Origin of the sequence: Brumimicrobium mesophilum, assembly GCF_003025005.1 — a bacterium.
Taxonomy (GTDB): Bacteria; Bacteroidota; Bacteroidia; order Flavobacteriales_D; family Crocinitomicaceae; genus Brumimicrobium; species Brumimicrobium mesophilum.
This window is the reverse complement of record NZ_PVSS01000006.1, coordinates 115,344-173,014: the sequence shown is the minus strand read 5'-3', so window position 1 is coordinate 173,014 and position 57,671 is coordinate 115,344. Positions and strand designations below refer to the sequence as shown.

The following is a 57,671-nucleotide window of genomic DNA, read 5'->3' as shown; positions in this document are numbered from 1 at the left end:
CTTTTTAACTTCTTAAAACAGAAAGATTTTAATTTTATTGATTTTCAGGGTGTTTCCTTACTATTAGAATCTGCATAAGTTTCCATTTTTTGACAATTAGAATCCTTTAAAAACTATTCTTATCAAAAAAAATCACCCTTTCTCCTCAATAAATGAAAAAAGGGTGATCAAAATTTAAAATACTTGTTTGAAACTATGTTCGATGTGCATAACTTGTAATCAAACAAGCGTTACATATTTCTATTTAATAATCTTTTTATCATTTAAAGAATCTACAGTATTCTTCATGATACGCTCATTAATATTCGTTGTATTTGCTTTTACAAACCCACTTCCCGTTATTTTTTCAAAAAGTTCGATATATCTTTCCGTGATTAACGCTATAAAATCTTTAGGTATTTCAGGCATTTTTTGCCCTTCAAGACCTTGAAAGTCATTTTCGATTAACCATTGACGAACAAACTCTTTACTTAATTGACGTTGTTGTTCATTGTTACGCTGCCTTTCCTCATAGCCTTCAGCATAAAAGTAACGAGATGAATCAGGGGTATGAATTTCATCCATCAACATTATGGATCCATCTTTCATTCCAAATTCATACTTCGTATCTACCAAAATAAGCCCTCTATCCGCAGCCATTTCAGTTCCTCTTTCGTACAAAAGATGAGTGTATTTTTCCAGTTGCGAATAAACTTCTTCAGTTGCATAACCTTTACTTAGAATCTCATCCCTTGTTATATCTTCATCATGACCTTCAACAGCTTTAGTTGACGGAGTTATGATTGGTTGAGGAAACTTATCATTTTCTTTCATTCCTTCTGGCATTTCAACACCGCAAAGAATTCTTCTTCCTGCACTATACTCTCTCCAAGCATGACCTGTTAAATAACCGCGAATTACCATTTCAATACGAATAGGGTCACATCTGTAACCTACTGCAACATTAGGATCAGGAACATCCATTAACCAGTTTGGTAAAATATCTTCCGTAGCTTTAAGGAAGTGAGTTGCTACTTGATTCAACACTTGTCCTTTATAAGGAATTCCTACTGGTAAAATATGATCAAATGCAGAGATTCTATCAGATGCAATCATCACTAAATGATCCTCACCTATAAAATAGACATCTCTTACCTTACCTTTGTACACTTCCCTTTGTTCAGGAAAATTAAAATCAGTTTTTGTCAGACTTTTCATCATTGTTTTTTTGTTCTTCGAATGCTTCAATAATTTGTTTCACTAATTTATGTCGGATAACGTCATTCTTATTTAGACGCACCACGCCAATTCCATCTATTTCCCCTAAGGTATCAATTGCATAGATTAATCCAGACTTTTGTCTTGATGGCAAATCAATTTGAGATGCATCCCCTGTAATTACAAAACTGGCAGTCTTTCCCATACGGGTTAAAAACATTTTCATTTGATTTACAGTGGTGTTTTGAGCTTCATCAAGAATAACAAAGGCCTTATCCAAAGTTCTACCTCTCATAAATGCTAATGGCGCTATTTCCACTGTACCGTATTCTATAAAATCAACTAATTTTTCAGGAGGAATCATATCGCGAAGCGCATCATAAAGAGGCATCATGTATGGGTCAAGCTTTTCTTTCATATCTCCAGGCAAGAAACCCAAGTTCTCTCCTGCTTCAACAGCTGGACGGGTTAAGATGATTCTCTTTACCTGTTTATTTTTCAATGCCCTCACAGCACAAGCAACAGCAGTATAAGTTTTTCCGGTTCCTGCTGGTCCAACCGCAAAAACCATTGCATTTTGGTTGATTGACTCTACAAGTTTACGTTGATTAAAAGTTCTGGCTTTTATTTTATTACCTCCCACCCCATGAAGAATAATTTCAGAACCGTCTCCAGACATCATTTCTAGCGGATCCTCCACCATCATATTGTCAATATTGTTTTCAGTCAATCCTCCATACTTCTCAATATGCTGAATTAATTGAGAAAGTTTAGCTTCGAAAATCTCCACCAAGCTCTCTTCACCTTCAACAGTAATCACATTTCCACGTGCATTTATCTTTAAATCTGAAAAATAAATTTTTATCAGTTTAAGTTTTGAATTATTAATCCCGAGTAACTCTAAAGGATTAATCCTTTCAATTTCAATTTTCCGTTCTAGCAATATTTTAGTTTTTATAATCTGTTCTCAAAATTAATGTAATTTTCATTGTTTTAAAATAAAATTGAAATTCAAAAAATAATTAATGGTAATTAGTGCATGATCGAAAACAAACGAATTTAATAATTTACAGAAATTCCGATTAATGTTCTACCACACGCTTAAATAAACACCCGATGATCAACCACTAACAACAAACAACATTAGATTAATATCCATCAATATATCCCTTGAAAAGTAGTGAAAAATAAATTTTAAACTTAGTTTTTTTTATTCATTATTTAAAATTTAAATCAACAAAGAATTTACCTATTAAACTCTTCTGTATTCTCGAAATTAAAGCTAATTTTGAAAACTATACAAAGCAAAATGGGGATAAAATAAAAATGGGGATAATCACTCTTACAACAGACATGGGATTAAGTGACTATTATGTCGCTTCTTTAAAAGGAAAACTATTGAGTTTATTACCAACGGTCCAAATAATTGACATTTCTCATTTTGTAAGTCCATTTAAGATTACTCAAGCCGCTCATTTATTAAAAAATTGTATTAACGACTTCCCAGAAAATACGGTTCACATTATAGGTGTTGATGCAGAACCATTAATAAATTTCAATCAACCAGAGGAAAGTATATACCCCACAATAATAAAATTTAAAGGTCAGTACTTTTTAGGTGCAGACAACGGTTTCTTTAGTTTATTATTGGGAAGTAAAAAACCAGAGGGAATGTGGAGATTGGAAGATGTTCTTTCACGACCTGAATTAATGAATTTCCCAACCAAGAACATACTAGTTCCAGCAGCATGTAAAATAATTGATGGCACCCCATTTGAAAATTTTTGTAGTCCTGTGGAAAGCATTAGGAAAGCCATCCCCCTTTCTCCTGTCATCGATGGGCATACTTTAAAAGGAGCAGTTTCCTACATTGACCATTATGGAAACATTATCACCAACATCTCTAAACAAGATTTTCAGCGTGTTGGTAAAAACATTCCTTTTGTAATTTATTTCCGTCAAAAAGAATACTACATTGACGTAATCTCATTGGGTTACAATGAAGTTCCTGCGGGTGAAAAAATAGCGATATTTAATGACAGTGGTTATCTAGAAATAGCCATAAACAAAGGAACTCCTGAAAATGGAGGGGGCGCCAATTCATTGTTTGGACTCCGTGTGGGAGATATCATCAGAATTGAATTCACACCTCGTGGTTCCAGAACTACAATTGATTCACTATTCTAAAATAAAGAAATGACCAGATTAGTTAAGTTAACTTTAAAGGAAGATAAAATTGAAGATTTCATATCTCATTTTGACACTGTAAAAACGAAGATCAATGCATTCCCTGGATGTAAAGGAATGAAATTATTACGTGACAAAAATACGCCGGGGATTGTTTTTACGTTTAGTGAATGGGAATCGGATGAAGATTTAGAAAACTATAGAAAATCTGACCTATTTGCTTCAATTTGGCCAACTGTAAAATTATTGTTCGACCAAAAAGCGGAAGCTTGGTCTACAGAAACTTACTTTGATGGCTTTTCAATCAAATAAACAAGCCATTCAATCAACAAAGGTTCATTAACAGTTTAATTTTAATAATCTTTAGCGTTTATAATCAGAACTGAGCTAAAGAAGCATTATTTTTGACACAAATTTCATAGGAATGGGAGCACTTTATTTAAAGGAAATACGTAGTTTTTTGAGTTCGATTATCGGCTATGTTTTTATCCTTATTTTTATTATTACATGTTGGTTGTTTTTATGGATTATCAACGATGATTACAATTTATTGAATGGAGGGATTTCAGACCTTATCCCATTTTACAATCTTGCCCCACTGATTTTAATCATTCTTATTCCTGCAATAACAATGCGTTCATTCGCAGATGAAAGAAAAACAGGAACTATAGAATTACTTTATACTCGACCAATATCAGATTTGTCAATATTAATTGCTAAATATTTAGCTGGTGTAACTTTGGTAGTGATTTCACTCATTCCCACCCTCACATTTTACGCTTCTATGCATTACTTAGGAGACCCTGTTGGTGTAATGGATCATGGAGCTGCAATAACTTCATTTATTGGATTAATACTTTTAGGTTCCTCCTTTGTGGCAATTGGAATTTTTGCAAGTACAATAACCAGTAATCAAATTGTTGCATTTATTTTCGCATTATTCTTGTGCTGGTTTGCATTTAGTGGTTTATCACTTTTAGGTTCATATGCAACCTTTGCAGGATTTGACGGCATCATTCGTTATGCCAGTTTAGATTACCATTATGAATCAATCAAAAAAGGAGTTCTTATTTTGAGTGATATTGTTTATTTCTTCAGTATCATTATCTTCTTCTTATTTGCATCTCACAATATTTTAACCGCAATACGTAAATAAATATGGCCAGATTAAAATTAAAAAGAGCCTCAAATAGAGCGTATTATGGAATCATTACTGCAATAGCATTAGCTGTACTGATTCTAGTAAACATCATTGTTTCATTTGTTGATTTTCGTGTAGACTTCACAAGTGACCAACGATACTCTCTAACAGATTCAAGTATCGACTTTTTGAAATCTGATACTATATTAACGGATAAAATTCTCTTTAAAATTTATTTAGAAGGTGAATTTCCCGCTGAAATAAAGCGTTTGCAAACGGCAGTTAGAGATAAGTTGGATGAATTCAAATATTATGCAGGTGAAAACATTCAATATGAATTTATCAATCCAAACAAAGGTTCAATTGAGGATCAAGAAGCCTTAAAAGAACAACTTTTCAATAAAGGTCAAGGAATTCGACCAATCGATATTACCTACAGAAGTCAAGGTTCTTCAAACATAATTGAAGTATTCCCAGGTGCGGTAGTTGAATATCGAGGAGTTACAGTTGAACATATCCGTTTTTTAGAAGGAGGACAATATAGACTTGATGCTAGATTAAACGACTTGGTTCAGAAAGGAATTAACAGTTTAGAATATAAATTCATGCGTGTATTAGCAAAAGCTACACGAAATGAGAAAAAGAAGTTAGCTTTCGTTCATGGACACGGGGAATTGGGAATTCCTTATTCACAAGGGGCTAGAAGAAACATTGAAGACTCTTATATCATTGAGGACATCACAATTGATGGAAAACTGAACGCGCTTGACGGATATGATGGAATTATCATTGCAGAACCAACCAAGAAATTTGACGGTAAAGACAAATATATTATTGACCAATATTTGATGCAAGGTGGAAACATCATGGTTTTCAATAATCCATTAGAAATTAACAATGATACTATTAGAAGAACAGGAAAAACGCACAGTACACGTAAAAGAACAGGAATAACTGATTTGCTTTTCGATTATGGTATCAAAGTAAATGAAGACCTTGTTTTAGATGCTAATTACGATATTTTTGCGATGCCTGGAATTCCAAAAGGATTTGTGAATTGGTATTTTTATGTTCGTGCTGCAGGAACAGACCACCCGATTTCTAGCATGGTGAATCCTGTCAAATTGCCTTATGCATCAAGTTTACAGTTTGTACAAACTAAAAACAAAACGAAGCCTTCGGTAATATTAACAAGTTCTTCAAATTCAAAATCTTTTGGAAATGCTCCTCTACTTTCTATTGCTATGGAAAGTCAGTTTGGAGAGAATCCGATTTTTCAAGAAAACCCCGATGACGAAAACAATCGATTAATGTTAGGTGGAATGGTTGAAGGTGAATTTGAATCAGCATTTAAAAATAGAATTGTTTCGACCTATTCCGACAACCCTAATTCAAAAATGTTAGATCGCTCAACTGCTCCAGGAAAATTAATGGTTATAGGAAATGGAACTTTCTTTAAAAATACATTTTATGATTCTGTAGCGGTTCCTGAGGAAAACACTTATAGATATATTCCTAGACTACCACGCGAAAGAGAAATTGATGAATTATTTGCGGGTAGAGGATTTGGGAACTTTGAATTTTTCGAAAACTGTGTTGACTATATGCTTGGTGAAAGTACCTTGCTTTCAATTAGAAGTCGAACTATAGATTTGCACCCGACAGATAAATTGAAGATTGAAAGAGATGGTGGATTTTATAAATTTATCAATATCGCCATCCCTTTGTTATTTATTGTCGTTATGGCGGTAGTCGTATTTATTATACGAAGATATAAATACGTCAAAAAATAAAATTTTATGAAAAAAATAATCATTATTCTTTTAGGAATTACCCTTATCGTTGTACTTTCAATCATGGCTATGAACCTTAAAACAGGAGCTAAAGCCACTGATACAAGTCTAATCGCATTTGCCGTTGAAGACACCTCCACTGTGGACAAAATCGAAATTTACGACTCATTTAGTGACGAAACTTTTAGTGTTGTTCGAAATAAAGAAGGTATTTGGACAGGTGAAAATGGAGAATGTGTACAACAAAACATCACCCAGATGATGCTTGAAACAATGAACAAAATCACCCTGAAAGGTTATGTTCCTAAGGCTGCTATGGATAACATGAAAAGGGTTTTGATGGCAAATCACAAAAGGGTAAAGATTTATCAAAATGGGGAATGGTCAAAAACATGGTATATCGGTCATTCAACACAAGATCACATGGGAACCCACATGTTGCTAGAAACGCCAGACATTAAAAGTGACAATCCTGTAATTATGGGAATGAAAGGATTTTACGGGATTTTAGAACCTCGTTTTTTCGCAGATCCAAGAAGATTTCAATGTGTCAATATGTTTTCTTACAAACGAGCTAACTTAAATGAGATTGAAGTAATCAACAGAGTTACTTTAGACGATAGCTATAAAATTAAAATAAATGGTCCGGATGATATTTTTGTTTCTTCCCAAGGAAAAGAGATAACCAATATCAATAAAGACAACTTGACATTTTATTTAAATGGTTTTGAAAACATCAATTTCAATCAACCAAATTTCACACTTTCACCTAAGGAAATTGACAGTATAAAAAACTCCACACCTGATTATGAATTAATTATAAAAGGAACTCCATTAAACTATGAATTAGATCTTTACAGAAGATTTGATCCAGAATACAATTTAGCCGACACTGTAGTTTATGACCCGAATTATTTATGGGGAGTGAAACCAGATGGAGAATTGGTGAGGGTTCAATATTACACTATTGGACCAATCATTCAAGGGAAGACGGTTTTTGTAGACCAACTACAAATGCCTAACTAAGATTAATTCTTTTATTGTTCCAAATTTACACGATAAAAGCTATATTTGCCCTTATAAATTTTAAGAAAGAAAAAATGAATTTTGTAGTTTCAAGCTCAAGCTTATTAAAACACCTTCAAACGATTAGTGGTGTATTGACAACAAGTAATACTTTGCCAATTTTGGACAATTTCTTATTTGAAATCAATGACAAAACGTTAAGAGTTTCAGCTTCAGATATTGAGACAACAATGAAAACCACTTTTGAGGTGGATGCACATGAATCTGGAAAGATTTGTATTCCTGCAAAGTTATTGTTGGATGTTCTTAAAAATTTATCAGATCAACCATTAACCTTTACTATCAATGATGACAATTATGGAATTGAAATCACTTATACGAATGGTAAATCTAAAATGGTTGGTTACAACGGTGACGATTTTCCAAAGATTAGAGAAATAGAAAATACAAACAATACCGTAATTAGTGGTGAAGTTTTATCTGATGCTATTAACAAAACATTATTTGCAACAGGAACTGATGATTTACGTCCAGTTATGAGCGGTGTTTTTTGTCAATTTACAACTGATGACATGACTTTCGTAGCTACGGACGCTCATAAATTAGTTAGATATAAACGTACAGATTCAAAAGCATCAGGAAATTCTTCATTTATTCTACCTAAGAAAGCGTTGAACATGCTTAAGAACAACTTAGGTGCTCAGGCAGATTATGAGGTGAAAATTGATTATAATGATTCAAATGCTGTATTTACCTTTAAAGATATCGAACTAACATGTCGTTTAATTGATGGTAAATATCCTAATTACGAAGCAGTTATTCCACAAGAAAATCCTAATGTATTGACGGTTGATCGTGAATCATTATTGAGATCGATTAAACGTGTTTCTATTTTTGCTAATAAAACAACTCATCAAGTACAATTGAAGATTTCAGGGTCTGAATTGGCAATTTCTGCTGAAGATATTGATTTCTCAAACGAAGCAAAGGAGCGTTTAACTTGTAGTTATGACGGAGCAGACATGGAAATAGGATTCAACTCTCGATTTATCATTGAAATGTTAAGCAATATTTCTTCAGATGAGATTAAATTGATGATGAGTCAACCAAACAGAGCTGGATTAATTGTTCCTGCGACGAACGAGAATGAAAATGAAGATATTTTGATGTTGGTGATGCCAGTTATGGTGAATTCTTAAGGAGTAAACTTCCTACCAAAAACAGAGAATAAATCATCTCAGTGAAATATTATACATTCTGCTAGAATTCGGAATGAAATTTGCTATTTTTAGTTTCTATTCTAATTAATCTGCGGACATATTTCCTGCTAATTACATGGAATAGTATTTATTAATTTCATTTTGACCCTTACTATGAATAAATTTTCATTCTTTTTAGTTTTGTTAATCTTTAGCATACTACTTGGTGCTTGTGGAACAACAGCTAATACTCCGATAACGACAATCAGAGAACAAACAGCGGGGTTTCACGCAGCCATTGAAAAAGAAAATACTAAGAAACACGGTTCAGAAAGTTACCAATCTTTATCATTTGGAAAGCTAAAAGTTTTTAAACCGGAAGCATTTGTTCGTTTGGATTCGATTTATACAATTAAACAAAATTACATCAACGCTAAAGATTTAAGAGGATTGCATAAATCTGGAATAGAAGATTTGATCCCTGGTTATCGTGCCGAAGCAATGCAACATCTTGATGAAGTTCAATACGAAATTGAACACATTTATCAAATAGACAAAATGGATTCTCTTGAAATTCATCATTCATTTTATTTATTTGATTATAAAGACAGTTTGATTAATGTCTCCCCTCTTTATGATTTTAAGATAATTCCTAAACACAAAGACTTTTATTACGCATATCAATTCAATTATCATTTTGTATCGAATAGAAACTTTAATATTACCGAGTCAGAATGGGAGTTTTTACGCTTTTTCAAAAGACGAGAAATTCAGTTGATCGGTAGTGAAGAGCTTCAACCATTTATGGACCACACAATGAATTTTATGGAAGCAGCCAAAAAAGCTTCAACCGTAGATTTTAGAAAAGTAAGTAAATTACTTATCATCAAGCATTTTAAGGAATTAGATAAAAAAATGACCATTGATGAATTTGGAGAGCTAATGGCATTGAATAGAAATGAAGAAGTGATAGGTTATGAATTTTCTGTAGAATGGTCCGATGAATCTGATGGGTTAGAAAATATTGTTAAAAAAAGAACAATGTTTAGTTTTGATCCTTACCTCCAAATAACTTCCATTAGTACTGTGTTTCAATAAAATATATCTTTAAGGTCTCCTTACAATCAAAGCTTTATCCGTTGTAATTAAATCAATGTTTGTGTTTGGAATGTAAGGACTCCACGCTCCTTTTAAAATTGTAAGCCCTGGTTCTAAAGTTTTCTTTTTAACTCTGTTGGCCATAAAAAAGCGCTGACCATAATAATTGATTTCCCACCCTTCGGTTGAACTTTGTACAAAAATCTCATCCTTAATTTTCACTTCACTTTCACTTGGTAGTGAGACAATTTCTGCTTTTAAACCAACTGAATTTTCGTAACCACGAACCAAATAATCATTGGATTTTTCTGTTGCAGTGCTTGTTTCATCGTAAATTAGATACAATTGATGATCCGCTTTCAATAATATCGATTTTTGGTAATGGTTGAGCACAACGAGTTCTTCCTTGGATTTATTATATTCTCTGTTGAAAATCAAGCTCGTTCCTAAAATGAAAAGGATAATTATTCCAAATCGAAAGGCTTTAATTCTCTTGTTTTTCCAGAAAAACAAAGTCAAAACCGTGAATAAAAATAGCAAAACCACTTGAAGTATATTTGGAGAAAATCCTGTACTTACTTCTCCTGGCAAAGAATTGATCCATTTAATAAAATTGGTTAGGGTATCAAAAATAAAATTAACGATGTAAGCTATAATATCACTAATATATGGAATTGCATGTAACATAAAAAGCAGCACCACGCTAATTAAAGCCACAGAAGCCAAGATTAACAACCCAATATTGGTGAGAAAAAAATAGTTAGGGAATTGATTAAAATAATAAAGAGTTAATGGCAGCGTTCCTATTTGCGCAGTGATTCCAATTGCTGTTCCTTGCCAGAAATAGTTAATTACCTTGTATTTCGAGTGAAACAAATTCGCTATAGGTCTATAAAAAAGAGCAATGCCTAAAACGGCCAAATAAGAAAGTTGGAAGCCGATATCAAAAAGAAATAATGGATTAAAAAGGAGTAGAAAAAACGCAGACGCAAAAATAGCTTGAACGTTAAAAAACTTCTTCCCTAATAATTGTCCGATAGCTAAAATTGTAAACATTGTTACTGCTCGTGCAACGGATGCTGACATTCCAGTGAGAAAAGCGAACGCCCAAATGAAAATTAACGCGAAGAACAAATAAAGATTTCGTTTCCTTAAAGGTTTAAACCGGAAGAAAATCCATTGAAGAAACGCCAATAAAATCCCAACATGCATACCTGAAACAGCCAAAACATGCATTGCTCCAGCATTTGCGAAATGATTCTTTTTCTCTTGAGATAATTGCGATTTATCTCCCAGAGACAATGCAACAACTAAACCCTGATTTTCCTTGGAAATTTTATCCTTGACCACATTCACTAATTTCGCACGGGATTTTGACCAAAAGCTTGAAAAGCTATTCACTATTTCTATTTCTCCCATACTTTCTTCAGAGATAAATGAGAAATAATCTATTCCTTTCACTTTCCAGTATTGCACGGCATTAAATTCTCCAGGATTATTTTTGTTTTCGATGGGCTTTAAATTTGGTTGAAACATAACCACACCTCCTTCAGAAAAACCGTTATCTGATCTTCTAATGTAGCACAACATTTTTCCTTGAACAAAAAGTTTCTTATGTGCTTTTACAACTTGTTGAACAGACAGAATTGCCTTGTCATAATCTCCATTACCCACTTGGTAATCGATTATTTCACCTATCACGAAATCGTCATTCAGATAATATGTGCTAAAATGATTTTGAGCTGAAGTAGGCATTTTCAATTGATAGCCCAACATCCCAGAGAAAAATAGAAGAATGACAATATTCAAACTGATCCATTTTTTAAAGAAAAGCATTTTTTCACCAAAACCTACGAGAAGGATAAAAATGATAAAAACTGTAGCCCAAAGGGTAAACGTCAATATCCAATGCATATCAACAAAATCGCCAATAAATATTCCAAAAAGGAAAGCCAGTAAAGCAACAAAAATTGAACTTTTAATCAAAATATTGCGTTTTTCGTAGTGAATAAGACGTAAATTAAGGATTTTGCTGATATAAAGAAGATTTTTTGGGTAGATTTATTTTGTAGGATAGAATGGCTAGCTCGAAAAGCAGAAAAAATTAAATGCTCAAAACGGTAAATCACAAGTAAAAGAGATCCAGATTTTTCAGGATTATTATTTTAGTAAGTGACCAAGTTTCTCAATTACTAGAATCTATTACTCACCAAAAACCTGAACGAAACCTTGCTTTGCAACCTCACAATCTGTCAATGCGCAATCCATCATTGAGTTGTCTAGCTCAAAAGAAATCCTATAAAAATAAGTTCCATCTGTGACTTTTTCACCGTTTTTTTTTGCGATCCAATTCCACAAATTGTGTGTCCTTTTGTAAGCTTATCTTCGTTTTCAAAAACTACATTTCCCCAGCGATTTAAAATCTTTGATTTGAATGGTCGCGAAATGGGGCAGGAACAATTGATGCAAATGAAGGCGAGAAAGTAATTGATACAAGAAATCTCACAAATGGAGTTTACATTATCAATATTTACAACGATGGAATCATGAAATTGAATTCTAAATTAATTGTGAATAAGGAGAAGTAATAATAGTTTAAAATTTGAAATGCACATTCCTTGATTGGGGTGTGCATTTTTTGATTTCTAAATGATCCAAAATAAAGCCAACACCAATTCTCAAAGGTAGATCCGTGTGAGGGATTACTCGTGGCTTTAATTATATAAAAATGGAACTCATGAATGCTGCGCAATTGTAACGGCATCCTTTTTATTACCGCGCTTTGGACTTTTATAAGTTCAGCCAACTTTATTGCGGTAATAAAAAGATACAGTGGATAGCCCGACGCAGTTATTTTTTTGGGCCTTTTCAGAAATTCATTTTATTAAAGCAAGGTCAAAAAAATGACTGGGGCACACCCAAAAGAAAGATATTGGACTCTACCTCTCTTTAAGCGTAGAAAATTCCTATTTTTGTTTCAAATAAATTTAAAAAATGGCTCAAAAACCAAGTATTCCAAAAGGAACGCGAGATTTTCTTCCTTTTCAGGTAAACAGAAGAAATTATATCTACGATACGATCAGAAATGTATTTAAAAAATATGGATTTGCTCCTATTGAAACTCCTTCGTTTGAACTTTCTTCAACTTTGCTAGGAAAATATGGAGAAGAAGGTGACCGTTTGATTTTTAGAATATTAAATTCTGGTGACAAGGTAAAGAAAGCCGATTTGAAAGCACTTGAAGAAGGAAATCTTCCGAGGTTTGCAAATTCACTTTCGGAAAAAGCCTTGCGTTATGACTTGACTGTGCCATTTGCGCGTTTTGTAGTGCAGCACCAAAATGATTTGACATTTCCATTTAAAAGATATCAAATTCAACCAGTTTGGAGAGCCGATCGTCCGCAAAAAGGACGTTACCAAGAATTTTATCAGTGTGACGCTGACGTTGTTGGAAGTGATTCCCTCCTATTTGAAGCAGATTTTATTCAAATATTTGATGAAGTGCTTTCGGAATTGAAAGTTCCAGATTTTACTATTCAAATCAACAATAGAAAAATCCTTTCTGGAATTGCAGAAATTACTGGTGAGGAAGATAAAATCATTGACATTACTGTGGCTATCGATAAACTAGATAAAATTGGTGAAGATGGTGTGGTAAAAGAAATGACTGAAAAAGGTGTGAGTGAAGCTGCAATTTCGAAAATTCGTCCATTGTTTAGCTTAACTGGAAATACAGAAAAAACACTCGACTTCATGCGTGAATTTCTTGCCGACAGTGAAGTTGGGATGAAAGGAATTGACGAACTAGATAATGTTTTTAAAACAACATCAATTTTAGGATTGAAAAATGCGAAATTAGAGTTTGACGTAACTTTAGCGCGTGGATTAAACTATTATACAGGTGCTATTTTCGAAGTTAAAGCAAATGGAGTTAACATGGGATCTATTTGTGGAGGTGGTCGATACGACGATTTAACTGGACTTTTCGGAATGAAAGACTTGTCAGGAGTTGGAATTTCATTTGGAGCAGATAGAATATACGATGTCTTGACAGAGTTGGAATTGTTCCCAACCGATATTAATCAAACATTGGATTTCTTATTCATTAATTTTGGAGAAGCAGAGGTAGAATATTCTTTGCCTATCTTACAAAAAATGAGAAATAACAAAGTCACTGCTGAGTTATATCCGGACAATGCTAAATTGAAAAAACAATTTAAGTATGCTGATGACAGAAATGCGAAATACACTGTAATTATTGGAGAAAGTGAATTAAAAAATAACGAAATCACCTTAAAAGAAATGAAAACTGGAGATCAGGAAACGATGTCGGTTGATTCATTTACTAAAAAATACTGTTCATAATGAGTAAATTAATATTAGACCATCAACAATTCGAAATTGATGAATTATTTCAGTTTATTGCTTCAGGCGACACATTGGAGTTGGGCGAAAAAGGGCGAAAAGCCATCATAAAATGCCGTGAGTACTTGGATGAAAAAATGGAGAAAACAGAAGGAAACATTTACGGTATCAATACTGGATTTGGATCTTTGTATGACCAATCTATTTCACGCGCTGATTTAGCCAAATTACAAGTAAATTTGGTGCGTTCGCATGCTTGTGGAACAGGTGCTGAAGTGTCATCCGCAATCGTAAAAACAATGTTATTATTCAAAGCGATTGGATTGCATTATGGTCATTCTGGTGTTCAATTAGAAACGGTTGAACAACTGATTTACTTTTACAATAACGACATAATTCCAGTAGTTTATGAACAAGGAAGTTTAGGAGCTTCAGGAGATTTATCGCCACTTGCACATATTGCAATGACTTTATTTGGTGAAGGCGAAGTGAACTACAAAGGAAAAAAGGTTGATACCGCTGAAGTTTTGGCTTCATTGGACCGTTCTCCTGTCCATTTAAGATCAAAAGAAGGTTTGGCTTTATTGAATGGAACACAATTTATGAGTGCCTATTTAGCACATTGTGTTTACGAAGGGAAAAACATTTTGAAGCAAGCGAATTTAAATGCAGCTATGTCTTTGGAAGCTTATGATGGAAGGTTAAATCCATTTTCTGTATCAGTAAATAAAATAAGAAATCAAGCTGGTCAGATAAAAACTGCCGCTGAAATTTCAGAAATTTTAGAAGGAAGTGAATTTGTGACGCAACACAAAGTTCATGTTCAAGATCCATACAGTTTCCGCTGTGTACCACAAGTTCACGGAGCTAGTTGGGACACTTTAGATCATGTTGAGCAAGTTGTAACTAGAGAAATCAATGCAGTTACAGACAATCCGACTATTTTCCCAGATGAAGATTTAATTGTTTCAGCAGGAAATTTCCATGGTCAACCTTTGGCATTGGCATTGGACTTTTTAGCGATTGCTTTGGCAGAATTAGGAAATATTTCTGAACGAAGAATTTACAAATTAATGGGTGGAATGCGTGGTTTACCAGCTTTTTTGGTTGCTAAACCAGGCTTAAACAGCGGATTTATGATTGCACAATATACCGCAGCATCGATTGTAAGTCAAAATAAACAATTGTGTACACCAGCTTCAGTAGATTCTATCGATTCATCGAACGGACAAGAAGATCATGTGAGCATGGGTGCAAATGCAGCAACAAAATTGCATCGTGTTGTAGAAAATGTTTGGCAAGTTTTAGGTATAGAATTAATGTCGGCAGCGCAAGGATTAGAATTTAAAGGCGTTGAAAAAACGAGTAAAAAGCTACAAGGGTTGCACAAAGAATTTAGAAAATCAATTCCATATATTAATCAAGACATTTATATGTCTAGTCATTTAAGAGCGAGTAAAGATTTCGTTAAACAAAACAATAAATCATTTTTATGAATCAAGAATTAGAAAACATAGATTTGGATAACAATCCGAATGAAGCAAAAAAGAGACCTACATTTCTAACGATCCTACTTGTTTTAAGTACATTGTATATTGTTTCAGGATTTTTTGGTGCTACCCAAGCTTTAATCAGCGGACCATTGAGTCCAGAACAAATGGAAGAGCAAATGTCTGAGCTGTACGGAACTATTTCTGGAATGGTGGAAAATGATCCAGACGGTCAATTTAGCAACACTGTAGAAGTGATGATTGACAATTCTGTATATTTGAATAATGAAGCATTTTATTCATCAAACATCCTCAACTTAGTTTCTTTTATAATTGGAGGAATGGCCATCTTTATGATGTTTAAATTGAATAAAATAGGCTTTCACCTTTATGTAATCTATAGTTTATTGCCTGTAGTAATTACTTACGCAATTGTTCCAATGAGTTTGATTTTACCAATGACAATCGTAATGTTGGTTCTTTTAGGTGCTATTTTCTCCGTTTTGTATGGAATTCATTTGAAATATATGAAGTAATTCCGTGCGGTAGCCGGAATTAAGGAGAGCGATAAAAGGGAGAGGGAGAGTTGATAGTTTAAACCACTTCACTCCTGCTCTTGCCTTTTCGATAATAGACCAAATAGACGAGTGCCAAAATACTTCCTGAGAATGCTAGTCCAGCTCCTACAAGCATTGGTGTGTTATATGCGAAACCAAGTCCAATTGGGATTGCACCAAAGTATGCACCCAGACTATTTCCGATATTAAAAGCGGCTTGACCAGCAGATGCGGCAATTGTTTCCGCTCCTTCAGCACTATTAATGAGCATCATTTGAAGGCTAGAACCAATACTAAATGCAACACCACCTGTAATAAAAGCCATTGGATAAGCCGCCCATTCTATTGGTGAAACAAAATAACCCAACACCAAACAAACTCCCATAGCCATAAAAGAGTACATTGCTGCTTTTGTTGGAATGAAAGTATCTGCTAATTTTCCACCAATTAGGTTTCCGAAGAACATTCCTAAACCTACCAAAAACATAATAATTGGTACATTCCTTTCTGCTAATCCAGATACTTTGGTCACCAAAGGTCCTATATAACTGATCCACGCAAATAGTCCACCTGTTCCTACGGCAATAACAGCAATTATCAACCAGGCTTCCTTGCGAACAAAATAATTCACTTGTTTACGAATATTTATGGTTGGTTTTTCTATTGTTGGTAACCAAAAATAAATGCTGGTCGCTGTAACTAAGCCCAGGCAACTAATTATTCCATAGGTAACACGCCATGAATAATTTTGACCGATATAGGTTCCTAGTGGAATTCCCGCCAAATTTGCGATTGTCATTCCCGTAAACATAATGGCAATGGCTGTTGCTTCCTTCCCTGGTTTAGAAAGTTTAGCTGCAACTACAGAACCAACACCAAAGAAAGCACCATGTGGCAATCCAGAAACAAATCTTGAGATATATAAACTCCATTCGTTTGGAGCTAATGAGAAAATTCCGTTGAAAAGAAAAAACATCAACATAAAATAAAAAAGAACTTTTTTTGGAGCCATATTAGCGGTCAAGATGACTAAAGTAGGTGCTCCAACAACAACTCCAAGAGCATAAAGACCAATTAAATTACTGGCTTTTGGAATACTGATATCGATATCTTCTGCGATATTCATGAGCAGACCCATCATGCTGAATTCTGTCATTCCTATTGCCAATCCACCGAAAGCTAACGCAATCAATCCTTTATTCATACTTATTATTGTTCTTAAAAAAAGAAGGTAAAGGTATTGATTTTTCCATCTTCTTGTAACAAATGAAATAAACTAACATATATTTAATTAATGCAAAGAAAGGCACTAATAATAAGTATCTATTCTAGTTTCCGTTATAAGGATTTTTAACATCCATTCATTTGTGAAGAAATAATTATCTTCTAAATTCGTCCATGTTGACGCTATAAAACCAACTCATTCCATTGAGATGAAATCCAGATTAAAGCATTAATAGTTGGAGAAATAGCGCAGATTAATATGGAATCTAAATCCATTTATTAAACAAGGGCGTTACCGAAAAGCCAGACGAGTAGGAAAGACTTATTTACTAAACTTATTTAAAATGAAAGTATTAAAATTTTTAACAATTGGGTTAGCGATTATTGGAACAACCACTTTAACAAGTTGTGAAAAAGATGGTTGTACTGACATCAGTAGCTCAAATTATAATTCAGATGCAACCGAAGATGATGGAAGTTGTACTTACCAAGGAGAGGTCGTTTTTTGGATTGATGAAGAGACATCAGACGAATTACAGGCTGATTTAGTTACAGACCTTACTTACTATGTAGATGGAGAAATAGTTGGATCATCACCTTCAACTGTATTTTGGGCTTCTGCACCTGAATGTGGTGCGAACGCTACAATAACAGTAACAAAAGATTTAGGTTCTTCAAAAAGTAAAACCTTTTCTTATAGCGTTGAAAACCAATTAGGAGTTGAATATCAATCAGGAGTAGTAAACTTCACAGCTGGTACTTGTGAGAAAAAAGAAATTACAAATTAAAAATTTTATATATTTCTTTTTTAGAGTATAATTCATGAAAATAATAAAATGAGGTAGCTAATTTAGCTACCTCATTTATTTTAATCATCAAAAATGATTAGATTGTAATTCAAATCATATTCAACCCTCGTATCATTTCCAAAAGACTGTTAAAACAAAAGCTATTGCTATTTTTTATTCATACTTTTAATAAAACTCTGAATTACAAAAAATTAAATATTGAAATATATGGATTCTAAAAAAATAATAGGGAACGCAATAATTACAACCGCCCTAGGAATTATTGTTTTGAGGTCTAAAAAAGTCAAGCTAGTTTACCTAGACCAACTTCCTTCATTTATTCATGAATTTGTAAAATTACATTTTTCTACACGACGAATTTTAAAAGCTGTTCAACACAGAAAACTATTTAATGGAACTTATGAAGTTTTATTGGATGGAGAAATTCGTCTAGCGTTTAATAAAAGAGGTCAACTTATCGAAATAGAAGGAAATTCAAAGTTACCTAATTCAGTAATACCTTCTAAAATCCTTGATTTCATTGCAATAAATTATCCGGACAATGTGATTATTGAATGGGAATTAGAAAAAAAATATCAAGAAATTGAATTGGATAGCGGTTTAGAGTTAATTTTCGATTTAAATGGTGAATTTTTAGGGTTGGATTATTAGATATAAATTTTAAACTTAGGAATCCATTTCAGAAAAGTATAAGTTTGAAATTAAGACTTCAGTTAATAAAACTTGCTTTTAAACTTATAAAGAATTACTTATGACTTTCAAACACTCAAATTGTTATCCAGATAAAGAAAATATCGAATATCCTTCCACTGTTTTGGATACTCAGCAAGTTCTAGAGTTATTTAAAAAACACCCTTGGAAAGAACAAAACGAATTGTGTTTAAAATTACCCGAAGAAAAAATTCATTTTAGTCCATCCATCGGATTTACAAACACGAATTCAAAACACGGTTTGGAGTTAACAGCACACGAAGATGACGGGAAACTTAGTTTTTCTTTATGGTTTAACAGACCAAAAAAAGTAAAAGTATTATTCGGTATATTGGGAGAATATGAACGCATGCAGGTTGATGATGTTTGGGGATTTAATTTAGATGAATCTATTCTATATTTAACCCACTTTGTGAATGGAAATTATTCAGTAATTGAAGAATTATATAAAAGATAAGGATGTTTACTTACTTCTTCAAATCAAAAGAATAAAAAGTTCTATTTTTACCTTAAAAAAACGAATTCACTAGAATAAAGATGGAAAATATAAAAAAGATAGAGAACGAAATTTCAGGATTAAGAAAAGAACTACAAAATCATAAACTATATAAAAACCTTAAAGAAATTGAAGATGTAAAAATCTTCATGGAGAATCATGTATTTGCCGTTTGGGATTTCATGTCATTACTAAAAGCACTTCAACAAAAACTCACATGTATTGATGTTCCTTGGGTCCCTGCTTCAAATGCTACATTGTCGCGCTTCATTAATGAGATTGTTCATGGGGAAGAAAGTGATATTAATGAACTTGGCGAGCCAAAGAGTCACTACGAGATGTATTTAGACGCGATGCACCAAATAGGAGCTGACAGCACACAAGTCGAACTTTTTATAGATTCATTAAGACAAGGAAATAGCGTAGAAAAGGCAATTAATGAAATAAAAATTGATAATAGAGTTGCAGAATTTGTTAACTATACTTTCTCCATTACCTCTACCAATAAAGCTCACCTCATTGCTTCTGCGTTTACCTTCGGAAGAGAGGATATTATTCCTGATATGTTTATTGAGATCTTACAAGAAGCTGATGCCGAAAACATCAAATTCAATAAATTGAACTATTATCTCCAAAGACATATTGAACTAGATGGTGATGAACATGGTCCTTTGTCATTAAAAATGATTGCCGAACTTTGTGGAAATGATGAAGAAAAATGGGAAGAAACACTTACTATTGCCAAAGAAGCCTTAACTCAAAGAATTTCATTGTGGGATGCAATTGACGAATTAATTAACAAGCGATAAATGGGGAAAAAAATTGCAATTTTAAGAGGGATAAACGTTGGTGGAAAAAGGAAGATTTTAATGGCCGACTTAAAATCAATGTTAAGTGACATTGGTATTCCTAATGCCGTAACCTATATACAAAGTGGAAATGTGATTTTCGAATCTGAAAAAGACAATCTAGCAATCTCTCATCAAATTGAAGTGGCAATTCTTAAGAAATTTGGCTTTGAAGTTCCTGCTATTGTTCGAACAGCAGAAGAACTCAAGCAATCTATAAAATCAAATCCTTTTTATGATGACGAAACTGATATTACCAAGTTGGTGCTCACTTTTCTTAAAGAAACACCAAAGAATGAGGATATTGAAACGTTAAAACCTATAGATTCTAAAGAAGATAAATATGTAATTAAGGAGAAGGACGTTTTTATTTATTGCGAAGGAAAATATCACCAATCAAAATTGACCAATAACCTTTTTGAAAAGAAACTGAAAGTTCGAGCTACCACCAGGAATTGGAAAACGGTCTTGAAATTGATGGAATTGAGTGAAGGTTGAGACTAAATTTTGCTTGGAGACTGGAGTTTTAATGGTTTGCGCTGTAATGGCACGCGGTCCTTCGACAATCTCAGTCACCGCATAAAGATCTCAAGCAACGCGGATAGTCTCGGATTTTGGATTTCTTGGTTTGGACATGGAGAAAATTTGAAATTAATACCCGATTGCAGACATTATTCTACTAAATTAGTGCTAAAACTATGAAACTGAGCTATACAATACTAATTTTCGTTTTGGGGATGATATTCTCATTTACTGGGATTGCTCAATCGAATGAAATCAAAATTAAATTTATTGGGAATTGTGGTTTACACATGACCGATGGAGAGTTGAATATTTATTCTGATTTCCCATATAAATCTGGCGCATTCGGTTATATGAAATTTGACGATTCAGAAATAGATAGTATTAGAGAAAATTCAATTTTTATATTCACACATAAACATGCCGACCACTATTCTGGAAAGAATATGAGGAAAACCCTAAGGTCAAAAGGTGGAAAAAAATATGGTCCATGGAATATCAAAAAACTAAAGCAATTTGCGGAATCAACTCATGATTTTGAAATTGAAACTTTTAAAACCAAGCACAGATTTTCGTTTAATCACTATTCTTATTTGATCACTTGGCATGGGAAAAAGATTTTTCTTTCTGGAGATACTGAAAGTGCTGAAACTATTGGTGAAATCAAAAATATGGATATGGCATTTCTTCCCTCTTGGATTTATATAGATGCTAAAGAAAAGGGTATTAAAATAGATGCTAAAAAAATTGGACTTTATCATCTTTATCCGAATGAAAAGATTACAGGAGATATTCCTGAAAAGATTACTATTCTTCAAAATCAAAAAACAATTATTCCAATACTTTATTAAGAAATCATGAAACTTTCAATTAAAGAAATAGCAGAAAATTTTTCTAAAGGTGAATTTGAAAGAGTAACTGATTTCTTAAGTGAAAATGTAGTTTGGAATATTGTTGGAGAAAATAAATTTCAAGGTAAAAACGCAGTCATCAAAAACTGTAATCAAACTGCTACTTATTTTAAAACTATTGACACTGATTTTAGAACAAAAGATGTTTTAGTGTTAGAAAATAAAGTAATCATTACCGGAACTGCTGAATTTTCTAAAGGAGGTGAAATATTAAACTTAATTTCAGCCTGCGATTTTTATCATTTTAATGAAAATGAGGAAATAATCGAAATCAGCTCTTATTGTATTCAAGAAAAACGGAATTAAATGAAAATAGCATTGTGCTCAATCGGTTCTCGTGGAGATATTCAACCATTTTTGGTGCTTGCTGAATACTTTAAAAGTCAAGGTCATGAAGTTAAGGTTTCATCTGCAGAAATGTATGCTGAAATGGCACAAAAATACAAAATTGATTACGTTCCATTTCCAGGCGATTACACAGCTATTGTTGACAATGATGCACTCAAAAAAGAGATTGGAAAAAATCCTTTTACAATAGGAAAAGCGTTGAAAGAAAAGGTGTATCCAATAATGGAAAATTCATTGGAAACTTTTTATGAAATGGTGAAGTGGTGTGACATTGTGGTTTACCATCCGAAAACAATGATTGACAGTATTTCGAAAGACATGCAACACAAGTTGATTAAGGCTTATGTTGTTCCTGCTTTTACACCAACATCGGAATTTGCAAATCCTTTGTTGACCTTCCTCCCATTGCCACATTTTCTCAATAAATTAACTTTTAAATTTACGAATGCTATGATTGGTGTTGTCAAGACACCTGTTAACAATTTTAAGCAACGAAATAACTTACCAAAAAGTAAATTCTTGTTGGATACTCCCACGATTTATGGCATTAGTTCTAGTCTATTAAAAAGACCTGATGACTATCCACAAGATCACTTTTTTACAGGATTTTGGATAAAAAAAGATGAAAAAGAGGATTTATTACAAGAAATAGTTGATTTCACCTCATGTGAAAAGCAAGTTTTAATCATCACTTTTGGAAGTATGCCTTATAAATCTGATATTGATATCAATGATTTTATTGCTGCGATTTTAGAGGAACACGACATTAAAATCTTAGTTGTAAAAGCATGGGGATTGAAGGATATTCGAATCAAAGAAAATAAAAATGTTTTAGCAATTGACTCTGCTCCTTTCGATTCTCTATTTCCTATGGCAGATTTTGTAATTCACCATGGAGGAGCCGGAACAATGGCTACAGCAATAACCGCTGGAATTCCTCAAATGGTTTGTCCTGTTTTACATCCATTTGGTGATCAATATTTTTGGGGAAAACAATTGCAGAAACAAGGAGTTGGAGTAAAACCAATTCCTTTGAAAAAATTAAAGATTAAATCTCTTTTGAAAGGGATAGAAGGTTTAAAAAGTGAAGAATTGAAAATCAAGGCTTTAGAATTGAGAGAAAAAGTCAAGATGGAAGACGGCTTGAAAGCAGCTTTAAGGATAGTTGAAGGACATTATAAAACTAAAAATCAATAAAATGAAATACGCTTACACGATTACTTACGTTCAGAATGTAGCAGAAACGGTTGAATTCTATGAAAAAGCATTTGGATTTAAAAGAAAATTCATCACACCAGAAAATGATTATGGTGAACTAATTACAGGAGAAACAACAATTTCATTTGCTTCTGTTGAGTTGGGAAATTCCAATCTAAAATCTGGTTTTAAGCATATATCAAAATCGGAAAAACCATTTGGAGTAGAAATGGCATTTACAAGTGAAGACATAGAAACCGACTTTCAACAAGCAATTGAAGCTGGAGCAACCCAATATGAAAGTTTAACTGAAAAACCTTGGGGGCAGAAAGTTGGATATGTATTGGACAATAACGGTTTTCTGATTGAGATTTGTAGTCCGATGGAGAAGTAAAGTAATGAAGAATATAAAATGAAGATCCGATAGGAATCGGATGAAAAATGCGGTAGTGGATGGAAAATTTAGGAATTAAAATATTAAAGATTTTAAAGCGAGTTCTTGAGATACTCCCATTACTCGCATTAACATTCCTAACCATTCTCATATTGTTTGGTGAAGTCCAATTTGGATATGCATTAGCGGACATTATTATCTATTTAACAATTTATTCAGGCTTAATTTTTTATTGTGGATATTATCTAATAAGAAAGAAAACTCATCAGCTATTTAGAATCTTTGTTACATCAATTGCTTTAATATTTTCTGGCTACTTAATATTTCTGATGAATTATGGAAGATATTCATTTGAAATTCCAAAGGTTGAATCTAAAACTTTGGATGAACTCTCAATTATTTCTACAGAACAAACCAAACTTCAAAACGGAGACATCATCTTCCAGATCTCAAAATCGAGTCAAAGTAAGGCGATTCAAATGGCAACAAACTCGAAATACAGTCACATGGGAATTATCTATGAAATTAATGATGAATTCTTTGTCTATGAAGCCATTCAACCTGTACAAATAACTCATTTAAATGATTGGATTGAACGAGGGGAGAATTCTCACTACGTAGTTAAAAGGTTAATCAATTCTGAAGAAGTTTTGACCGAAAACGCAATTGAAAAGATGAAGGAATACGGTAAGCAATTCGCAGGAAAGCCTTATGATATTCACTTTGAATGGTCTAATAGGAAATTGTATTGTTCTGAATTGGTGTGGAAGATTTACAAAAATGCTTTAGGAATTGAAATTGGTCAACTTCAAAAACTATCAGAATTTGACTTATCCAACAAGGTGGTGAAAGACAAAATGAAAGAGCGCTACGGAAATAATATTCCTTTAAATGAGAAAGTAATTTCACCGGCAGCTATGTTTGAATCAGAGTTGCTGGTGGTGGTTGAGGACAATTTGTAATTCAAAAATCAATTCTTCTTCAAACGATCTGTCTTTGGATCATAGCCATACGGACAATGCCTGCAATTATTTTTGCAGCAGTATCCTCTTCTCAAAAGATATTGTTCAGTAAAAACGATATAACCTTCATCCGTTTTATATGTATCGCCTTCTATTAAGGGGATTTTCTTTTTAAACATATTACTCTTCTTTATTTTCTTTATTTCTGTTCAAAGGGAAGAAAAATGCGACACGGTATATCATAGGGACATAATCGCCAATATTTGGATTATTAGGATTTCTAATCTTCAAAAAATAACCATTACTTAATGGAGAAGGATTAGAAATTAATGGGTCTCTCAAAGCATCTGCTACATCATACAAAATTCCTAAATTTAATCTCACGAATCCTAAATCTTTTGAAATCCCACCTCCTAGATAAGCAGTTAAGGTCCACCTTTTATCTGGTTGAATGAAATTATATGGATTTTTAAGCATTTCAACTTCTGATCCAATAAAAAACCAATCTAAAAAACGATAATGTAAAAATCCTCCACCACCAAAAATAGAAGAACTACCTGATGTTCCTAAATATTTATCTTGACTAAAGATATATTGATATCTAAAACTAGGACCAAAAGCCAATGCATCTTCTTCAACGAAAGCCCATTTTAGTGCTCCACCGAATGAACCACCCACATTTGAGAAATTGGCTGCTTGGATTTCAAGACCTATTTCAGAGTGATAAGATTGTGCAAAACCATTGGTTGTTGTTAATGCAAAAGCCAAAATAAAGACTAAACTTCTCATACTTCATATTTTATTCAAAAATAGTATTTTTACCTCTATTTTTTCAATTATCTTTCCATTAGATGCCTACCTTTAACCAACATTCCTTTCCAGTGACCAGTTTTATAATATATAAACCCTACTAGAGCAGCTAAAAAGTTTGAAATAGGGAAAGACCACCACAAACCAACTTCCTCTAATGAAGTATTATTTGAGAGTAAAAATGCCACAGGAAAACGAATCATCCATAAACCGAAAATTGAAATAAGTAAAGAAACTTTTGTAAAACCAGCGCCATTAAAAACACCATTCATAACTTGTTGCAATCCTAAAAGTCCAAAACTTGGCCCCATAATTTTAATAAATAAAGCGCTTTCTTTAATTACTTGAGGATCATTTGGAACAAAAAAAGCAGTGATTGGTTCTGCAAAAATAAAAAGTAATATCCCTATTCCCGTCAGACCTAAAAAAGCTATTTTAGCACTTAAATCTCCAACTTTTTCCGCTCGTTTTATTTGATTGGCCCCAATATTTTGTCCAACTAAAGTTGTAGTGGCGATAGAAAACCCTAAAGCTGGAATGACAATTAAACTTAAAACCCTAACACCTATTCCGTATGCTGCTACAACTTCACTTCCGAAACTTGTAACTAAAACCACCAACAAGGTCATTGCACCAGCTCTGGCTGACATTTCTAAACTAGAAGGAATTCCCAAAGCAAACATTCTTTTGGTCCAAGTTAAATCCCACTTCATTTGTGGAAACTTAATTTTAATTCCACGTTTTCCTTTAAAGAGAATAAACAACCCTATTACTGCTGAAATTCCTTGCGTTATTACACTGGCTATTGCTGCTCCAGCAACTCCCATTCCTTCAAAAGAACCATAACCAAAAATCAGTAACGGATCCAAAACTAAATTTAAAAGAACTGTCCCCAAAACAATATACATCGGAAGCCATACATTTCCAATTCCGCGCATAAGAGATTGAAAAACGTAAAACATGAATAAAAACACGAAACCAAAGGAAGAATATTTAAAATAAATTACTGAATCACTTAATATTTCTGGTCCAGCACCTATTAATTTCATGAGAGGTTCTGAAGTAAAATAGGTAATAAAAGCCAATATTATCGACAAAAAGAAGATGACATAAACTGTTTGAGAAGAACTATAATTGACATTTTTCTGATTTTTAGCTCCTTTGGCTTGTGCTACAATCACGGAACCAGCTAAAGTTAATCCAGCTCCTAACGATAAAATTAAAAATAATATTGGAAAACTTAAACTCACTGCGGCAACGGCATTTACTCCTAATCGACCCAACCAAAATGTATCGATCAATTGATACATACTTTGCAAAGCATTAGCCAATATAATGGGCACAGAAAGATTAATCAAAGAACTTAAAATACTTCCTTCCGTTAAATTTTTATTTTTTAATTGCTTCAATTTATTTGTTTTAATCTTTTACCATTCTATAGCGAACGAACTTGAATCGATATTGTTTTAGGAATAACTTCAATTAAACATATTATGGTTTACTATATAATGCTGAACCGCAGTTAACGCCTCTCAATATGAAGCACTCACAATCACATAAAAACTTTTTTCAAAGCTTCCAAGATTTGGTCTTCTTCTAGTTGATAATCCACAGTTGATTCTCCAATGGCATTCAAAAGGGTAAAATTAATTTTAGCTCCTTGGTTTTTTTTATCGTGAAACATTAACTGAATTAGATTTCCAAATTCGGCCTCGTCTATTGCTAATGCGGTATATGTATTTCGAATATAAGTTTCAATAATTGAAAATTCCTCTGATGATAACCCAGCCAAAGAAATAGAAAGATAAGATTCTACTAACATCCCCCAAGCGACGCATTCACCATGCGTAATTTCAACTTGTTTTTCCAATAAACACCCTTCAATGCTGTGTCCAATAGTGTGTCCAAAGTTCAATTTTTTTCTATCCCCTTCTTCTTTGTAATCTTTATCAACGATATCAGATTTAATTAGGATTGCTGCCTCAATCAGTTCTGCAGAAGGAATTTCATTTTTGTCATTTACTAAGTCATTAAACAATGATTTAGAAGCAATTAACCCATGTTTAATCATTTCTGATTTTCCGGATAAAATTTCTTTTGGTTCCAAAGTTTTTAAAAATGAAGCATCACAAACAGTTAATTCAGCAGCTGAAAAAACACCCAGTTGGTTTTTATGTGGACCTAGGTTAATCCCCGTTTTTCCACCAACTGAGGCATCAACCATTGATAAAAGCGTTGTTGGAACATTGATAAAATCTAAACCACGCTTATAAACTGAAGCGATGAATCCGCCCATATCCGTAACTACTCCTCCACCGAGGTTAATTACCAAATCATTGCGTTGAATTTTATAATTTGTAAAAGCTTCCCAAACTTGAAAGCAAATTTCCATAACTTTATTCTCTTCACCAGAAGGCAAAAGAATTACTTCAGCATCTTTTAAAGCTTCAAAAGAAGTTAATACGAAAGGCCAACATTCCTGTTCAGTGTTTTCGTCTACAATTATAATTTTCTTGCTGTCCTTATACTTTGATGAGAGAAGAAAGTTAAAACTTGAACTCGTCAACATTCCCAGCTCTATTTTGTTATTTTTAGAGACGATTTGCTTTATCATGACTTTGATTTTTTAATGTCGGACAACAAAGCAACAGAAACTTTTTAACTTTTGGAAATAGAATTGTGAAAAAAAGTCTTAACAAGGTATAAAAAAGCTTGTGAATAAAAATTTAGAAATTAAATTTGCGAAATGATATCATTCGATAATACAGAAATCGCTTTCAAATACAAGTCTACTAAAGATTTGAAACGCGCGTATACCATGTTTAAACTTGTAGGAAAATCATGGTTGGTTCAATTTGGGAAATTCATGGTTCCAATTGCATTTAAACTGCGATTACCCATTAGTGGTATTATAAAAGCTACAATCTTCAAGCAATTCTGTGGAGGTGAAACAATTGACGATTGTGACGATACAATTAGAACCCTTTATGAAAACAATGTAGGTACAATTTTGGATTATTCAGTTGAAGGAAAAACAGAAGAGGAAGATTTTGATGCTACACGTGATGAAATCTTAGCAACAATTGAGAAAGCCAAAGGAAACAAAGGTATTCCTTTCTCTGTATTCAAAGTTACAGGTCTTTCACGTCATGGATTACTTGAAAAATTAAATGACGAAAATGCAGAACCAACGGTTATTGAAAAAATGGAATTTGCTAGAGTAATCAACCGTATTAATGATATCTGTATGCACGCAAATGCTTGCGCTGTTCCAATTTTTATTGATGCGGAAGAATCTTGGATTCAAGATACTTTAGACAGAATAGCTGAATCGATGATGGCCAAGTACAATAAGGAGACTTGTATAGTTTACAATACATTCCAAATGTATCGCCATGATAGATTGGAACACATTAAAGTTGGAATCGAAAAAGCAAAAAGAGCTGGATACAAATACGGAGGAAAAGTTGTTCGTGGCGCTTACATGGAAAAAGAACGTGATCGTGCTGTAGAAATGGATTACCCTTCACCTATTCAACCAGACAAAAATTCAACAGATATAGATTTTAATGCAGCCATTAAGCTTATGGTTGAAGAAATTGAACATTGTGCATTATGTTGTGGTACGCATAACGAAGATAGTTCTCATATGTTGGCAGAATTAATGGAAGAAAAAAACATTGCTAAAGATGATAAAAGAATATACTTCGCACAACTGTTAGGAATGTCTGATAATATCTCATTCAATTTGGCACACCATGGATATCAAGTTGCTAAATACGTGCCTTATGGACCAATCAAAGAAGTAATGCCCTACTTATTGCGAAGAGCAGATGAAAACACCTCTGTTGCTGGTCAAACAGGAAGAGAGTTGAATTTGATATCAAGAGAATGGAACAGAAGGAAACTTTTGAAATAATCTTTAATAGTTAATTGTCAGCGTTATAGATGGTTTAGATTGATAGCCTAAAAAGCTGATTTTCTAAATTTTGCTTCTTTATTTCCGTAACTAATTTCTGATAGAATTTTTTATTATTTTATTTCAAAATTTTCAAAAATCAAACCCCAAACTGGCTCAAGTGGTGATCTAAATGCTTGTAAAACATTATATTCCATTCAGAAATAGTTAATTTACCGAAAGAGTGACTTTCTCTATTGTCAAAATATTCAGTACCCAATTCTAATGTTCTCATGATATTAGAATTTAAACGTTCCTTTTCAAACAAAAAATCTTTTTCGCTTGTCACTAAGAATTCAGGAGCTGTTCGGCTGTTTTTAGCGTAAGCTTTTTCACCTACAACTATCTTTTTGATAAACGTTTTGAGAATCCATTTGGTAATTCCTTTTGGTTTAGGATGTTTGTCTTCATACAGGAACTCGTAAGTAACATTTAAATGTGCCAACATTTGATCAACGGTCATTTTTCCCCAAAGAGGTTTCGAGGCGACAGTTAATTTGTTTATTCTTTCAATAACTTCTTGTGCAACAGCTTTGTCAAATATATTTTTCATAAGGAATGTATTAGATGCTAAATATATTTAAAAAAACTGATTCGAAAATTGTCTTATGAAAATAAGTCTCCGTGCGATAATTGTAAAACGAATTACACAACTTGTCAAAAAGAAAAATTAAGATTGTTCAAGCTTAAGCTTACTCAACATATCGCCAACATCTTCACCATTCCATCGGCCCTCGAGTTTATAAGGTACAAATCGCGCAAAACACTCTTCAGAAAACCAATTGTATTTTCTTGTAAATTCGATAGCTTTTGAATGGGGTCCATTTTTTTTGTAAGCAAAATCCATCATTTCAGCTTTCGTTTTCCAAATACTTATGGTTGCTTGCTCAATTACTGGCCATTCACCTACTCCTATTGAAACAAGAACACCTTTGTAATTTTGTAAATCATCACTAATGTTACCCACCTTCCTCTTAAATGAAATTACCTTAGACATGCGGATTTTTGCTCTAGTTATAGCCAGAATTGGGTGTCCATTTTCCAGCGAAACTGACTTTTCAAAGGGCTGCCTTTTATCCCACAAGCCACGTGTCTCTGCAGCCTTGGCATAAATTGTAAAATTTTCTGAACTCTTGCTCTTGTATTTGTTGTAGAAGGCATTTTCCATGAAAAATTTCTTGGCATCAATCTCTGAATTCCAAACACATAATAATACGTAAGTTCCAAAATTTGGTTTAGCACTAAAACCATCTTTAGCCCCTGAACCAAGAATTTTATAAAAAGTTAATCCATCCACTTTTTTCATTGCTAAACGGCCTAATTGCATTTGCTTAAAAGCCCACCATTTAGCGGAGAAGTTGTCTAATTTAAAAAAACTGCACGTTGTAACTTGACTCATTTGAAATCCTTCGTTTTTCAATAATTTAATCGATATGGAAATATAGCATTTATACTTTTTCTAATTTAGTTTTTGATCCGAAATCTATGCAATATGCCTACATGGTGACCATAAAATTTCAAATTCTTCTGTATGACCAATTTTATAGATTTAAAGTACTATTTGACAAACTTGTTTACTTACAAAGATTTAAACTTTTCCTTTAAATCAGCCTCTTCTACTAATTTGAAAACTAAATTATCGTGCGATTTTGATTTGGTTAATGACTTTTCGCTTGCAAAATAGATTTGGTCGTCTTGAGTACTTTTATATAATCCAACAATTGAAATTTTCATACCTTGAGGAACATTATTAAAAATAAATTTATTGTCCTCTCGATATGAATAGGGAAGCACAGAGTTAATTTCCGAAAAAACGATGGAAATATCAGGTGAAAAATCCTCATTAATTTCTACCACAAAGTCTGTCTTTGGCCCATCACTTTTGTAAAATCTATCACAATTTATCCATCCCAAAGAAGATGAAGAAAGCATTAAATCTTTCATTAACATCTCACTTTCTGCATTTAAAGTGTCATACTTTTCTACACCTTTTTGAATAGTATGCCTTATTTTATAAGTAACAGTATCAATTTTTTCATACCACCATTGTGATTTTTTTATGGTATCTCCACCTTCATAATAAGTAACAGACCAACCGTAAGACGAGATGTCAGTAAATCCACTCCATGATTGATTCCAAATAACTTCATTATTATCTTCCGAACCTATAAAAATTCCAGTTCCATCATCTACTTCTCTGTCTTTGAAAAAGATGCCTAATGATTTATCCTCCTTTAATTGGATTTCTTCACCGTCTTGATAAGCCTCAATGTTTATCATTCCACGAGATTCGAGCAACTCATTATTGTTGGTGAGGGTAGTTAAGTTAGCGGAAATAAAATCAGATTTGTTATAATACTCCTTCACCTTGATGATTAGATCAGAAGACTTATTTTTCAGTGCAAAAACATCTTTTCCTATGTCTAAAACTGTTCCTTCTAGACAGGTTATTAAAGTGTCTTTTTGTGATGATATTTTGTAAACTTGAAAATCTTTATCCAAGGTTTCATATATAGAATTATTAGTGTCATAGTCTAAGATTATTTCTACTCTTCTATTATTGGCTTTTTCTATTTCTGTAAGTCCTTCATTAAGAACTTCACTTTCACTTTTTGAAAAAACATGAAACCTATTGTTTAATCCTTTCGAGATCAAATAATTTTTGACGCTTTTTGCTCTCTTCAAGGATAATTCTTTATTGTATTCGAAAGAAGCATCCGCATCTGTGTGCCCAATAATGCCAATTTCATTAATCTTTGAATTATTCTTCGTTACCTGAATAATAGCATCTAGTTTTAATTTGGTTTCATTTGTTAAGGAATGCTCATCTGTATCGAAATAGACCAATTCAGACTGACCAAAACAAATTAGAGTTGAGAAAACACTTAATACTGATAAAATGGTAATTTTCATAAAGACAGTAGTATTAATTGTAGTATTATAAGGTAGCTAATCTATAATTGAAGAAAATGACGACATTTTACCCAAAATGAATCACTAAAAATAAAACAATTATAAAGACAAAAACTCCATATATGGCAATTTTCATTTTAGAATCAATATTCTCGCTTTTATAAAGTCCATACAAACCAAACGGAGGCCAAAACATCAATAAAGTTCCAACCAACTGTGGACTGTTATACCATTTTTCTTTCGTTTTCATTGCTCTATGTTTTTGAGTGAACATTTAGAAAATCATCATTTTACAAACTTCATTTCAAGTAAATATAGGAAAACCTACTGAGAATAGGAAATAAAACTTGTTCAAAAAATAGTGTTATAAGCAGCAATTGAGTAAACCCTATCCTTCACGTAAAATCTTCTCCATTTTTCGACCTTTGGCCAATTCATCCACTAACTTATCCAGATATCTAACTTTTTGGGTAAGTTCATTATCGATTTCCTCAATACGATATCCACAAATTACACCTTTTATTAATGAGGCATTTGGATTTAATTTAGCCCTTTCAAAAAAAGTATTAAATGTAACTTTTTCTTTAATAAGCTCATTTATTTTATCTAAATCAAAACCTGTGAGCCATTCAATTACCTGGTGCAATTCATCTTGTGTTCTATCTTTTTTTTCAACTTTTGTAACGTAATGTGGATATACTGAAGCAAAAGTTAATTTCGCCACACGTTTATTATGTTCTTCTGTAACTTTCATTCTCATTTATTTTTTAAATCACCTACTCCGATATAGATTTAAACCATTCTTTCAATAGCTCTTCATTAATATCGCTCATTTTTTTAATCTTAATGTGCTTCAAGGTATTTCCGCTCCCTTCCAAAAGTCCATCAGGATCTTCGATTTTTTCTATGTTATAGAAACCAAGCGTTAAATGTTTTTTAGCATATCTGAAGTAAGCAAAATCTTTGGTCCTACAAAAAACAGGAAAACCCCATTTTATTTCTTCAGAAACTCCAGATACTGATTCATGAATCAACTTTCTCAAATGATCCAAGATTTCAACTTGCTCGTCTGAAGCATTGCTTATATAGTCTGTAACTTTTTGATTGAAGTTCATTTTATTCCACTTAATAATAATAATATTCTTCCTTTCCGAATAGCTAAGTTATTTATTTTACTAAAATTTGAAAACAAATTACCTTTTCAAACTCAAATAATACCTCCTCGTTTCGGAATCTAATTTCTTTATCGCGCCACGTATCATAATTCTAGGCATTTCGGCAGCGTATTGATCAAGAAAATTCCTTAATTTTTCTTCATCTCGTTTTCCAGCTTCTCTCACCCAACTTCCTACTGCAGTTTGAACGAAATGTTCAGTATCGTGAACTAGAATTTCAGCAATTTTAAAAGTATCTTCAATTTCATTTTTGCGAATAAAAAAATATGTACTCACAATGGCTGTACGGCGTTCCATTGGGTTTTTGGAATGCGCTAAATCATACAAAGGCTTCCTGTTCTTATCATGCAAGTATCCTCCAACAACATAAGGCGCTGCTCTGTCAACCATTCCCCAATCAACAATAAATTCATGATTATCGATGTAAGCTTCAAAAATGGTTTTCCGTTGTTCTTCGGAAGTTTTCTTGTTTCTTGCTTTCCAATCTAAAATTGAAACAGCACTGAGTTTTTGATCATCTGAGTTACTTTTCAATAATTTCACCACCTCATCGACTGGCATTTGCTGATATTCTTTCGCCAAAGCAAAAATTTCTCTTTTAGGAATTGCTCCAGGATAATCCCGATCAATCATTTCTAAAGTTTCTATGAATTCTTCAGCTGTCATTTGTTTTATTATTCTTATTGATTTGTGATAGCGTTTTAAATATGATTCCGGTTGAACTTAATCAATTTCAACATTATAAACAGCTAACCTTCTTGTTCAAAAAAAATATTTCTTTCCGAGTCTTTCTTGTACATGTTCTTCGGTATGTACTCTCTGTTCGCATTTGAATGATAGCTTTCATTATCTGGGTGAAGGATAAATTCGAGTTGATGCTCAATCATTTTTTCGAAAGGCAAAAGGAAATTCTCAGTGTTGCATTGTTCAAAGTCACCTTTCTTGAGTAAATTCAAGACAGTAAATACGGATTCAATCGTACTCAAACAAAGAGCTTCTGGTTGTTGCTTGATAATAAATTTCGATTTGATTTTATTGTCAAAACTCACTCTTTTTAGTTTTTGTAAGTTCTTACTCATTTTAAGCATTTTTCGAGCGCAAGGCCAAGTTCCATCAAGCAGGAAGATGTGCGGGTCATCCCCCATAAATAAAATGATTTCTGAACTTTCTCTGGTCGATAAGTTGAAATTATCTTTCCCTGGATAAAGCAAAAAAGAAGAACTATTTTCTTTATTCAGTATTTCATTCACACGTTTATTATCGGTGAAATCAACACCAACAATAATTTCTGAATTTTCAAGCTGAAGATTGGTCATACGTCCCGTTCCGTTTTTCTCCTTGTTGTACTCCATCGGGTGCATAAGAATAATAAACCTCGTCTTGGTGTGCAAAGGACTGATGTGTTTACAAATACAAGTGCTTGCAGGCCTTAAGCATTTGTAACATTTGATTCTTGGATTTTCTATTTCTAATTGCAAATTGAATGTTTTTTTGATTGGGTCGGATACCACATGTCAAACTTAGTTTTTTATTATGTCTTCTTCATAATTACCACCACCTTCAACTTTTGTTACATCATCCGCATTTAACAAAATTCGTTTTCTAAACTCATATAGAAATTCTATGAACTATTTTTTGGTTATTCTGAATTCAGAGATGCTCGCAGTGATTATAAGTTTTGTGTAAAACTACGTACAAAGTTGCAGTTTGAGGAATTTTAGCGAGTGTTTTATGGTTTCGGCTTTGAAGCATATTCCGAAGAATTCTGTGATTTCAATTACAGTTTTACCTGCTTTTGATTTTAATTCATTCCAAAGGAGTATGTTCATTAAACTGTGTCAAAATTTATTTTTTAAATAAAAATGAAGTAAATTTTGACGATTATGAAAGAGAAATTCGATTTTGAACAATTTTCGAAAGACCTGGTGGCCAGTGTCAAAACCGGAAAGCCTTTAACAGGGCATGGTGGAGTTTTCACTCCATTAATTAAAATGGTGTTAGAAGCATCTTTGGAAGCGGAAATATCAGAACATGTAAAAGAGACTAAACCTGCTAAGAACAGGCGCAATGGCTCTGGGAGAAAGAATATGGAGAGCAGTTTAGGTACTTTTGAGTTACAAACACCTCGAGACAGGAATGGTAGTTTTGAGCCCGCTGCAGTAGGGAAAAGGCAAGTCACATTATCAAGCGATATAGACAAGAAAATACTGGGTTTATATGGCTTAGGGATGAGTTATTCAGACATCCAAAGTCATTTAAAAGAGCTCTATGATTTTGAGATCTCCGATGGAACAATAAGCAGTATTACTGACCGAATCATTCCTGAGATTAAGGAATGGTAAAACAGACCTTTAGAAAGCGTTTATCCTGTCTTATGGCTCATTTGCCACCAATTGATGTCCGGCCGCTAAAATATCATTTGTAAACTTATCACTTCCCTCTTCCTTTCTATCTTCCCTTTAACTCAGAAAAAAGCACCGCCAATTGACGATGCTTTTCAAAAAATTGAATGTCACAGAACTATTTTTTGACAACTTTAATAGTTGAAATTCCTTGACTCCCTTTAATTCTTAAATAGTAAATTCCTGATTCTAAACCTTCCACATCTACTGAAGTGCTATTCACAGCTATTTGCTTGGCTATTTTTCCATTTGCATCAATCAAAGTGATTGTATTAATCTCACCAAACTGATTCATATTTTTAATTTCAAGAATATCATTAACAGGATTTGGATAAACTACAATTGATTCGATTTCAAATTCATCAATTGCAAGTAGATCAACAAAAGTACAATTAGAAGTTTCAACACAATTGTTTAGGGATATTTCTACGGCAAAATTTCCTGACACCATTGGAGTGAAAGTCATACTTGTCGCTCCAGAAATTGCTGCGTTTCCATTGTCACAATCTACCCATTGGTAAGTTGCACCAGTTTGGTTTGCAGTCAGTGTATCACCAACAATTGAAGTTGTATTATCAATTGTTTCCACAGCTAAAGTTAAGTTTACGGTGGAATCACAACCATCAATTGATTGGAAGATTTCAGTGTTTAAACCGGCATTTGATGCATCCAAAGTCTGTGTTCCAAAAGTTAAAGTTTCATTTTCACAAATTATTGCATTTGCAGTTGTTGTATAATTTGGATTAATCGTTACGCCTGTAGTTAAAGTACCTGAAGCATAAACATAATTAACGGTATACATTCCAGGTGTTGAAGCTGCAACATCAATTTCTCCATTTACTGCATTGATTACCAATCCTGATCCTGCACTAAATGTTCCGTTGGAAACACCAATTACTTGAGGAGCTTGACTCATTTCATCTGAACAAAATGGATTTCCAGGGTAAGTAAGTGATGGCTGAACAGATTCCGTAATTGTCATTGATTGAGGCGCTGTTACTTGATCTCCAGAAGTTCCTCCATTACCGTTTGCAGCTATTCCAATCCCATAAAAATTAACTGATCCTGTATTAGCAGCTGGAGCAGTCCAAGTTGCTTGAAAAGTTCCACTAGTTGATAAACCTAAATGTTCAACATAAGGTCTTCCTGAAATACTTACTGTTTGAGCTCCAGCAGAAGGAGAACTAAATGAACCACCGGCAGCATTTGCACTTGTTAGTGCTCCACCTTGAAAACCAAATCCGTTAGATGATCCTGAAACGGTATATTCAATGGTGTAATTGTTACCAGCCGTATAAGTAGTTACTGGAACTCCATTATCCAAAAGTTGCATTGAAATCGAAGCTCCAAAAGCTCCACCATTGTGACAAGCAGCACATGTTGCAGCAGACAAAGGACTTCCAGTTCGATCACCTAATCCATTTGATCCGGCACCACCTGAAGAGGTTGGTAGCGGCATGTAGGACTCAATTTTGCTTGTTGTTTCTGATAGTCCCGCAGAAATTAATGTCAAGGTAGCTGAACCAAGAGCAGCTATAAGTAGGTATTTTTTTATCATAGTAATGTTTTTTTAAATGTAGTGCCAATAATCTTTAGTTGTCATAACAATTATCGGCTATGTGAATAAAACGAACAATGGAGACAAAAAAACGGTGTAATCTAGCAGTTGATTAATGAATCATAAGAATTCTTACCCTTAGTTTCATACACATGAGCAGTGATGTACATTTCCCAACCATCAATTGTTTCCACAAATAAAACGCTCTAAGCGCTGAATTGTTCATTTTCCATTTTCAAAGCCATTCAATTGATGAGAATGACCAACACCACAATAGAAATAATTATTGCTTTCTCGTGTTGAAAACCTATCATTTAATGGATAAAATTTGTATTACTTTATAGTTCAGACTCATACACGGGTCTTCTTGCTTCTGCATCGCTTGTAATTCCACCAAGTCCGATGGTTAAAGAAAAATAATAATTATAATCCAACCCAGGTGAATCACCTAATTTATCATTGTTATTATTTATCCTCCAACTTGCATTCTCAAACGGCAATAAATATCCTGCCCTTAAATTAATTAAAAAGAACCATTGGAAAGAAGCACCTATTCCCAAATCTAAATTTGCTCTTGAAGAATGAAATTCCTTGTATTCAAGTGGATTATTGAAGTAATCATTAAAATTCGTTTCGCTAGCTGATTTTTCACGATATAAATAATTTAAACCATAACCTTTGAAACCAATATATGGATAGATAGAATAGCGGTAATTTTTGATCAAATCATATCCAATACTTAAGGAAGTCGATCGATATTCTGCCTCAGTGCTAAACGTTTCACTGCTTTTTCTCTGCGCAGTCTTAATAAAGGAAAAATTTGTAATCCATCTGTTGGTATATAATTGAAGTCCGATTCCAAAATTGATAGTAGGATGGTTTAAAGAGGGGAATCCGAATTCTGATAAAGCAGTGTTCAAATCACTGTTGTCAATTACAGGAATTTCAATTGGCATTATTATAAAACCTCCCAACACATCGTCGCTAAACTCAGCATCAGGAGTTTGTGCCATTGAAAAATTTGCAAATACAATCAAACTAATGATAAGGGCTATTCTTTTTAATTTCATGATGATTTATTTAATTTGATTATTCCCTTTAAATTCAAACATTAAACTACTTCCATTGGATAATTCAAATCCTAGTTCAGTTTGAAATGGTCTGACGTTATTTTCAAATGGAAAAATTACTGTAAACAAATAAGTTTGATTTTTCATGAGCGTCGTTTGTGGGAATACGGCAATGTAAAATGGTAAATTATTAATGCGTTTTAAAGTGATTTCTTCTTCCCCAATATATTTCATGTATTTGGTAATCACTAATTGGTCATCCGAAATCAGTCCCAAATTATGTGTTAAAGAGTCAACAACAAAATAATTGAGGGTATCCATAAAAACCATATTTAGTGCTAACTCATCTCTCACTTTCCAAACATCATCATATTTCGAAATAGTTGCGCAAATCGCTCTTTGCTCATCTATAAACCCATTTTTAATGTAATTGCTTAAATAATCAACTCTATTACTCAAGATTTTCCTGCTTTTTCCGAAAAAACGCTTTCTCTCGTCAACTGGACATACCACAATATCATAGCATTTTTCTATGGTCAAGTCGTTTACTAAAAGTTTAACACCTATCCTGAATGGAACAGGGAATATCGAATTTTTCACTGCACATTTGTCATAAAAAGCATCGGATACAAATTCCAGTTTATTAATTTCTACGAGGATTAAATCTATCACTTTAGCGTATTCATAAATACCACCAAATCTATTTAAATTACTGTATTTATTGATAATTTGAATAATTTCATCGTCGTATTCATCAATATTGACGGAATTATATTGAAATTTCCTATTTGAATTTTCGATAGAATAATAACTTTCGGATAGTGCTTTTTTTATTGTAATTCCAGCCTGTGAGAATTGAGGAAAACTCATGCAAAAAATGAAAAATACAAAGCGTTTAAATAGTTTCATAATTGAAAGATTACACCAATATTTATACCATCTTATTCAGATAATAAAATAGCCTGTAAAAATGTTATTTCAGCGTAATTTCTACATCAAGTTAATTATTCTCTGAATGCTTCTCAACCCATTATCAATGGGAGTTTTATAAAACATTTGTTTAGCTTATTTCCACTGGAATCTATAAAGAATATTATTCAATGAAACATATTGTACTAAGCCATTTTCATTGGTAATTACATAAGTTTTAGTTCTAAATTGTGATGTTACTCGCTTGCCAATTGAAAACCATCTACTTCTAAAGTCAGCAGCACCTTCCTTGTAAACATAGAAATGCCATCCATTTTTTAATCGATAATGATTGTAGTCTGTTTGTGTTGCCGTCCCTCCTCTCAAGTAATGTTTAGAATTGTAGTCAAAATGAAAATCTCCAGCAAATTCTGGTTCTGGTTCATTTTCGTTGGTCACTAGATCGACGCAATCTGCGGAAAAATTCACGGAACTATCAATTTCTGCGACTACGGTTGAAAATCCTAATGAATCTGAAATTTCATAATATAGTTTTCCTAAAATCTTCGAGTTTGGAGGGTTGAGTTGCATTAAAAGCTTGTGCTTGTCCAACAAGATAAAATCCAATGAATTACACGAGGTAAGAGTCAAACGATTCGAATCAAAATTTTCGAGCCAACTCATAACGCATGGAATGTTAACTAGAGGATATTTTTCAGCGACTTGACTTAAATTAAAGCTAGTGTCTGTGTAAGAATAATGGGTTAATTGCTTTTCAGAACTCCGTGAAATTGTCGGTCTGCCGAAATCATCCCAAAAATAATAAGTCGACCATTCATTCTTTTCAATTTCGTCGTCAGATTCAAGACTGTTAACTATTTTGACCTCATCTATGAGTGAGTTTTCATTCATTCGAACCGTTACTTGGGAATTACCTCGCTTAATTTGAGGAAGAACTCGTCTGTTGTTTACGACTTCCGGGGAATAAAACAACTCCGTTTTAAAATCCGTGTCAACAATGATTTGATTTAAGTTGTCATCATGAGAATGGTAAACAATATCTCGATTGATGTTTTCCTTAAACATTGTATCTCCATCCGTTCTAAAACGTTCGTAGTAAATCAATCTTCCCAGAGTATCAAACCGAAGTATTAGCAACCCTCTATCTCGACTATTGTCTTGATGGTTTAAAGAAAATGCTATTTCTTTCAATAAATATTCTTGTGGTGAACTTGAGTTGATCAATTGATTTTCGGATAAATAAACCTCACTAAATTCAACATCAGCGGTCTTATTTTTACCAGCTTCGTAGATTAGTTGAACAGGCCATCTCGATACGAATTGTTGGGTACTGGCATCCCATAAAATTTCGTCATTTACATTCAGTCCACCTTTCAACAGTTCCTTAATCGTGTTGTCATCATTCAAAAAGAAGTTTTTGGGATATGGATTTTCTTGAGCGTAGCAATTTGTGATTCCCGTAAATATAAAAATGAGTGATAAGAAAAGCGTTAATTTATACATAAGCATGTTTTATTTTGATACCTCTCATCGAATAAAAGAATTCAATTAAGCCAATTACTTATTCCTCTTAAAGTTCGGAATCCAATTTTTTGTTTCATTTTTATATTTCAAATACTCTTCTCCAAAGCGTTCCAACAAATCTTTTTCTTCCAAAGGTCTAACTAGAATATGCCACAGAATTGCACCTGAAATCGCATACAAAACCACAAATGTCGAACCAAAATATATACCAATCGAAATTCCTTGACCAATTCCCGAAACAGCCATAGGATTTCTCCAAACTTTATAAGTTCCTGATTTTACCAATTTCACCGCACAGTCTGTAGGTAATGGTGTTCCTTTTCCTATACTGCTCATCAAAAATGCACTATACAAAGCGAGCAAACTAAATCCAATAAATAATAAGGTTCCAATTACTTTTTGTGGAGAAAATGCAAAGCCGAAATACTCAGCTTCAATAAACCTTATTCCAAAAGGTAAAATAATCAAGAAAATGATCCAAAATAGAGAAGTTTGTAAATAGGTTTTCGTTAAAATCCATAAGGTGTTTTTTGACTTTGTTGGTTTGAAGAATTTATTGAATTGAGCCATATTTAATCAAAAATAAGATTTTACATGAAGTGGGGCGTTTGCATGGGAGATTGCATGGGCGATTTGCAAACGCCCCTACAATCGCCTCAACCCAATCCGTCCTCGTTCCACATCCAATTGAATCACCTCCACTTTCACATGTTCGTGTAGTTTAATATAATCCGCTGGATTCTCAACATACACATCTGCCAAATTCGATTTATGAATTAATCCGTTTTCTTTAATTCCGATGTTCACAAAAGCACCGAAATTCGTAACATTCGTAACTATACCATTTAGTTTTTTTCCTAGTGACAAATCATCGATAGATTTAACTGAACTGTCGAATTCTAGCACTTTTACTTTTTTACGTGGGTCACGACCGGGCTTTTTAATTTCTTTGATGATGTCATCAAATGTAAATCCATCAATGTAAGGGAAGTCTGCTTTTTTGAGTTGTTCCAAGACCTCCGCGTTTCCGATTAAATCTTGAACCGTCATTTTTAACTGTTTTGCCATTTTCTCAATCGAAGAATAAGATTCTGGATGAACAGCAGAATTGTCCAAGGGATTTTTGCCATCGACAATTCTCAAAAATCCTGCGCATTGTTCGAAGGCTTTTTCTCCTAACCTCTTTACTTTCTTTAATTCTTGTCGCGATTTAATCCCATTATTTTCTCTGCGGTATTCAACGATATTTTCTGCTAATTGTGGACCTAAACCAGAAACATAACTCATTAAATAAGGAGAAGCAGTATTGAGGTTCACTCCCACTTCGTTTACGCAAGAAATCACGACATCATCTAAACTTTCTTTCAATAATTTCTGATCCACTTCGTGCTGATATTGCCCTACTCCAATGGATTTTGGGTCAATTTTCACCAATTCAGCCAAGGGATCCATTAATCTTCTTCCAATAGAAACTGATCCTCGGACAGTCACATCAAAATCGGGGAATTCTTGACGAGCAATTGAACTCGCACTATAAACTGAAGCTCCATCTTCCGAAACCACAAAAACCATTACTTCAGTCTTGAAATTAATGTTTTTTACCATGAATTCCGTTTCCCGACTTGCTGTTCCATTTCCTATCGCAATTGCATCAATTTTGTATGCTTCAACTAATTGCCATATTTTACTTTTCGCTTTGTCTAATTCCTTCTGAGGCGCATGCGGAAAAATCGTGACATTCGTCAATAATTCTCCGGCTTCATCTAAACAAACAACTTTACAGCCTGAACGAAATCCTGGATCGATAGCTAAAATTCTTTTCTTTCCGAGTGGTGCCGCTAGCAATAATTGTCTCAAGTTTTCTGAAAATACATCAATGGCACTTTTATCGGCTTCTTTTTTCTTTTCAGTTAGTGCCTCATTCTCCAAAGCAGGATGTAATAAACGCTTGTAAGCATCTTGGTAAGCCAACTCAATTTGCTGCCCCATCAGTGAATTATTCTTCACATAAAAGCGATTCATAAAGTCAAAAATTGAATCTTCGTCAACGGCTACTTTCATTCTTAAATACCCTTCACTGTTCGCTCTGTAAATCGCCAAAAATCGGTAGGATGGACATTTTTTTAAGGATGAAGAATAATCAAAATAATCTCTGTATTTCTCCGCTTCTTCTGCTTTCGACTTCACTACTTTTGAAGTCAATGAACTATTTTTTTGGTAAGCTTTTCTCAATCGGCTTCTCACCGCACTATTTTCATTGATCCATTCTGCGATAATATCTCTAGCTCCAGCCAAAGCCGCTTCAGCATCTTTCACTTCTCCCTTCACGAAACTTTTGGCTGCGCTTTCTGGAGATTGGTTTCCCTGAGACATAATAATCTTTGCCAAACCTTCCAATCCCAATTGCCTTGCCGATTCAGCTCTTGTCTTGCGCTTCTTCTTATATGGCAAATAAATATCCTCCAACTCATTCATATTGAAACACGAGTTGATTTTCTTTTTCAATTCATCAGTTAACTCACCTTGCTCATCAATGGCTTTTAAAATCGTTTCTTGACGTTGAGAGATCTGTTTGAAGCTATCAGCAACATCACGAATTTGTGCAATTTGAACTTCATCTAGTCCTCCTGTTGCTTCTTTTCTATAACGTGAAATGAATGGGATAGTTCCTCCTTCGTTCAGTAATTTTAAAGTTGCTTCAATATTCTTCGATTGAAGTTGCGTTTGATTGATTATGTATTGTACTTCTTGCATGCTATTTTTTGAAATCTGAAAAAGGTAAAAATAATAAAATGTAGAATGGATAAAACTCTAAATATGTGGCAAAGCTCATAAACATTGAATAATCCGAATGAAGAGAATAAAAGTTAAAGCGATTGCTTTGTTAATTCATAAAGGGCAATATTTGTGGCTTGGGCTACATTCATACTGCTATTCTCGCCAAACATTTCAATGTGGATTACCTCATCTGAAAGATTAAGAACTGGCTCTGAAACACCAAAAATCTCATCTCCCACCACAAAAGCAATCGGAGTTTCTAAGGAAAAATGAAAAGAATGAATGGGTTTACTCGTCTCTGTAATCTCAACGGCAATAATACGATAGCCTTTCAATTTAAGGTCCTCAACCACATTTATAGCGGAATTTTGTATTTCAAAAGGCACAGATTTTTCCGTCGAACGCGATGTTTTCGTCACTTTTCGACCAACGGAAACTTCACCACATAAGATTAGCTTCTCAATTCCAAATGCATCAGCGGTTCTGAACAAGCTCCCCACATTTGCAGCGTTGGTTACATTATCACAAACTAAAGTGATGGGGAATTTTCGCTTATTGAAGGTTGTATTATAATGAGTCAGTTGCATTTTTTATTTACTGGGTTTTTGATTTATCTATCCCGAAAAGTAAAAGTAATAAAATAGTATATTGGCAATTGATTATTCTTCATAAAGAATGATAGTGTAGCAACTCAAATGAGTTCGTTTCCATCAAGAAAAAGCGATTAGAGGTTAAGCATATATTAAAAAATGTGAAAGGAACTTAATCAATATGGACTATACAGTATTTAACTTTATATTCGTAAAAACGGATATATTCATCTCAAACTAAATAATATGAAGCTCATTTACGCCTCTTTAATTCTCGCAACATCTATGATTTCTTGCAGTAATGCAATTAATTCTTCGGATAAACCGAAAGTTGTTGACAATCAAAAAACAAGTGATACGATTCCACCCGTTGAAACAAGAAATGCAAATACAGATTACAAACCAGCTTTTGAAGGTCAAACAAGAATTGCTGGAGTGGTAACAACAACTCCTTATAAAGTGGATGTCATTACTGAAGAATTAAATTCACCTTGGGGTGTTGTAGAACTCCCTGATGGCCGACTTCTTGTCACAGAAAACGAAGGAACTATGCGTATTGTGGACGTTTCAAATGGTAATCTGAGTGAAGAAATTACTGGAATTCCAGAAGTTGACGACCGTGGACAGGGAGGGCTTTTAGGCTTAACTTTAGCACCTGACTTCTCCGAAAGTAGAATGGTTTATTGGGCTTTTGTTGAAGAAGTTGAGGAAGGAAATCACACTGCTGTAGCGAAAGGTAGATTAGCAGATAATGAAAAAACGATAGAAAATGCAGAGGTAATTTACCGAGTTACTCCAACTTATGATGGAAAATTACACTATGGTGGTCGTGTTTTATTTAACGAAGAAGGAAATTTATTTCTAAGCGTTGGAGAACGTTCTGATAAAGTTACTCGACCACAAGCACAAGATTTAAAATCGGCATTTGGTAAGATAATTCACATTACAACCGATGGAGAACCAGTTGCTGGGAATCCTTTTGAAGGACGAACAGATGCACTTCCAGAAATTTATAGTTATGGACACCGTAATCCTCAAGGAATGGCTTTTCATCCTGAAACTGGAGAATTGTGGAGTAACGAATTCGGTCCTAGAGGTGGAGATGAATTAAACCTCATCAAACCAGGGAACAACTATGGTTGGCCAACAATTACCTACGGTATAGAATATGCTGGCGGAAAAATCGGTGATCCTGTTATTCAACAAAAAGAAGGAATGGAACAACCTGTTTATTATTGGGACCCTGTTCTTTCACCAAGTGGAATGACTTTCTATAAAGGTGATAATATTCCAGAATGGAAAAACAATTTATTCATTACTGGATTAAACAGTAATCACATTGCAAGAATTGTTTTAGATGGAAAAAAAGTGGTTGGAGAAGAAAGAATCTTAGCAGACCAAGGAGAACGTTTTAGAGATATTACGCAAGGAACAAACGGAACTCTTTATACTGTAACTGACGGAGGGAAATTGTATTCAATTTCAAAGTAATTACGAATTAGTTAATTTCGGATTACGAATCGGATTGGGGAATAATGATTAACGATATTTTTTTTGTAGCGTCGAACGACCGTGCGACGCTACAAAAAAAAATAAAAATGCGTTGAGAACAAAACTCTGCTCCCTTTGCGACTCCCTTGTGAACTTTGCGGTTAATCTTTTTTCTAAATCTTCAGTTTAAATGTACAAATCCCTTTCATTAATACTCTCCATTTTTTCCTTCTCAATTCTTTATAGTCAAATCGATACTTCAAAAGTTGTATCATCCGAGTTCGAAGCGGTAGAAATCATCGCTTATTTCTCCAAACAACCACTTTTAGGATTAACTTCTTCTGCGAATACTATTTCATCAGAATTAATTGAAAAACAACAAAGCACTACTCTACTTCCTGCCATAAACACTGTTCCAGGAATAAGAATGGAAGAGCGTTCACCTGGAAGTTACAGATTAGCCATGAGAGGAAGTTTGATTCGTTCTCCGTTTGGAATTCGAAACACGAAGATTTATATGGATGAATTTCCATTGACCGATGCCGGTGGAAATACCTATCTCAATTTAATTGATCCAGCTTCAATTTCTTCAATTCATGTTTTAAAAGGTCCAGATGGCTCGCTTTACGGCGCTAATTCTGGTGGTGTCATTCGTATACAGCCCAAAGGATTTAATGTAAATGAAAACAAAGGTTCTCTTTTATTAAATGCCGGTTCGTTCGGATTATTCCAAGAACAACTTTCAGTTCAGCGAAAAGTAAATGATAAATATTCTTTTTCGGTTGACCAATCTTTTATGCGTTCAGACGGTTATCGAGAAAACTCTGCTTTGAACAAAATGACCTTTCAAACAGCGCATAAATGGAAATATTCGAAGAAGAATGAATTGAAAGTATTGGCTTTATTTTCTGATTTACACTATGAAACCCCTGGTGGATTAACAGAAGCTCAAATGTTAGAAGACCCAACAATGGCGCGTCAGGCTGCGGGGCCAAATCCTTCCGCAGTTAAACAAAAAGCAGGGATTTATAACTCAACTTTCTTCGGAGGAATTGCACATGAATCACGTATCACCAACAAACTGAGTCATACAATTAGCATTTTTGGTTCCTATACAGATTTTGAAAATCCTTTCATAACTAATTACGAATTTCGAACAGAAAAGAACTTGGGAATTCGTACCTATCTCTCCTATCAAGATAAATTCAAAGACAATATTGAATGGCAAATGCAGTTGGGATTTGAAGGTCAAAAAGGTTGGAGTGACATAGACAATTTTGATAACAATCAAGGTACTCCCGGAGCTGCACAAGCCAAAGATGAATTGGACAATTCCCAAGCGAGTTATTTTTATCGTGCGAATATGAAATTCTATCAAAAATGGACAATTGAAGCTTCGATTGGAATAAATCAAGCGAAAATTGAATACAATTCACTTTTTCCAGAAACAACAAATTCTAGTGGAGAAATTGATTTTGGAGATATTTTGATGCCTAGAGTCGCAACTTCTTATCTTCTCTCGAAACAATTGGCTGTTCGAGGAAGTATTTCAAAAGGATATTCACCTCCAACAATCGCAGAAGTCCGTTCTTCAAATAACATCATCAACACAGATTTAAGACCTGAAACAGGCATCAATTACGAAGTTGGATTGCGATATGAAACTCCCAATAGAAGATTTATTGCTGACGTAAGTGCGTACAAATACAATATGTCCAACGGTATTGTAAGACAAATCGACGAAAATGGTGCTGACTTTTATGTGAATGCTGGAGAAATCGACCAAAAAGGAATTGAAGCATCAGTTTGGGTTTATGTTTTACCTCCAGATACAGACCGATTTATTCGAAAGTTGAATTTTCAAACTGCGGCAACATATAACAACTATCGTTTTGGTGATTATCGCGTAGATGAAAACGATTATTCAAACAATAACGTAACCGCTGTTCCCGACTATGTTTGGACGAATACCCTGACTTTCACTTTTCCTAAAAAAATAGAATTGAACATTTCTCATAATTACACTTCTACCATGCCATTAAATGATGCAAACACCGTCTTCTCGGATGAATTTCATTTAGTTCAACTGAAAGGAACTTGGAATTGGAAGGTTTCATCTGCCTTAGAAATTCAATTTTTCGCAGGTATAGATAACTTGTTGAATGAAAGCTACAGTTTAGGAAATGACATCAATGCTTTTGGTGGAAGATATTTCAATCCAGCGGCAGGAAGAAATTATTATGGTGGTGTGAAGCTTTGGTTTTAGAGGGCGGCCATTTGATTTGTTGCGCGATTTGTTTTGTAGTAGGGGCGATTTTCAAATCGCCCCTACTACAAAACAATTTTAATTAACTTTACTTTTTATTAAAGTAAGTCTTCCATGTTAAGTTCGAATATCTTCAAAAATCTCAAAATAATTGATTTGTCCACAGTTTTGGCGGGGCCTTCCGTAGGAACATTCTTTGCTGAGTTGGGCGCTGAGGTTCTAAAAATTGAAAATTCGATTTATCCAGACATCACAAGATCTTGGAAATTACCCAATGAAAATCAAGAAAGTTCTGTTTCTGCTTATTTTTCGAGTATCAACTACTTGAAAAGTTATCAGCAATTAAATCTAAAAATTGAAAACGAGAGAGTTCAACTTTTGGAAGAAGTAAAAACAGCCGACATTCTATTAATGAATTTTAAATTAGGTGACCAGGAAAAATTAAAAATTACGGATGATATTTTGAGGGCAGTTAATCCTCAACTTATCATTGGGAAAATAAATGGATTTGGCACCAATAGTGATCGCGTAGCTTATGATCTCATCTTACAAGCTGAGTCTGGAATAATGTCCATGAACGGAACGCCAGAAAGCGGTCCTGTAAAAATGCCTGTTGCTTTTATCGATGTATTGGCTGCTCATCATTTAAAAGAAGGTTTATTGATTGAATTATTTTCCAAAAAAGGAAATGAAAATTACACGGGAAAAAGTGTGACCGTTTCACTCTATGATGCCGCTGTGAGTTCATTGGCGAATCAAGCGTCTAATTATTTGATGAATAATAAAATTCCACAAAGAATTGGTTCTCTACACCCTAACATTGCGCCGTATGGTGAGCTTTTCAATACTTCTGACGAAAGAACTATCACTTTCGCTATTGGAAGTAATACGCATTTCAATAAACTATGTGAGTTTTTGGACTTGTTAGAATTGACAGAAATGGAGAGGTTTTCGACAGTTCAAAACAGGGTGAAAAACAGGACAGAATTATTTGAAATTCTAAAATCAAAAGTTGCAGAACATTCAGCAGATGAAACATTAAGTTATATGAACGAACATTTTGTTCCTTGCGGTGAGATAAAAAATTTAAAGGCTGTATTTGAGACTAAACTTGCTCAAGCGATGGTGAAAAATGAGACGATTGACGGAATTGAAACCAAGCGTGTGAGTGGAATTGCTTTCAAAATAGAAAAGTAGAAACATAAAAAAAACCGATCTAGAAGTAAGCTTCTAATTCGGTTTTTATCGCTTTAAATCAAATCTTTATGACATTAAATGGATGTTTTAAAAAAGAAAAAGAGATTCCTCCATAACTAAAAACCATAGATTTTAAGCAATGTTCGGAATGACGATCGAGTCGTTCAAAAGTCAAAAAAGGGAGAAATGCCATCCTTTTAAGCTTTCTTCCCGAAAGAACACAGCGACAAGGGATCTATTTTTTACTTTACAAAATCATTCACTTCAGAAAGAAGCTTTTCTCCATTCATAGCTCCTAAAATTCTTTTTTCAACTTTACCTTCTCCATTAATTAACATCATTGTTGGATAAGCTCTGACTTGGTATTTTCTAGCAACTGCAGGACCTTCACCTTTCTCCATATCAATTTTGAGATTGATGAAATTTTCATTGAATACTTCTCCAACTTTTTCATCCTTAAAAGTTGTTCTGTCCATCATTTTGCATGGACCACACCAAACTGCATAGGCATCTAGGAAAATTAATTTGTTTTCTTTTTTCGCTTTTTGAAGTGCTTCTTCAAATGAAAGGGTTTCAAAATTAATTCCCGGTTCATCATTTTCAGCGGGTGACCAAACAAAAGAAGATGTAATTAAAGCAAGCGCAATGGTTACAATACTCAAATATTTCATGTTCAAAATTTTAATTATGCTAAAGTTACAAATCTAGATATATAATCAGCATATTTGGATTAATATTAAGACAACAGAATCAAAATTCGTGCCCTTTAAAAGATTTGCATGCGCATACAAAAATTAGACAATGTAACTGACAATATAGACGACGTTCAAAATTTCATTTTAGCATGGAACGATGAAAATCAATCTATTACTCAGTTAAGTTCCGGTTCAACTGGACCTCCAAAAAGCATTAAAATTCCAAAATGGAAAATGGAAGCTTCAGCAAAAATGACTGGGGAATTTTTAGACTTAGACAACTGTGAAACAGCACTTCTTTGTATGTCTACGAATTTTATTGGAGGAAAAATGATGCTTGTACGCTCCAAGCTATATGACCTTCAGCTCTACGTAACAAATGTTACACGGAACCCTTTAAAAAATCTCTCTCATAAAATAGATTTCGTGGCAATGGTACCCTTACAAGTAGAAGAAACGCTACAGGAAAACCCAGAAAAGCTAAATTTAATCAAACATTTAATTATAGGTGGAGCGCCTGTTTCGGATGAATTGATTGAGAAAATTAAAAAATTTAAATGCAATGCTTATTCTACTTTTGGAATGACTGAAACAGTATCCCATATTGCATTAAGAAATTTAAAAAATGATGACGAACCTTACCGAGCAATAGGAAACACCACATTCTCAGTCGAAAATGAGTGCTTGACAATTGATTCCGAAGAATTAAAGATTAAAGGATTGAAAACAACAGATATTGTTGATTTAATTGATGAGAAAAGCTTTCACTGGTTAGGGCGAGCAGATTTTGTTATTAATTCTGGCGGAGTTAAAATACACCCGGAAGAAGTGGAGCGAAAAATTGCAAATGTGATTGGTTCCTCAGATTTTATAATCAGTCAAATTGAAGATCAGAAATTAGGAAGCAAAGTTGTCTTTATTGGCGAAAACCATTTATCAACAGCTCAACTAAAAAAGACTATTGATTTGGTATTGACAAAATATGAACGTCCTAAAGCTTACTTTTTTATATCTTCGCTGATTAAAACCCCTTCGGGTAAAATTGACAGAAATAAAACTACTGCAGAAATTCTATGAGTACAAAGCGCTATTTTCAAATATTAGGAATATCGCCTACTAAAGATGAGAAAATCATAAAAAAAGCTTATCGAAAGAAGGCTATGAAATATCATCCGGATAGGAACCCTTCTGGGGCCGCAAAGGATAAATTCATTGAAATTACTGAAGCCTATGAACGATTGCTTGAAATTATTACTTACTCAAGCAATAAGCAAAACACAAGTCAGAGTCAATCAACTTCTCGTCAAACATACAACCGACAAAATCAGTCACAGGGTCGAAGAAATACTGAACATAACAATTCGCAACGTACATCACGGACTTCTACCAGAGAAGAAAGAGCAAAGCAGGCTCAGCAGCGATATGAACATATGAAGCGCAAGGAAGCTTTAGAAAATGACCGCTACTTTCAAAAAATAACTACAGGAAAAAAATGGAAACAGTTTAAAATTATTATGTATACCTGTACTATTTTTGCTTTACTCTTTACGCTCGACCAATTTGTTTTACCTACCAAAACGATAGGTAGTTATATCGTGGAAAAAAATACTAGAATTAATTATGCCGGTGCTCATTATGAAACTACTTCTCCTGTTATTTTTAATAATGGTCAAAAAGCATGGATTTCTCTCGATATCATTGCCATGGAAGAAACGAATTATATGTTTTTGGAACGCACTTTCTTCTTTAAAGACATCAAATATGTGAAAGTTTGGCGAAACAACAATTGGTATCAATACACTCCAGACTACAGTTTAATCAGTACTTTTCCTTTGGTCCCAATGGTTTTACTTCTTCCCTTACTCGCTTTTTTCATTAAAGCCAAAACATTTTATTTTAGCTTATTATTTAATATCTCAAGTTACATAATGCCTATCATTTTAATATTGTTTTTACTTTCCAATGACAGATGGGCGCACTTGTTAACTTTAGGATTATTGGGGTAAAGACATGGCCATGATGAGGGAGAGAGTGAGAGTTTGGGTTATTAAATGAAAAATTCAAGTAGAGCCAAATTCATTATTCTCCTGAAAACTCTTCGTTTAAAACTTTCCAAAGTTCATTTACTGGCAACCCCATTACATTATAAAAGCAACCCTCAATTTTTTCCACACCAATCATTCCGATCCATTCTTGGATTCCGTATGCTCCGGCTTTGTCGTATGGTTCGTATTTGTTTACATAATACTCAATTTCTTCTTCTGTTAATTCCTTAAAAAATACCTTGGTGCGAACAGAAAAAGATTTTTCATAATTTGGATTGAACAAATGAACTCCTGTAACAACCTCATTAGTTGAGTTTGACAATTTCTCCAACATTTGAACAGCATCTTGAAAGTCTTTTGGTTTCTCTAAAATCTGGTTTTTGTGAATTACCACAGTATCTGAAGTCAATAAAACCTCATCTTTCTTGATTGATTTTTTAAGTGGTTCTGCTTTTAATTTCGATAAATACTCTGGAACATCATAATGTGAAAGTGTATCAGGAAAAACTTCATCTACTTCCTTTTTGCGAATTTCACATTCTATGTCGAGTTGTTCTACAAGTTGTTTTCTGCGCGGTGAAGCTGAACCTAGGATTATCTTTTTTGTAAACATAAAACACTTTTTATTACATCATCTGAAGAACCCAAAACAACGGAAGAATCATTCCAAAAATGATGGTTAATTTGATACTTAAATTAGCGGATTTAAGATTTTTGTTATTGATAGGCTTCAATAAAATCACCAAAGTTATTAAGGCAGAGATTGCACTAAGAACCAGTGGTAACAGTGCAAAACCATTTATATACCCTGCTTCCCAAAACCACACAATTGGTACGGTTAAAGTCATTGTAATTAACAAGAATAAGATTGCAATATTTCTTGATTTTTTTAATCCATAAACAATTGGAATTGTTCGTGCTTTTAAAACTAAATCTCCTTTTATGTCTTCCATGTCCTTAATAATTTCTCGTGTGAAATTGAGTAAAAATGCAAAAAGTCCAAGTCCTAAACTCAGGTAAATTGGGAAGAATTTATAATTATTTAAACTGAAAGGATGTGCTTTGTCAAGAATTGTAGTTCTAAAAAAGTCTTGATAATAAATTCCAACGAGCACTGGAACTAATGCCGTTAATAAAGCAATAACAACATTTCCAATCACTAATGTTCTTTTAAGCTGCATAGAGTAAAACCACAAGAAATTGATGGATAATAAATGAATGAAAACATACCAAAATGTATTCAGTTTTAATCCTAAATAAATCGCAATTCCGAATGCTAAAAAGTTAAGAACCCAATGAAATACAATGGCCCATCTTCTTTTGATGTGCTTCATAACGATTGTTCGTTCTGGACGATTTATTCTATCTGCCCTTACATCAAAATAATCATTGATAATATTTCCTGCTGCCGCAATCATAACAGTAGAAATTACCAATAAGAAAAAATTGAAAGATAAAACAAGGATGTTTCCATTTTTGAAATCTTGATAAACAAAATCTAAATACCCACCAATACTGTACATGGTAAGTATAATTATCAACAAGTTAATGGGACGAATTAATCTTAAAAAATGAATCATTTTACAATTCTATATTCTGTTCTTCTATTTTCTTGATGGGCCTTTTCTTTTTCCTTTTCAGATCCCAACATATCTATTTGTGCATCTGTATTGATAGGTTTTTGCTCACCATATCCTTTAAAAGTCAACCTGCTTGAAGAAATTCCTTCTTTAACCAAATAATCATAAACGGATTTCGCTCTTTCCTTTGATAAGCGTAAATTGTCATCCTTGTCTCCTCTGGTATCGGTATGACCACCAATCTCAATTTTGATCGCTGCGTTTATATTTAATAAACTCACCAACTTATTGAGTTCAACAAAAGATTCTTTTCTCAACGACGATTTTCCTAAATCAAAGAATACATTGGCCAATAAAACAGGTTGTTCATCGCTAAGTGGTACCATTGGAATCTCCATCTGAATTGCTTCATCACTGCTTTCAATCATATTAAAGTTCTTCGAAAAGAAACTATAACCAGGGAAATCAACATTTAAAGCATATTCCTTTTGTGTTGGAAGTGCAACAAGGAATTCTCCAGTAATTGCATCAGCCTCCGAAGCTATAATTTGTTCACCCGTTTCTAAATCAAACAATTCAAAATTTCCTTTTAGCGGTTCTTTGGTTTGAGCATCAAATACTAACCCCTCAAAATAAGTTGTTTTGATTGGTTGATATTCCTTAGGTAATTCGAAATAATAAATATCCAAATCACCCTCTCCTCCTGCTCTATCCGAAGCGAAAAAGGCGATTTCACCATCTGGACCTACAAGTAAAGAATTTTCATTACTCTCCGAATTAATCGGATAACCTAAATTAATGGGATTTCCCCAGTTCCCTTTTGGATCTTTTCTTGACATGTAAATATCCGTTCCTCCCATTCCAACGTGACCATTCGATGCGAAATACAAGGTTTGGCCGTCTGGATGAATCATCACAGAAGATTCTGACATTTCCGTATTGATGTGATCTGGCAAAGGAACTCCCGCTCCCCAAGAGCCATCAGGTAATTTTTCACTAACAAAAATGTCGCTTCTTTTTCTTTCACGGTCATTCACTCGTCTAATGAAATACAGTGTTTTTCCATCGGCAGAGAGTGAAGGTTGAGTTTCCCAATTAGCTGTATTTACACGTCCAGGTAAGTTTTTTGGATTTGTCCATTGTCCACCAATTCTTTCGGTCACAAATAAATCACAACTTCCTCTACCTACTCTATTTCGCCCATAATTCCTTCCTGTCACATCAGGACAACCAACGAAAATTAAAGTTCGTCCATCAGCTGAAATAGTTGGAGCTCCTTCATTTTGTTCAGTATTGATATTTGCCGGCATCGGAACAGCCGTTGACCATAAATTATCTTCTGACAAAGTAGAAAAGAAAAAGTCCTCTTGTCCTCTAGGAGAACCGTCGTTATTAGGAACTTCTCTAGTAAAGAGTAAAGTTTTTCCATCAACCGTTATTGTAGGGAAATATTCAGGATACTTTGTATTTATTGACTTCCCAATATTTACAGGGTTAATTTTGGCTGGATTATTAATGGCAAATATTGAAAACTCAGCGTTCGTTTTAATTTTATGTGAAATATTAATCAAGTGTTGAGGAGTTGATCTATTGTTCCCCATAATCACTTTATCTGCATATAGGATAGCGTCTTCAAACTCACCATTTCTAAATTGTTGTTCACTAATATCAACATATAATTGACCGTTCAAATTAGCGTCAGGTCTTATAGATAAAGATTTTTTAAAATGAAAAACGGATTCTTTAGGTTGATTAGTAATGCGGTAAAATTCACCTATTAATTGATGCGCTTCTAAAAAGTTATTGTCTTTTTCGAGGGCCTTTTTTAACAAATCAATCCCAGACTGATAATTGGGGCGGCCAGTTTTAACATTAAAATTTTCCTGAGGTGCATTTCTAGCCTCTTCGTAAAGTTTAATTGCCTTTTTACTTTTCGTACCATACCCCATTTGAGCGGTTGCACAACTAGAAAAAAGCAATAATAAAAGCGTGAAAAGTAAACCAATATTTTTCGTCATGTTCTAAGGTATATTCATGTATTTGTGCGTCTGTAAAGAGATTTTCCATTTAGGATTTTCTTTCACATATTCAATAATCAATGGCAACATTTGTGCCTCTTTTGACCATTCGGGTTGAAGATAAAGCAAACAATCATCATTTACCATATCGGCGTGTTCTTCAGCCCATTTAAAATCATTTTTATTGAAAATTACGATTTTGAGTTCATTCGCTTTGAAATAAGCTTCTTCTACAGGTTTTTTGAATTTTTTAGGCGAAAAACAATACCAATCTACTTTAGCATCCAAAGGATAACATCCAGAAGTTTCAATTGCAACCTCTTTATAATCATCTTGAAGTGCAGTAACAAGCGTCTCGATGGGATACATTGCTGGTTCTCCACCTGTTATTACCACAAAATCTGTAGCTGTTGAATTCACGCCTTCAAGCAATGTTTCAAGAGAAGTTTCAGGATGATTTTCAGCCTCCCAACTTTCTTTCACGTCACACCAAACACACCCGACATCGCAACCTCCAGTTCTAATGAAGTAAGCCGCTCTACCTGAGTAGTGTCCTTCCCCTTGAATAGTATAAAATGATTCCATTACTGGCCAAGAAGTACGTTTTGATTTAATATTATTTTCCATTACTTCAAAAGTAGTGAAAACCTTTTAAACTTAATTAAGAATTATCAATAAGGAATTACGAATTCAATACAAATCCGAAATTGACAGTATAATTGTGAGTTCTAGATAAGTTACGATCCTTTTTATCTTAATTTTCTAGAAATGACTGTCATCCATAAAAATTAGAAAGTGCTTTTAAAAATTTCCTAATTGCAGAATAAAAATAGGATAGCGCAATAATTATTGAATCATGAATTTCAAAATTCGTAATTGATTCTAATTCATTAAAGTAATGTACCAATCCTGTTTCAGTTTGGCATATTCCTCTTGAAAAGCTTCCAATTGTTCTTGGGCTATTTTTTCGTTGCTTTTTGAACGATTTTTCAATTCATTATAAGTGTCCTTTATCAATGCCACTATGTTGGACCCCAACAAGAATTCACTTGTTCTTGGATTGACATTATAGGTTTCATAAACGACGTCAATGCGTTTTTTATCATCCTCAGAATGAACACTATGCGGCTCATTTCGAGTCATTTTTTCATAAATAGGGAGTAATGTAGCGCTTAATTCTACAAAATGGCGCATTACATATACAGCTGAATTTAACGACTTGATGTTTTTTGCTTCCATGATGTTTGGTTTCTTATTAGACGCCGTAAAGGCTGAAAAGGTTGGCTTACAGATAAAAAAAAGTTATGAACGCATAAAAAAAACCCTAAGATTTCTCCTAGGGATTTATTTTTAACTGATTTTTTAATCTAAAATTATACCACAGCCATTTCTGATTCTTCAGGCATTTTTGAAGTTGAAGCTAATGAAGTAATAACATCATTATAAATAGAAACCCATTCATTGGCCAATTGAATTTCACCATTAAGACTTTTGTTTTTATCTTCATTATAAAGTTTGAAAATCTCAATCCCTTCTCTTCGATTTTTAGGATAAAAACAAATTTCTAAACTATGGGTTAAAATGTCTTTTCCACCATGGTATTTAACTTCGCGACCTTCACGATTAACTCTACACATTTCTAAATCAGTTAAATTCAAATGCATAGTTTTATAAGCATCTCCATCCAATTCAGAGAAAAAAGCTATTTTATTTATATGATCTATTCCAAGAATAATATTTTCAACAGATCCCCATTTATCTAGTTGCAAACCATTATTTTGGGTGTATTCTTTCAAATTTTTGAGTAGACCTCTTTCTGTATTTTTACTTTTTTTGTACATTAAAAAAAAGGGTATAATGATTGCCATCATGGAGATTACTCCAATTAAAATATTTCCAGTTTCCATTTTTGTTGTTTTAAATCTGATTCTTAGCTAATGCTAGACTATTATTTTCTTGTCATAGCTATTATTTCAATGCCTAAGAAAACAGGGTGAATTTCTTATTTGTATTTTTATTTGGACCTATTATTTAGGTACAAAAGCAATGATCAACGCATTGATCAATTCAATGAAGCATAAGAATTCTACCAGAAATTATGAAATGGAAAAATGATGTCCACAGCCCTGAATTGCAGATCCAAGGTTTTAGACTCCTTGAAAGAACTGATATCATTTTGAACAATCAGTTTACTCA

At 33.6% G+C, this 57,671-nt stretch carries 57 protein-coding genes and 1 pseudogene (1 of these 58 only partly in view); 27 read left to right on the top strand and 31 right to left on the bottom strand.

The features are described from left to right. Positions 1-240 precede the first annotated feature (240 nt). Both C6368_RS08010 and C6368_RS08005 read right to left on the bottom strand, forming a co-directional pair. Positions 241-1,200, bottom strand: a complete 960-nt coding sequence (locus tag C6368_RS08010) for a phosphoribosylaminoimidazolesuccinocarboxamide synthase (RefSeq protein WP_394336207.1) — start codon at positions 1,198-1,200, stop codon at positions 241-243. After that, positions 1,175-2,140, bottom strand: coding sequence for a PhoH family protein (locus C6368_RS08005; protein WP_107038665.1), 966 nt, complete (start codon positions 2,138-2,140; stop codon positions 1,175-1,177). The genes C6368_RS08010 and C6368_RS08005 overlap by 26 nt, the downstream gene beginning before the upstream one ends. A gap of 383 nt (positions 2,141-2,523) precedes the next feature. Between C6368_RS08005 and C6368_RS08000 the strand changes: the two genes are divergently transcribed. From C6368_RS08000 to C6368_RS07970, 7 genes are all read left to right on the top strand, one after another. After that, positions 2,524-3,384 carry an SAM hydrolase/SAM-dependent halogenase family protein gene (locus C6368_RS08000; RefSeq protein WP_107038664.1) on the top strand — a complete coding sequence of 287 codons (861 nt, stop codon included), beginning with the start codon at positions 2,524-2,526 and terminating at the stop codon, positions 3,382-3,384. A 9-nt stretch (positions 3,385-3,393) separates the two neighbouring features. Then, positions 3,394-3,696, top strand: a complete 303-nt coding sequence (locus tag C6368_RS07995; protein WP_107038663.1) for a putative quinol monooxygenase — start codon at positions 3,394-3,396, stop codon at positions 3,694-3,696. A 112-nt stretch (positions 3,697-3,808) separates the two neighbouring features. Then, entirely contained in the window at positions 3,809-4,540 is a 732-nt protein-coding gene (locus C6368_RS07990; protein WP_107038662.1) for an ABC transporter permease subunit, read from the top strand. Between the two features lie 2 nt (positions 4,541-4,542). Beyond that, positions 4,543-6,318, top strand: coding sequence for a GldG family protein (locus C6368_RS07985; RefSeq protein WP_107038661.1), 1,776 nt, complete (start codon positions 4,543-4,545; stop codon positions 6,316-6,318). 6 nt (positions 6,319-6,324) lie between these two features. Then, a complete protein-coding gene (locus C6368_RS07980; RefSeq protein ID WP_107038660.1) occupies positions 6,325-7,344 on the top strand; it encodes a hypothetical protein in 1,020 nt (339 codons plus the stop codon). A 74-nt stretch (positions 7,345-7,418) separates the two neighbouring features. Further along, complete coding sequence (gene dnaN, locus C6368_RS07975) at positions 7,419-8,543, top strand: DNA polymerase III subunit beta (protein WP_107038659.1); 1,125 nt, start codon at positions 7,419-7,421, stop codon at positions 8,541-8,543. A 174-nt stretch (positions 8,544-8,717) separates the two neighbouring features. After that, entirely contained in the window at positions 8,718-9,641 is a 924-nt protein-coding gene (locus C6368_RS07970; protein WP_107038658.1) for a hypothetical protein, read from the top strand. A 9-nt stretch (positions 9,642-9,650) separates the two neighbouring features. On the opposite strand, the gene C6368_RS07965 is transcribed toward C6368_RS07970, so the two are convergent. Further along, entirely contained in the window at positions 9,651-11,627 is a 1,977-nt protein-coding gene (locus C6368_RS07965; RefSeq protein WP_107038657.1) for a ComEC/Rec2 family competence protein, read from the bottom strand. A 1,008-nt stretch (positions 11,628-12,635) separates the two neighbouring features. Here C6368_RS07965 and hisS point away from each other — a divergent pair. From hisS to C6368_RS07950, 3 genes are read left to right on the top strand one after another with little or no spacing between them, the layout of a single operon-like run. After that, complete coding sequence (hisS, locus tag C6368_RS07960; RefSeq protein WP_107038656.1) at positions 12,636-14,006, top strand: histidine--tRNA ligase; 1,371 nt, start codon at positions 12,636-12,638, stop codon at positions 14,004-14,006. Further along, positions 14,006-15,502 carry a histidine ammonia-lyase gene (gene hutH, locus C6368_RS07955; protein ID WP_107038655.1) on the top strand — a complete coding sequence of 499 codons (1,497 nt, stop codon included), beginning with the start codon at positions 14,006-14,008 and terminating at the stop codon, positions 15,500-15,502. The genes hisS and hutH overlap by 1 nt, the downstream gene beginning before the upstream one ends. Further along, positions 15,499-16,032, top strand: a complete 534-nt coding sequence (locus C6368_RS07950; protein WP_107038654.1) for a hypothetical protein — start codon at positions 15,499-15,501, stop codon at positions 16,030-16,032. The genes hutH and C6368_RS07950 overlap by 4 nt, the downstream gene beginning before the upstream one ends. A gap of 58 nt (positions 16,033-16,090) precedes the next feature. On the opposite strand, the gene C6368_RS07945 is transcribed toward C6368_RS07950, so the two are convergent. Next, complete coding sequence (locus tag C6368_RS07945) at positions 16,091-17,257, bottom strand: MFS transporter (RefSeq protein ID WP_107038653.1); 1,167 nt, start codon at positions 17,255-17,257, stop codon at positions 16,091-16,093. A 364-nt stretch (positions 17,258-17,621) separates the two neighbouring features. On the opposite strand from C6368_RS07945, the gene C6368_RS07940 reads away from it, so the two are divergent. From C6368_RS07940 to C6368_RS07895, 10 genes are all read left to right on the top strand, one after another. Further along, positions 17,622-18,065, top strand: coding sequence for a hypothetical protein (locus C6368_RS07940; protein ID WP_107038652.1), 444 nt, complete (start codon positions 17,622-17,624; stop codon positions 18,063-18,065). Positions 18,066-18,293: 228 nt separating this feature from the next. Beyond that, complete coding sequence (locus C6368_RS07935; protein ID WP_107038651.1) at positions 18,294-18,737, top strand: PepSY-like domain-containing protein; 444 nt, start codon at positions 18,294-18,296, stop codon at positions 18,735-18,737. Positions 18,738-18,837: 100 nt separating this feature from the next. Then, a complete protein-coding gene (locus C6368_RS07930; protein WP_107038650.1) occupies positions 18,838-19,254 on the top strand; it encodes a hypothetical protein in 417 nt (138 codons plus the stop codon). An 80-nt stretch (positions 19,255-19,334) separates the two neighbouring features. Further along, positions 19,335-20,102: a DUF3050 domain-containing protein gene (locus C6368_RS07925; RefSeq protein ID WP_107038649.1), complete on the top strand. Its 768-nt coding sequence runs from the start codon at positions 19,335-19,337 to the stop codon at positions 20,100-20,102. After that, positions 20,103-20,639: a DUF1697 domain-containing protein gene (locus C6368_RS07920; protein ID WP_107038648.1), complete on the top strand. Its 537-nt coding sequence runs from the start codon at positions 20,103-20,105 to the stop codon at positions 20,637-20,639. 200 nt (positions 20,640-20,839) lie between these two features. Then, the gene (locus C6368_RS07915) at positions 20,840-21,514 is read left to right on the top strand and encodes an MBL fold metallo-hydrolase (protein WP_159038506.1); all 675 of its coding nucleotides are present in this window, start codon (positions 20,840-20,842) and stop codon (positions 21,512-21,514) included. Positions 21,515-21,520: 6 nt separating this feature from the next. Further along, positions 21,521-21,880 carry a nuclear transport factor 2 family protein gene (locus tag C6368_RS07910; protein WP_107038646.1) on the top strand — a complete coding sequence of 120 codons (360 nt, stop codon included), beginning with the start codon at positions 21,521-21,523 and terminating at the stop codon, positions 21,878-21,880. Next, positions 21,881-23,119, top strand: coding sequence for a glycosyltransferase (locus C6368_RS07905; protein ID WP_107038645.1), 1,239 nt, complete (start codon positions 21,881-21,883; stop codon positions 23,117-23,119). 1 nt (position 23,120) lies between these two features. Then, complete coding sequence (locus C6368_RS07900) at positions 23,121-23,513, top strand: VOC family protein (protein WP_107038754.1); 393 nt, start codon at positions 23,121-23,123, stop codon at positions 23,511-23,513. Positions 23,514-23,842: 329 nt separating this feature from the next. Continuing rightward, a complete protein-coding gene (locus tag C6368_RS07895) occupies positions 23,843-24,475 on the top strand; it encodes a YiiX family permuted papain-like enzyme (protein WP_107038753.1) in 633 nt (210 codons plus the stop codon). A gap of 8 nt (positions 24,476-24,483) precedes the next feature. Here the strand turns inward: C6368_RS07895 and C6368_RS17280 are convergent, their stop codons facing one another. The 4 genes from C6368_RS17280 to aroB all read right to left on the bottom strand — a co-directional run bounded on the left by C6368_RS17280 (position 24,484) and on the right by aroB (position 27,899). Then, positions 24,484-24,654 (bottom strand): DUF5522 domain-containing protein, encoded by a 171-nt coding sequence (locus tag C6368_RS17280; RefSeq protein ID WP_159038505.1) that lies wholly within the window; start codon positions 24,652-24,654, stop codon positions 24,484-24,486. A 1-nt stretch (position 24,655) separates the two neighbouring features. After that, entirely contained in the window at positions 24,656-25,264 is a 609-nt protein-coding gene (locus C6368_RS07890; RefSeq protein ID WP_107038644.1) for a hypothetical protein, read from the bottom strand. 47 nt (positions 25,265-25,311) lie between these two features. Beyond that, a complete protein-coding gene (locus C6368_RS07885) occupies positions 25,312-26,694 on the bottom strand; it encodes an MATE family efflux transporter (RefSeq protein WP_199851605.1) in 1,383 nt (460 codons plus the stop codon). Between the two features lie 143 nt (positions 26,695-26,837). Continuing rightward, positions 26,838-27,899 carry a 3-dehydroquinate synthase gene (aroB, locus tag C6368_RS07880; protein ID WP_107038643.1) on the bottom strand — a complete coding sequence of 354 codons (1,062 nt, stop codon included), beginning with the start codon at positions 27,897-27,899 and terminating at the stop codon, positions 26,838-26,840. A gap of 132 nt (positions 27,900-28,031) precedes the next feature. Here aroB and C6368_RS07875 point away from each other — a divergent pair, with 132 nt between their 5' ends. Further along, positions 28,032-29,204 carry a proline dehydrogenase family protein gene (locus C6368_RS07875; RefSeq protein ID WP_107038642.1) on the top strand — a complete coding sequence of 391 codons (1,173 nt, stop codon included), beginning with the start codon at positions 28,032-28,034 and terminating at the stop codon, positions 29,202-29,204. A 139-nt stretch (positions 29,205-29,343) separates the two neighbouring features. Here the strand turns inward: C6368_RS07875 and C6368_RS07870 are convergent, their stop codons facing one another. From C6368_RS07870 to C6368_RS07835, 8 genes are all read right to left on the bottom strand, one after another. Continuing rightward, positions 29,344-29,796 (bottom strand): DUF1569 domain-containing protein, encoded by a 453-nt coding sequence (locus C6368_RS07870; RefSeq protein WP_107038641.1) that lies wholly within the window; start codon positions 29,794-29,796, stop codon positions 29,344-29,346. 117 nt (positions 29,797-29,913) lie between these two features. Beyond that, the gene (locus C6368_RS07865; protein ID WP_159038504.1) at positions 29,914-30,642 is read right to left on the bottom strand and encodes a DUF3291 domain-containing protein; all 729 of its coding nucleotides are present in this window, start codon (positions 30,640-30,642) and stop codon (positions 29,914-29,916) included. Positions 30,643-30,821: 179 nt separating this feature from the next. After that, positions 30,822-32,156 carry an OmpA family protein gene (locus C6368_RS07860; protein WP_107038639.1) on the bottom strand — a complete coding sequence of 445 codons (1,335 nt, stop codon included), beginning with the start codon at positions 32,154-32,156 and terminating at the stop codon, positions 30,822-30,824. 67 nt (positions 32,157-32,223) lie between these two features. Continuing rightward, the gene (locus C6368_RS07855) at positions 32,224-32,406 is read right to left on the bottom strand and encodes a hypothetical protein (protein WP_159038503.1); all 183 of its coding nucleotides are present in this window, start codon (positions 32,404-32,406) and stop codon (positions 32,224-32,226) included. Positions 32,407-32,544: 138 nt separating this feature from the next. Continuing rightward, the gene (locus C6368_RS07850) at positions 32,545-32,910 is read right to left on the bottom strand and encodes a DUF2200 domain-containing protein (RefSeq protein ID WP_107038751.1); all 366 of its coding nucleotides are present in this window, start codon (positions 32,908-32,910) and stop codon (positions 32,545-32,547) included. Between the two features lie 22 nt (positions 32,911-32,932). Further along, complete coding sequence (locus tag C6368_RS07845) at positions 32,933-33,271, bottom strand: DUF1801 domain-containing protein (protein ID WP_107038637.1); 339 nt, start codon at positions 33,269-33,271, stop codon at positions 32,933-32,935. A gap of 78 nt (positions 33,272-33,349) precedes the next feature. Continuing rightward, a complete protein-coding gene (locus C6368_RS07840) occupies positions 33,350-33,997 on the bottom strand; it encodes a DNA alkylation repair protein (protein ID WP_107038636.1) in 648 nt (215 codons plus the stop codon). Between the two features lie 83 nt (positions 33,998-34,080). After that, positions 34,081-34,809: a tRNA-uridine aminocarboxypropyltransferase gene (locus C6368_RS07835; RefSeq protein WP_107038750.1), complete on the bottom strand. Its 729-nt coding sequence runs from the start codon at positions 34,807-34,809 to the stop codon at positions 34,081-34,083. Positions 34,810-35,214: 405 nt separating this feature from the next. On the opposite strand from C6368_RS07835, the pseudogene C6368_RS07830 reads away from it, so the two are divergent. Next, positions 35,215-35,670: pseudogene (locus C6368_RS07830) on the top strand (transposase); the annotation flags it as partial. Positions 35,671-35,851: 181 nt separating this feature from the next. On the opposite strand, the gene C6368_RS07825 reads toward C6368_RS07830, so the two are convergent. The 7 genes from C6368_RS07825 to C6368_RS07795 form a co-directional block, all read right to left on the bottom strand. Further along, positions 35,852-37,291: a choice-of-anchor V domain-containing protein gene (locus tag C6368_RS07825; protein WP_107038634.1), complete on the bottom strand. Its 1,440-nt coding sequence runs from the start codon at positions 37,289-37,291 to the stop codon at positions 35,852-35,854. A 338-nt stretch (positions 37,292-37,629) separates the two neighbouring features. Further along, entirely contained in the window at positions 37,630-38,361 is a 732-nt protein-coding gene (locus tag C6368_RS07820; protein ID WP_107038633.1) for a porin family protein, read from the bottom strand. A 6-nt stretch (positions 38,362-38,367) separates the two neighbouring features. Next, the gene (locus C6368_RS07815; RefSeq protein ID WP_107038632.1) at positions 38,368-39,231 is read right to left on the bottom strand and encodes a hypothetical protein; all 864 of its coding nucleotides are present in this window, start codon (positions 39,229-39,231) and stop codon (positions 38,368-38,370) included. A gap of 195 nt (positions 39,232-39,426) precedes the next feature. Further along, positions 39,427-40,794: a hypothetical protein gene (locus tag C6368_RS07810; RefSeq protein WP_159038502.1), complete on the bottom strand. Its 1,368-nt coding sequence runs from the start codon at positions 40,792-40,794 to the stop codon at positions 39,427-39,429. Between the two features lie 54 nt (positions 40,795-40,848). Beyond that, on the bottom strand, positions 40,849-41,385 hold the full coding sequence (locus C6368_RS07805) for a methyltransferase family protein (RefSeq protein WP_107038630.1): 537 nt from the start codon (positions 41,383-41,385) through the stop codon (positions 40,849-40,851). Between the two features lie 75 nt (positions 41,386-41,460). Continuing rightward, complete coding sequence (locus C6368_RS07800; RefSeq protein WP_107038629.1) at positions 41,461-43,569, bottom strand: Tex family protein; 2,109 nt, start codon at positions 43,567-43,569, stop codon at positions 41,461-41,463. 113 nt (positions 43,570-43,682) lie between these two features. Then, the gene (locus C6368_RS07795; protein ID WP_107038628.1) at positions 43,683-44,180 is read right to left on the bottom strand and encodes a TrmH family RNA methyltransferase; all 498 of its coding nucleotides are present in this window, start codon (positions 44,178-44,180) and stop codon (positions 43,683-43,685) included. Positions 44,181-44,429: 249 nt separating this feature from the next. Here C6368_RS07795 and C6368_RS07790 point away from each other — a divergent pair, with 249 nt between their 5' ends. From C6368_RS07790 to C6368_RS07780, 3 genes are all read left to right on the top strand, one after another. After that, the gene (locus tag C6368_RS07790) at positions 44,430-45,674 is read left to right on the top strand and encodes a PQQ-dependent sugar dehydrogenase (RefSeq protein ID WP_199851604.1); all 1,245 of its coding nucleotides are present in this window, start codon (positions 44,430-44,432) and stop codon (positions 45,672-45,674) included. Between the two features lie 190 nt (positions 45,675-45,864). Further along, a complete protein-coding gene (locus C6368_RS07785) occupies positions 45,865-47,940 on the top strand; it encodes a TonB-dependent receptor (RefSeq protein ID WP_107038627.1) in 2,076 nt (691 codons plus the stop codon). Between the two features lie 114 nt (positions 47,941-48,054). Continuing rightward, the gene (locus tag C6368_RS07780; protein WP_234369108.1) at positions 48,055-49,137 is read left to right on the top strand and encodes a CaiB/BaiF CoA transferase family protein; all 1,083 of its coding nucleotides are present in this window, start codon (positions 48,055-48,057) and stop codon (positions 49,135-49,137) included. A gap of 242 nt (positions 49,138-49,379) precedes the next feature. On the opposite strand, the gene C6368_RS07775 is transcribed toward C6368_RS07780, so the two are convergent. Continuing rightward, positions 49,380-49,808, bottom strand: a complete 429-nt coding sequence (locus C6368_RS07775; protein ID WP_107038626.1) for a thioredoxin family protein — start codon at positions 49,806-49,808, stop codon at positions 49,380-49,382. 108 nt (positions 49,809-49,916) lie between these two features. Here C6368_RS07775 and C6368_RS07770 point away from each other — a divergent pair, with 108 nt between their 5' ends. Both C6368_RS07770 and C6368_RS07765 read left to right on the top strand, forming a co-directional pair. Next, a complete protein-coding gene (locus tag C6368_RS07770) occupies positions 49,917-50,909 on the top strand; it encodes an AMP-binding protein (protein ID WP_107038625.1) in 993 nt (330 codons plus the stop codon). Next, a complete protein-coding gene (locus C6368_RS07765; protein WP_107038624.1) occupies positions 50,906-51,838 on the top strand; it encodes a J domain-containing protein in 933 nt (310 codons plus the stop codon). Before C6368_RS07770 ends, C6368_RS07765 begins: the two co-directional genes overlap by 4 nt. Before the next feature lie 73 nt (positions 51,839-51,911). On the opposite strand, the gene C6368_RS07760 is transcribed toward C6368_RS07765, so the two are convergent. The 7 genes from C6368_RS07760 to C6368_RS07730 all read right to left on the bottom strand — a co-directional run. Then, on the bottom strand, positions 51,912-52,490 hold the full coding sequence (locus tag C6368_RS07760) for a Maf family nucleotide pyrophosphatase (RefSeq protein ID WP_107038623.1): 579 nt from the start codon (positions 52,488-52,490) through the stop codon (positions 51,912-51,914). Positions 52,491-52,503: 13 nt separating this feature from the next. After that, complete coding sequence (locus C6368_RS07755; protein WP_234369107.1) at positions 52,504-53,400, bottom strand: geranylgeranylglycerol-phosphate geranylgeranyltransferase; 897 nt, start codon at positions 53,398-53,400, stop codon at positions 52,504-52,506. Between the two features lie 53 nt (positions 53,401-53,453). Next, on the bottom strand, positions 53,454-55,475 hold the full coding sequence (locus tag C6368_RS07750; protein WP_107038621.1) for an OmpA family protein: 2,022 nt from the start codon (positions 55,473-55,475) through the stop codon (positions 53,454-53,456). Between the two features lie 3 nt (positions 55,476-55,478). Then, positions 55,479-56,102, bottom strand: a complete 624-nt coding sequence (locus C6368_RS07745) for a 7-carboxy-7-deazaguanine synthase QueE (RefSeq protein ID WP_107038620.1) — start codon at positions 56,100-56,102, stop codon at positions 55,479-55,481. Positions 56,103-56,357: 255 nt separating this feature from the next. Beyond that, complete coding sequence (locus C6368_RS07740; RefSeq protein ID WP_107038619.1) at positions 56,358-56,714, bottom strand: hypothetical protein; 357 nt, start codon at positions 56,712-56,714, stop codon at positions 56,358-56,360. 134 nt (positions 56,715-56,848) lie between these two features. Beyond that, positions 56,849-57,382, bottom strand: a complete 534-nt coding sequence (locus tag C6368_RS07735) for a hypothetical protein (protein ID WP_107038618.1) — start codon at positions 57,380-57,382, stop codon at positions 56,849-56,851. 179 nt (positions 57,383-57,561) lie between these two features. Beyond that, on the bottom strand, positions 57,562-57,671 hold the end of the coding sequence (locus C6368_RS07730) for a hypothetical protein (RefSeq protein WP_107038617.1). 259 nt of this gene lie beyond the right edge of the window; 110 of the gene's 369 nt are visible here — the last part of the coding sequence; the start codon falls outside the window, past its right edge; it ends in the stop codon at positions 57,562-57,564.

Coding starts and splice junctions, on each gene's coding strand:
- C6368_RS07785 (WP_107038627.1), top strand. CDS start 45,865: ATGTACAAATCCCTTTCATTAATACTCTCCATTTTTTCCTTCTCAATT.
- C6368_RS07905 (WP_107038645.1), top strand. CDS start 21,881: ATGAAAATAGCATTGTGCTCAATCGGTTCTCGTGGAGATATTCAACCA.
- C6368_RS07910 (WP_107038646.1), top strand. CDS start 21,521: ATGAAACTTTCAATTAAAGAAATAGCAGAAAATTTTTCTAAAGGTGAA.
- C6368_RS07920 (WP_107038648.1), top strand. CDS start 20,103: ATGGGGAAAAAAATTGCAATTTTAAGAGGGATAAACGTTGGTGGAAAA.
- C6368_RS07950 (WP_107038654.1), top strand. CDS start 15,499: ATGAATCAAGAATTAGAAAACATAGATTTGGATAACAATCCGAATGAA.
- C6368_RS07915 (WP_159038506.1), top strand. CDS start 20,840: ATGAAACTGAGCTATACAATACTAATTTTCGTTTTGGGGATGATATTC.
- C6368_RS07815 (WP_107038632.1), bottom strand. CDS start 39,231: ATGAGTTTTCCTCAATTCTCACAGGCTGGAATTACAATAAAAAAAGCA.
- C6368_RS07765 (WP_107038624.1), top strand. CDS start 50,906: ATGAGTACAAAGCGCTATTTTCAAATATTAGGAATATCGCCTACTAAA.
- C6368_RS07870 (WP_107038641.1), bottom strand. CDS start 29,796: ATGAAAAATATATTTGACAAAGCTGTTGCACAAGAAGTTATTGAAAGA.
- C6368_RS07900 (WP_107038754.1), top strand. CDS start 23,121: ATGAAATACGCTTACACGATTACTTACGTTCAGAATGTAGCAGAAACG.
- C6368_RS07820 (WP_107038633.1), bottom strand. CDS start 38,361: ATGAAATTAAAAAGAATAGCCCTTATCATTAGTTTGATTGTATTTGCA.
- C6368_RS07810 (WP_159038502.1), bottom strand. CDS start 40,794: ATGTATAAATTAACGCTTTTCTTATCACTCATTTTTATATTTACGGGA.
- C6368_RS07990 (WP_107038662.1), top strand. CDS start 3,809: ATGGGAGCACTTTATTTAAAGGAAATACGTAGTTTTTTGAGTTCGATT.
- C6368_RS07760 (WP_107038623.1), bottom strand. CDS start 52,490: ATGTTTACAAAAAAGATAATCCTAGGTTCAGCTTCACCGCGCAGAAAA.
- C6368_RS07800 (WP_107038629.1), bottom strand. CDS start 43,569: ATGCAAGAAGTACAATACATAATCAATCAAACGCAACTTCAATCGAAG.
- C6368_RS07855 (WP_159038503.1), bottom strand. CDS start 32,406: ATGAAAACGAAAGAAAAATGGTATAACAGTCCACAGTTGGTTGGAACT.
- C6368_RS07745 (WP_107038620.1), bottom strand. CDS start 56,102: ATGGAAAATAATATTAAATCAAAACGTACTTCTTGGCCAGTAATGGAA.
- C6368_RS07940 (WP_107038652.1), top strand. CDS start 17,622: ATGAAAGTATTAAAATTTTTAACAATTGGGTTAGCGATTATTGGAACA.
- C6368_RS07770 (WP_107038625.1), top strand. CDS start 49,917: ATGCGCATACAAAAATTAGACAATGTAACTGACAATATAGACGACGTT.
- C6368_RS07780 (WP_234369108.1), top strand. CDS start 48,055: ATGTTAAGTTCGAATATCTTCAAAAATCTCAAAATAATTGATTTGTCC.
- hisS (WP_107038656.1), top strand. CDS start 12,636: ATGGCTCAAAAACCAAGTATTCCAAAAGGAACGCGAGATTTTCTTCCT.
- C6368_RS07985 (WP_107038661.1), top strand. CDS start 4,543: ATGGCCAGATTAAAATTAAAAAGAGCCTCAAATAGAGCGTATTATGGA.
- C6368_RS07740 (WP_107038619.1), bottom strand. CDS start 56,714: ATGGAAGCAAAAAACATCAAGTCGTTAAATTCAGCTGTATATGTAATG.
- C6368_RS07775 (WP_107038626.1), bottom strand. CDS start 49,808: ATGAAATATTTGAGTATTGTAACCATTGCGCTTGCTTTAATTACATCT.
- C6368_RS07795 (WP_107038628.1), bottom strand. CDS start 44,180: ATGCAACTGACTCATTATAATACAACCTTCAATAAGCGAAAATTCCCC.
- C6368_RS08010 (WP_394336207.1), bottom strand. CDS start 1,200: ATGATGAAAAGTCTGACAAAAACTGATTTTAATTTTCCTGAACAAAGG.
- C6368_RS07825 (WP_107038634.1), bottom strand. CDS start 37,291: ATGATAAAAAAATACCTACTTATAGCTGCTCTTGGTTCAGCTACCTTG.
- C6368_RS07895 (WP_107038753.1), top strand. CDS start 23,843: ATGAATTATGGAAGATATTCATTTGAAATTCCAAAGGTTGAATCTAAA.
- C6368_RS07890 (WP_107038644.1), bottom strand. CDS start 25,264: ATGAGAAGTTTAGTCTTTATTTTGGCTTTTGCATTAACAACAACCAAT.
- C6368_RS07735 (WP_107038618.1), bottom strand. CDS start 57,382: ATGGAAACTGGAAATATTTTAATTGGAGTAATCTCCATGATGGCAATC.
- C6368_RS07850 (WP_107038751.1), bottom strand. CDS start 32,910: ATGAAAGTTACAGAAGAACATAATAAACGTGTGGCGAAATTAACTTTT.
- C6368_RS07790 (WP_199851604.1), top strand. CDS start 44,430: ATGAAGCTCATTTACGCCTCTTTAATTCTCGCAACATCTATGATTTCT.
- C6368_RS07945 (WP_107038653.1), bottom strand. CDS start 17,257: ATGAATAAAGGATTGATTGCGTTAGCTTTCGGTGGATTGGCAATAGGA.
- C6368_RS07805 (WP_107038630.1), bottom strand. CDS start 41,385: ATGGCTCAATTCAATAAATTCTTCAAACCAACAAAGTCAAAAAACACC.
- hutH (WP_107038655.1), top strand. CDS start 14,006: ATGAGTAAATTAATATTAGACCATCAACAATTCGAAATTGATGAATTA.
- C6368_RS07925 (WP_107038649.1), top strand. CDS start 19,335: ATGGAAAATATAAAAAAGATAGAGAACGAAATTTCAGGATTAAGAAAA.
- C6368_RS08000 (WP_107038664.1), top strand. CDS start 2,524: ATGGGGATAATCACTCTTACAACAGACATGGGATTAAGTGACTATTAT.
- C6368_RS07865 (WP_159038504.1), bottom strand. CDS start 30,642: ATGAGTCAAGTTACAACGTGCAGTTTTTTTAAATTAGACAACTTCTCC.
- aroB (WP_107038643.1), bottom strand. CDS start 27,899: ATGATAAAGCAAATCGTCTCTAAAAATAACAAAATAGAGCTGGGAATG.
- C6368_RS07970 (WP_107038658.1), top strand. CDS start 8,718: ATGAATAAATTTTCATTCTTTTTAGTTTTGTTAATCTTTAGCATACTA.
- C6368_RS07935 (WP_107038651.1), top strand. CDS start 18,294: ATGGATTCTAAAAAAATAATAGGGAACGCAATAATTACAACCGCCCTA.
- C6368_RS17280 (WP_159038505.1), bottom strand. CDS start 24,654: ATGTTTAAAAAGAAAATCCCCTTAATAGAAGGCGATACATATAAAACG.
- C6368_RS07930 (WP_107038650.1), top strand. CDS start 18,838: ATGACTTTCAAACACTCAAATTGTTATCCAGATAAAGAAAATATCGAA.
- C6368_RS07980 (WP_107038660.1), top strand. CDS start 6,325: ATGAAAAAAATAATCATTATTCTTTTAGGAATTACCCTTATCGTTGTA.
- C6368_RS07860 (WP_107038639.1), bottom strand. CDS start 32,156: ATGAAAATTACCATTTTATCAGTATTAAGTGTTTTCTCAACTCTAATT.
- C6368_RS07845 (WP_107038637.1), bottom strand. CDS start 33,271: ATGAACTTCAATCAAAAAGTTACAGACTATATAAGCAATGCTTCAGAC.
- dnaN (WP_107038659.1), top strand. CDS start 7,419: ATGAATTTTGTAGTTTCAAGCTCAAGCTTATTAAAACACCTTCAAACG.
- C6368_RS07750 (WP_107038621.1), bottom strand. CDS start 55,475: ATGACGAAAAATATTGGTTTACTTTTCACGCTTTTATTATTGCTTTTT.
- C6368_RS07995 (WP_107038663.1), top strand. CDS start 3,394: ATGACCAGATTAGTTAAGTTAACTTTAAAGGAAGATAAAATTGAAGAT.
- C6368_RS07840 (WP_107038636.1), bottom strand. CDS start 33,997: ATGACAGCTGAAGAATTCATAGAAACTTTAGAAATGATTGATCGGGAT.
- C6368_RS07755 (WP_234369107.1), bottom strand. CDS start 53,400: ATGTACAGTATTGGTGGGTATTTAGATTTTGTTTATCAAGATTTCAAA.
- C6368_RS07875 (WP_107038642.1), top strand. CDS start 28,032: ATGATATCATTCGATAATACAGAAATCGCTTTCAAATACAAGTCTACT.